Here is a 55,856-nt window from a genome sequence, read left to right as displayed (position 1 = left end):
TCATCCTGGTCAGCCAGCTCGAACGGCGGTCGGTCGGCCGTGCGCTGGTCGGCATCAAGGCGAGCGAGGAACTGGTGATGAGCGTCGGCGTGGACCTGCGGCGCCGCAAGCGCACGGTCTTCGCGATTTCGGCCGCGCTCGGTGCGCTCTCCGGCTCGCTGTACGTCTCGACGTTCAGCACCGTCTCGCCGACCTCGGCCGGCTTCACACTGATCATCACCACGCTGACGATGGCCGTCATCGGCGGTACCTCGTCGTGGATCGGCGCGGTGATCGGCACGATCATCATCACCTGGCTGCCCAGCTTGGCCGCGACCATCGGCGAGTACCAGCACCTCGTCTACGGCGTGGTCCTGGTCCTCGTGGTCATGTACGCCCCCGAGGGGGTGCTCGGCGCGCTGCGCTGGCTCTGGCACAAGCTCGCCCCGAAGGTCGGTGCTGGACGTCCGCGCGGCGGGGCACCGGCGCTCGCCGGCGGGCCACCGGGCGGCCCGCCACCGGACCGTGGCACGGCGGAGAAGGCCGAGCCGGTCCCCGCCGACCGGGTGAAGGGTTGACGCCGATGACGCAAGCGACGACACACGCATCGGGCGGCGCGGCGCCCTCGGCGCCGGTGCCGAGCCTGGAGGTACGGGACGCGGCGGTGAACCTCGGCGGTGTGAAGGCGCTCGACGGGGTGTCGCTGACCGTGGAGAGCGGCCGGCTCTACGGCCTCGCCGGCCCGAACGGCTCCGGCAAGAGCACGCTGCTCGCCGCCATCTCCCGGCTGCTCGACCTGACCAGCGGGAGCATCCTGGTCGGCGGCGAGGACGTCATGCGCCGCACGCCGTTCCAGGTCGCCCGGATGGGCCTGGCCCGCACGTTCCAGACGGTACGGCTGATGCCGCAGTTCTCGGTGCTGGAGAACGCGATGCTCGGCGCCGACCAGTCGGTCTACGGGGGGTCGTTCCTCCGGCAGTGGCTGATGCCGTGGTGGACGCGGAGCCGGGAGGCGGAGGTACGGGCCCGCGCCGAGGCGGCACTGGAGCGGCTGCACCTGACGGACCTGCGCGACGAGCGGCCGCTGAGCCTGTCGTACGGCGTACAGCGCAAGGTGGAGATCGCCCGGGCGCTCGCCGCCGAGCCGCGCCTGCTCCTGCTCGACGAGCCGACCGCCGGCATGAACCGCGCCGAGCGGGACGAGATCGGCGAGCTGTTGCTGCGGCTGCGGCACGAGGGCGTGACCCAGGTCCTGGTCGAGCACGACCTGAAGATGATGGTCGACATCTGCGACCACCTGTACGTGCTGGACAGCGGCCACCTGATCGGGTCCGGGCGGCCCGCCGAGGTGATCCGCGAGCCGAAGGTCGTCGAGGCGTACCTGGGAAGGGGGCGTCGTGCCGCTGCTTGAGATCTCCAATGTGTCGGTCCGGTACGGTGCGGTCACCGCCGTGCGGGACTTCTCCGGCTCGGTCGGCGACGGCGACGTCGTGGTCGTGCTCGGCTCGAACGGCGCCGGCAAGTCCTCGCTGCTCCGCTCGATCGTGGGCCTGGTGCCCAAGGCCGGCGGGCGGGTCGTCTTCGACGGGGTGGACATCACCCGCTGGCGTACCAACCGGATCGTCAAGGCCGGCATCGCGCTGGTGCCCGAGGGGCGGCGCATCTTCAGCCCGCTCTCGGTGCGGGACAACCTGCTGATCGGCGCGTACGCGCGGACCAGCCGGACCGAGAAGGCGAAGCTTCTTGAGGAGATCTACGAGCGCTTCCCGGTGCTCGCCGACCGCCGCGACCGGCAGGCGGGCCTGCTCAGCGGCGGCGAGCAGCAGATGCTCGCCTTCGGCCGGGCGCTCATGGGCTCACCGAAGCTGATGATGATGGACGAGCCCTCGATGGGGCTCGCGCCGGTCGCGGTCGACACGGTGATGACCACCGTGCAGTCGATCGCCGAGTCCGGCATCGCGGTGCTGATGGTCGAGCAGAACGCGGCCATGGCACAGGAGCTGGCGACGAGCGCCATCGTGATGGAACGCGGGGAGATCACCGAAGTGGACACGACGGGCCGGGTCAAGACCGGCGTCGGCACTCTCAGCGGCTTCGTCGACCTGCCGGACGAGCCAGCCGACCGCTGACCTGCACGCCAAGCCGCGAAGGCGGCTCATGCGGCGACAAATCTATGCGCATCTTATGAACGGATTGCCGTTGCGTGACAACTGTGATCAAACTTATGATGCAGATCATAGTCCTAGATACGCCTAGGCACACAGGTGAAGGACGATGCTCGTGGACAGTCACACAAGGCGCTCGCGGCGGCCCCAGATGCTGCTCGCCACCGGTGCCGCCATAGCGCTCACCGCCGCCGGTTGCGGCGGGGGAGGTACCGAGGGCGGCGGCGATGCCGGCCTGCCCGCCACCATCAAGGTCGTCGCGATCTCGGAGACCTCCGGGTTCGCCGGCCCGGCCGGCAAGGCCAGCGAGAACGGGCAGAAGGTCGCGCTCGAGGAGATCAACAGCAGCGGCTTCCTCGGCGACTCCAAGCTCGAAATCGAGTTCAAGGACACCGGCAGCCAGCCCGCCCAGGGCGTCGCGATGCTCAACCAGGCGATCCAGTCGAAGGCCAGCGTCGTGCTCGGCTCGATCCTGTCGACCGTGGTGGCCGCGGAGGCACCGCTCGCCGAGCGCTCCAAGGTGCCCATGATCTACCTCTCCAGCAGCGGCGAGTTCGCCGAGGGCAGCAAGTACGTCTGGGCCGCAACGCCCCCCGCCGACCAGTACTTCCACTGGGAGACGAAGTACCTGCGCGACAAGGGCGCCAAGAACGTCGCCATCATCTACAACCAGGACGTCTCCAGCACGCAGAAGTGGGCCGACTCCACCCTGCCGCCGCTGCTCCAGGAGGCCGGGCTCAACGTCGTCGCCAAGGAGGCCTCGCCAACCGCGGCCACCGACGCGACCGGCGTGGTGTCCAAAGTGGTCGCCCGCAACCCGGACGCGGTGGTGGTACTCGCCTCCGGCACCGCCAACAACGCGATCGTGCTGGCCCTGCGCCGGGCCAACTTCGGCGGGATCATCGTCGGCTCGATCGGCATGGCCGGCGCGATCAACCCGCTCGGGGCACAGGGCAACGGCGTGTTCTGGCCGACGAACTTCAGCAACCTCGTGGACAACCCGCAGGTCAAGAACTTCAACGAGCGGTACCAGAAGATGTTCGACGCGCTGCCGAACAACTACGCCGCCGCCGCGTACGACGAGGTGTGGTTCCTGGCCCGGGCGCTCAAGCAGGCCAACAGCACCGATCGCGAGGCGATCAACACGGCGCTCCAGGAGGTCGGCGCGGCCGGCTTCGACGGCGCGCTCGGGAAGATCACCTACAAGAACAACGTCTCGCAGGCGCCCGGACTGCTGATCGAGTGGCGCGACGAGAAGGAGGTCCCGGTCGAGGGGTACGGCGCCTGATGCCCGCCGCGAACCGGGTCGTCGAGGGGATGGACGAAGCCGAGCTGCTCGGCTTCGTCTCCCGCGCCGCCGTCGCCGCCGTCCAGCGCGCCGCCGCGACGTCACCGCTGTACCGGTGGCTCTACGCCCGCACCGACCTTCGACCCGAGCGGCTGCGGACGCTCGACGACGTGCGGCGCCACGTGCCGATGGCGAGCAAGCAGGATCTGCTGGACTTCCAGCGGACGCTGCCCGGCGGAGGTGCCGAGCCGACCAGCCAGTCGGTGCGGCAGCTCCATCTGACCAGCGGCACCAGCGGTGCGGGGCGGGAGATCTACCCCCGTGACGCGTGGGACCTCGCCGGGCTGGGCATCCCCGGGGCGTACGAGTACCTCTGGGCCGGCCTGGTGCCGGGGGACCGGTTGATGCTGACCATCCCGTACAGCCAGACGATGGCCGGCCCGTACTTCCAGGAGACCTGTGCGGCGGCCGGCCTGGTGCCGGTCAACGGCTTCGCCGCGAACACCGCCGACCGGCTGCGCGACCTGTACCGCTTCGCCTGCGCCGGCATCTCCGCCACACCGTCCTATGTGCACCGGCTCACGCTGGAGGCGCGGGAGGCGGGGCTGCGGCCGGCGAAGGACCTGCCCTCGCTGAAGGCCATCTTCCTCTCCGGCGAGCCGTACGGCGCCTCCTGGGCGCACGACACCGCCGAGTTCTGGGGCGCGACGGTGTGCGAGGGCTGGGGCGCGACCCAGACGCTCGGCGTCGCCATGTGCACCTGCGAGCGGGGCGCGGTGGCGGTGGACGGCGACGGTACTCCGCGGCACGCCATGCTGCACGGTCTCGACCACCGGTGCTGGATCGAGGTCGTGGACGCCGCCGGCGAACCGGTGGCGCCGGGCGAGACCGGCGAGATCGTGGTGACCACACTGCGTCCCGGCGGCCAGCCGGCGATCCGCTTCCGGATGGCCGACAAGGTGCGGCTGCTCGCGCCCGGGTCCTGCGGCTGCGGCCGGCGTACGTCCTGCTACGCCGCGGGCACGATCGGACGGGTCGACGACATGTTGAAGATCCGCGGCATGAACGTGTGGCCGGACGCGATGGACGCGGTGCTGCTGCGCGCGCCGGTGGTCGACTACCGCGGCCGTGTCTACAGCGACGAGCGCGGCCGGGAGTCGGTCGAGGTGACCATCGCGTTCGCCGCCGGTACGTCGCCGGAGTCGGTGGCCGAGCTGCCGTCGCGGCTCCGCCAGGAGGTCAAGCAGGCGGTCGGGATCAGCGTCGACATCTCCGTGGTCGACCCGCGGCAGATGCCCGAGCAGCAGTTCAAGTCACGGCGCTGGAGTGACGACCGGGTCGTACGCGCGGGGGTGGGCAATGGCTGAGAACGGTGTGGGCGACCTGCGCGCGGCGACCGCGCAGGCGTGGCGGGCGGTCGAGCGGATGCGCGCCCGCCTGGACGACCTCGGCGGCGGTGGCGTGCTCGGTGTGCTCGGCGAGCGCATCGCCGCGCTGCTCGGCGAGTTCGCCTGGGAGATCGGCATGGTCGACCCGGCGGAGGCGCCACCGGGGACCCGCCTCGACCACGTCGGCATCGTCGTGCGCGACCTGCGGGCGGCCGCCACGCTCTACGGCGACCTGCTCGGCGGGACGCTCGTCACCGGTGGCGTCCACCACGGGGTGGGCGTGCGGAGCATGCACTTCACGTATCCGGGCGGGCCCGGCGGCACCTCCGGCGGGACGAAGGTCGAACTGCTCGAGCCGATGCGGCCCGGCCCGATCGCGCGTTTCCTGGAGGCGCGGGGCAGTGGCGGCATGCACCACCTCACCTTCTTCACGCCCGACCTCACCAATGCCATCGACGACCTCGCGCGGGGCGGGCTGACGGTGGTCGACATCGACCGCAGCGCCCCGGAGTGGCACGAGGCGTATCTCAGCCCGCGTGACACGCAGGGCTGCCTTGTCCAGATCGCACAGAGCCCCGACATCGAACGGGTTGCTGGCATCACCGTCGACTCCGTACTGCGCGACGAGTGGGAGTGGCGGGACCACGTACCGCGGCGGGTCACGACCGAGGCAAGGCGGTGAGGACGTGTACGACGTACTGAGCGGCATCCGAGTAGTCGAGCTTTCCACCTGGACGATGGTTCCCTCCTGTGGCGCGGTGTGCGCCGAGTGGGGCGCGGAGGTCATCAAGGTCGAGCATCCGAAGGGCGACCCGCAGCGGAACATCAGGTTCACCCCGTCCTGGGACGAGCCGGCCGCCATGACCATGACGCACCTGCCCAACCGGGGCAAGCGCAGCGTCGCGCTCGACCTGCACGCCGAAAGCGGCCGGGAGGTGCTGCTGCGGCTGGTCGCCTCGGCCGACGTCTTCCTCACCAACTTCCTCGCGCCCGCGCGGCGCAAGCTCCGCGTCGACGTCGACGATCTGCGCGCGGTCAACCCCCGGCTCGTGTACGCCAAAGCCACCGGCCAGGGCCCGAAGGGACCCGAGGCCGACCTGGGCGGGTACGACATCTCCGCCGGCTGGGGGCGGCCGAGCATGGCCGCGCAGATGATGGCGTTCGGCGCCGACGAGCCGCCCGCGATGCCGCCCGGCATGGTCGACCTGCAGGCCGGCTTCAACCTCGCCGCGGGGATCGCCGGCGCGCTGCTCAAGCGGGAGCGCACCGGCCAACCGTCCGTTGTGGACGTTTCGCTGCTCTCCGCGGCGCTCTGGATGCTCGGGCCGAACCTGTCGGCGGCGTACTACGACTCGGAGATCCTGCACGCCACCGGCCGGTACGACCCCGCACACGGCGCGCTGACCAACAGCTACCGCACCAGCGACGGCCGCTGGCTGTACCTCGTGTTCATCGAGCCGGACCGGTACTGGCACGACTTCTGCCGCCGCATCGAGCGGCCCGACCTGGCCGCCGACCCGCGCTTCGCCACCGCCGAGGTACGCGCGCGGCACGTCAAGGAGTGCGTGGAGGCGCTGGACGAGGTCTTCGCCAGCCGCACGCTGGCGCAGTGGCGGGTCGCGTTCGACGGCATGGAGGGGCCGTGGGCGGCGGTGCAGACCGCGGCCGAGACCGTACGCGACCCGCAGGTGATCGCCAACGGCTACATCGGTGCGGCCGACGGCTTCGCGCTCGTCTCGAACCCGGTGCAGTTCGACGGGGAGCCGGTCGGTGACCTGAAGATGGCCCCGGCGGTGGGCGAGCACGGCGACGAGGTGCTGGCCGCGCTCGGCTACGACGCGGGCGAGATCCAGGACCTGCGGGAGAAGGGGGTACTCGGATGACGCCCGGCGAGGTCGTCGCGAAGACCGTCGGCGCGGAGGAGATCTCGTACTCCGCCGTCCGCCGGTACGTCGAGGCGCACGAGATGGAGTGGCCGCTCTACAGCGACGCCGACGCGGCCCGGGCGCACGGCCACGACACGGTGATCGCGCCGTGGTCGATGCTGCTCACCGCCGCGATGCCGGCGTACTGGGCGCCGGGCGAGGAGCCGCTGAAGCCGGGGACGCTGCCGCCGTTCATGTGGACCAAGCTCGACCTGCCCGGCTCGGAGATGGTGACCACCAGCGTCGACCTGGAGTTCCTGGAGCCGCTGCGGATCGGCGACCGGATCGAGACCACGTACCGGATCGTGCGCGAGACGCCCAAGACCACACGGGTCGGCGAGGGCGTGTACGTCGACTTCGAGCTTGAGTTCCGCCGCCAGGACGGCACGGTGGTCGCGGTGGAGCGCACGTCGATCTACAGCTACACGCCGTCGGCGCCGTCGCCATCCGCTTCCTCACCGCCGCCGGTGCCGGCCACGTCGTCGGCGCCGCCCGGGCCGGTCGGTAGCGCCTCGTCTCCCCACGCCGGTGACCTCGTCGGCCCGCTGTCGATGCACCTGTCGTTGCAGCGGCTGGTCATGGTCTCCGGCGCCAACCGCGACTTCGCGCCCACGCACATCGACAACGAGGCGGCCCGGGAGGGCGGCGCCCCGGCCGCGTACGCCGACATCATGTTCATCTTCACGATGATCGACCGGCTGCTGCTGGAGTGGGCCGGCCCTTCGGCGGTGCTGCGCCGGATCGGCCCGGTGAAGCTGCACGACTTCGTGCTCTCCGGCGAGGACCTGGCGGTCACCGGTACGGTCCGTGACGTCGCGGAGGCCACCGCCTCGGACGGCCGTGCGGGCACCGAGGTCGAGGTCGAGATCGCCTTCACCCAGGGAGCGCGCCGCCCGGTCACCGGCCGCGGCCGCGTCTGGACCCCGGCCTAGCCGGCTCCAGGGCCCAGTCCTGAAGCCCGGCCCTCACTCTTACCTTCACCGGCGGATCGAACCGCGGAGGGCGAGGCTGCGGGAGCAACGGCCTGGACCACGACGGACGTCGCGGTAGCCCGGATCTGTCTTTTGAACGGACGGTCTAGAGATCTTTCGCGGTCGCGAGGTCCGCGTTTCCGTCGCGGTTCGATTCTGGTGTGACTGAGGGGAGCTGCCGCGATGCCCGTCGTGCTCAGGGCCGCTGCTCCCGCAGCCTCACCCCGCGCGGTCCACGACCAAAGTGTCCGCGATCGTAAGCCCTGACCGCGAAAGATTTCGGTGTCGAGTGGTCGCGTGGGTTGGGCCGCGTTCGGACCTGGTGTGGTGTGTTGGAGAAGCTGTCGAGTTGGGCGCACCGGTGCGCCCAGCACCGGGACGGGCGCTGGATGCGTGGCTGCGTGGCGTGTGTGCCGGGTCCGCTGGGCCTGCCGCGCCCGACGTGGCCGGGGCGTGGGCTATGTCGGGGACATGGCCCTTTCAGACCGGCCGCGAGGGGCTATGTCCCTGACATAGCCGCGTCGCGAAGCGGCGCCAACCCGACCGCGAAGCTCTCTAGACGACCGCGCGGTCCCAGCGGATCACCTGGTCGAGCACCTCGGGAAACTTCCGCTCGGCGTATCGCACGTACTCGTTGATGTGGTCGCGCATCCGGTCTTCGGACGCCTGCGGGTCGCGCGACAGCAGCGCCTGGTGGATGCCCTCGTGGGCCTTGAGGATCGCGGCGCGGCGCGGGCTCGGGTAGTCGATGCCGATCACCGTGCCGTCGAGGATGCCGAGCAGCGAGTCGACGATGTAGCCGAACAGCGTGTTCCCGGACGACCAGGCGATGATGTCGTGGAAGCGCTGGTTGGCCTCGAGGAAGCGGTCCTGGTTGTCGAGGTGGTCGCGCATCTGGTGGATGGTGCCGCCGAGCTCGGCCAGGGACTCGTCGGAGATCCGGTCGGCGGCCAGCCGGCTGATCATCGGCTCCAGCGCCGTGCGCACCTCGACGATGTTGCGGAAGGGTGCCTGCTTGAGCTGCATCAGCAGCACGAGCGTGCTGGCGAGGTGGGACGCGTTGGGATCGACCAGGATCGGGCCGCCGCGCGGACCCGGCTTGATGACGATGACGCCCTGGAACTCCAGGAAGCGCAGGGCCTCACGCAGCGTGCCCCGCCCGGTCTCGTAGCGCTCCAGCATCGAGCGCTCGGGCTCGAGGTGGTCGCCCGGCTTGAGGTGCTCATTCTGCACGTCGCGGATGATCCGCTGGGCGAGGAGCATCGCCGCCTTCTGTGGCCGCTGACCGCCGTTTGCGGTCGAGGACATCATGGACGCCATCGCTCCTCCGAGAACCCCATTACTCTGGCAAACATTACCATCGTTATGCGCATCCCGCCGACCCGTGCTCAGACGGGCGTCGGGTCCAACGCCCAGCCGGCGTCGAGGTCCGTCGAAAGCTCAACGGTTATCTTCATCGATCGGAACAGCGCGTGCGACCCCGCTGCGTCGACGCGCAGGTCGTAGGTGCCCCAGCCGATGACCGAACGCTCCCGAGCGCGGCCGACGAACAGGAAACGAGCCGCCGCCGCGATGGTGTCGTCGCTCTCCGCGGTCAGCTTGGGAGTCGCCACGAAGTGCTGCTTGAGTGACGGCTCGATCTCCCAGGCGGCCCGGAACGCCTCGGCGATCTCCGTACCGCCGGTGAAGGTGCCGCGCGGGTTTCGCAGCACCGCGTCCCGGTGGAAGAGCGCGACCACGGGCTCGACCTCCCGCCGGTCCACCGTGGCCGCGTACTCGTGCAGGAGGCCCCGCGCCCGCTCCATCTGTTCCAGCCGGTGTACTCGCGCCGCCAGCGTGTCCAGGTCGGTCATGCCGTCCATGGTAACCGAAAATTATGCATACCATTACTATGGTTCGTTGTGTGGTGTCCGGACATGCGGCGGGGGCGGCACCGCGATGGTGTCCGCCCCCGCCGGCTCTACCTCAGGTGGCCGTACAGCTCAGTGTCGGCGTGGTGTTCGTGCCGTTCCAGGATCCGTTGAACCCGAAACTCGTGCTCTGGCCGGCGTTCAACCGGCCGTTGTAGCCCGCGTTCGCGGCGGTCACCGCTGTGCCGCTCACGGTTATCGTCGCGTTCCACGAACTGGTGATGCTCTGCCCGTTGGGCCAGGTCCACCGCACCGTCCAACCGCTGATCGCGCTGCTGCCGGCGGTCACCGTCACGTTGGCGCCGAATCCGCCGCTCCACTCGTTCGTCTTGGTGTACGTCGCGGTGCAGGCGCCGTTGCCCGGAGGCGGCGTCGTCACCGGCGGCGTGACGGGCGGGGTGGTCGCCGGCGGGGTGGTGACGGGAGGCGTGGTGACGGGAGGCGTGGTGGCCGGCGGGTTGCCGCCGCCGCCGAAGACGACGTCGCTGCACAGGTAGTACGGCTGGTCCATGTGGCTCGCCTGCCAGACCGTGTAGACGACGTGCCGCCCGGTGCGGTTGCCCGCGTTCACCTGGGCCTGGTAGAGGCCGGTGGTCGGGTAGCTGCCGGTGCGCAGGACCAGGTCCAGGCTGCCCCAGGTGAGCGGCTGCCGGGTCGGGTCGAAGCCCTGCTTGGTGATGTAGATCAGCATGTAGTCGGCACCGTGCCGCGCCCCGTCCGTGAGGGTCAGGGTGAAGTTGTTCGGGATCGACTTGGCGACCCACGCGCCGACCGTGTCGAGCGAGGCGTAGAGCCCGCCCTGCGTGCGGCCACCGCTGCAGAGCTGGCCGTCCGGCACCGCGGCCTGGTGGTTGCCGCCCACGTTCTCGCGGTACAGCCCGTTCCAGTTCCACATCGTGTTGGGGTTGGCCTGCCAGGCCTGGGCGCACATCGGGTCGGTCTGCGCCATGTTGGGGTTCAGGTGGTCGTCGCCCCAGCGGTCCCAGCATCCGTAGTTGCGGGACGGGGGGTCGGTGACCGAGCCGTGCGCCGAGGCGGGGGTGACCTGGGCGATGACGACCATCGTGAAGGCGGCCGCCACGGCGGCGACCGTACCGACGACGAGGCGTTTTGCTCGCTTCGAAGCTTCCATGACTCTCCAGCGGGTTCGTACTCGGGCGTGGACGCTCGACACATGCGTGGGCGCGTCGAGGGCACGCGGTGGCTGACGTACGTGACGTCGAGTACGCGGGCAGCGGAAGAAAACTGCCGCGTCGGCTTTACGGCTCCCGGGGTGATGCTACCTGTCAGATTTACGTTCGTGAATGCCAGGATGGTGGCGCGGGCTCGGCCCACCTCCGGACGTAGCCCGACCCGCCGTCTCACGCCAGCCTCCCCGGCGAGGTTTCACCTGGCGGCGTGCGGTGAATACGGCAGGCGGCACCGTACCGCCGGGTCCTGCCGGAGGTGGACCGATGAGCGCACTGAATCGTCTCCCCGGGGTGAGGCGCCGGCCCGCCGTGGCCGAGGCCGCGTCGCGCGGACACGGCCGCCGCTGAGATGGACTGGGCCGGATGGGCCTTGTTCGGGCTGGTGGCCACCACCGCCCTCACCGCCGTGATGATCACTGCTCAACTGGCCGGGCTCACCCGGCTCGACCTTCCCCTGGTGCTCGGCACGATTGCGACCGACGATCCGGACAAGGCGCGGATCGCCGGGTTCTTCATCCACCTCACCGCGGGTCAGGGCTTCGCCCTCGGGTACGCGGCCACCTTCGCCCTGCTGGACCTCGCCAGCTGGTGGTTCGGGATGTTGCTGGGCGCCCTTCACGTGTCCATCGCGCTGCTGGTGCTCATCCCGCTGGTCCCGGGCGTCCATCCGCGCATGGCGTCGCACCGCGCGGGCCCGGCCAGCACGGCCGTACTGGAACCGCCCGGCGTGCTCGCCCTCAACTACGGCATACAGACTCCCGCCGTCACGGTCGTCGCCCATCTCGTCTACGGAGCCATGCTGGGGCTGCTCCTCCAGGCCCGCTGAGGAGGTGTCCGTGATGCCTGCTCGGCCGATCGGCGACTACGGGCTGCTCGGCGATACCCGTACCGCCGCGCTGGTGTCGAGTACCGGAGCGATCGACTGGTTCTGCGTCCCCCGCTTCGACGACAAGCCGGTCTTCGGTCGGCTGGTCGGCGGCCCGGCGGCCGGGACGTTCCGGCTCGGTCCGGCCGGTCCGGCGCCGGTCGTCGAACGTGGCTACCGGCCGCACACCGCGACCTTGGCGACGACCTGGCAGGTGGGCGAGGGACGGCTCACGCTCACCGAGGCGATGGTGGCCGAGGTGGCCGGGCGCCTGCTGCCCGCGACGCTGCTCGTGCGGCGCCTGTCGGCCGAGGGGGCGCCGGTGGAGGCCGCCGTCGACTTCGATCCCCGCTTCGGGGAAGGGCACCGCCCGCCCCGGATCCGCCGCCGCGCGCGACTGGTGTGCGAATGGGGGCCGCTCGCCATCTCCCTCACCTGCGCCCCGCAGGTGGCCGTCGTGCCGGGGCGAGCCACCTCGGTCACGGTCACCCCCGGCCAGCCGGTCACCTTCGTGCTGGGCGTAGCCCACCGGGAACCCCTCGTCCACGTCGACCCGGCCGCGGCCTGGGACCTGCTGACCGGGGACGAGGAGCGCTGGCGTGCCTGGAGCGCCGAGATCGACGATTCGCTTCCCTTCCGCGAAGCCGTGGTGCGCAGCCTGCTCACGCTGCGGCTGCTGACCTACTCACCCTCGAACGCCCCGGTCGCCGCGCCGACCACCTCCCTGCCCGAGGAGCCCGGCGGCGTACGGAACTGGGACTACCGCTACGTCTGGCCCCGCGACGCCAGCATCGGCATCGCCGCGTTCCTCGGCGCCGGCAAGCACCAGGAGGCCCACGGCTTCCTCGGCTGGCTGCTGCACGCCAGCCGCCTCCAGCGCCCCAGCCTGCCGGCGTTGCTCACCCTCGATGGGCGCCACGTACCGCGCGAACGCGAACTGGCCGGCTGGCCCGGCTACGCCGGCAGCGTGCCGGTGCGGTTCGGCAACGACGCGACCGACCAGCACCAGCTCGACGGCTACGGCTGGGTCGTCGACGCGGCCTGGGTACTCGTGCAGGCCGGCCAACACCTGTACGGCGAGACGTGGCGGGCGATGCGCGGCTTCACCGACCTCGTCGCCCGCCGGTGGGCCGAGCCCGACGCCGGGATCTGGGAGATCCGCGGCGATCCGGCCCACCACGTGCACTCCAAGCTCATGGGCTGGCTCGCGCTCGACCGGGCGCTGTGCATCGCCGAGACACACCGGGTACCGGCCGCGCAACGCCGCCGGTGGCAGACCGCGCGGGACGCGCTCGCGGCCGAGGTGCGGGCCCGCGGCTTCGACCCGGCCAAGGGCAGCTACACGCGTAGCTACGGCTCCGCCAACCTGGATGCGGCGCTGCTGCTCATGCCGGTCATCGGCCTCGACGATCCCGACTCGCCCCGGGTCCGCGGCACGATCGCGGCCACGCGCGCCGAGCTGTCCGCCGGAGGACCTTTGCTGTACCGCTATCCGCCGGGCCGCGACGGCCTGCCCGGTACCGAGGGCGCGTTTCTGCCGTGCTCGTTCTGGCTGGTCCAGGCGCTCGCCGCCACCGGTCAGCGCGCCGAGGCGGTGGCCCTGTTCGAGGCGTTGCTCGCGCACGCCAGCCCGCTCGGCCTCTACGCGGAGGAGATGGACCCGGCCACGCGCGACCATCTCGGCAACTACCCGCAGACGCTCACCCACGCCGCGCTCATCCAGGCCGCCCTGGCGATCCGCGAGGCACCGGAGACCACCGCCTGATCAGGGATGCGAGGCCAGGCGGTCGGTGGAGCCGGCGTCGAGTGCCCCGCTGACGTCGCGGATCGCCTGGCGGATGAGGTCGCCGTACGCGTCGTCGGGCAGGTCGGTGACGAGTTCGCGGGCGGTCGTGAGGTGCTGGCGGGCCTGCCGCTCGTCGGCGAGGCGGCGGTGGCAATCGGCGAGGTTGAGGTGCAGTGACGGCAGGAAGGCCCGCACCTGTAGCGACCCGTCGTACCGCCGCGCACGCTCGTCGGTGAGCGAGGCCACGGCGGCCAGGGCGCGCTCGTCCCAGGCCAGCTCCTCTTCCGTCGATTCCTGGAGGTCCGCGAGGTAGTGGGCGAGCGTGCACCGGTGCAGCGGATCGCCGTCGACGCCGAGGTCCGCCCACACGGCGGTGAGTTCCTGGCGGGCTCGGGCTTTCTCCCCTTCGTGGCCGAGGCGGACCGCCGCGAGGATCCGGGTCATCGTGGGGTCGGTGTCCTGCTGGGTCATGCTGCTCCCCCTGGAGTCGGGTCGATGGTCACGGGCATGGCGAGCGTGGTCAGGTCGCCGTCGTCGGCGGATCGCACGACAGCCGGCTGGTCGGGGCGGCTGAGTTGCAGCATCACGTCCGGGCCGACGCTGGCCGCCAGCACAGGGCGCAGCGTCGCGTGCTGGAAGCTGATCGCGAGCGGCGCGCCCGCCGTCTCGGCCGGGATGGTGACGGGCCGGCGCGCGCCGGACGGCCGCACCGTCACGCCGTCGCCGATCACCAGGTGGACCCGGGCCTCGGGGTCGTCGCCGAGGGCCGACAGCAGGGTCCGCCGGGGGATCACCGCCCGCGTCGAAGGTTCCGGCAGCTGGTCGAGGACGATCCGATAGCGGGGATACTCGCCGGCGATGGCGGCCAGCGTCTCCTCCCCGGCCGGGCCGGCGAGCCGGACGCCCGCACCGGTGACCGTGACGCCCACCGTCTCCTGCCGGCCGATCCATGGGCGCGCCCGCTCCAGCAGGTCCGCCGGGACGACCGCCGTGGCCGGGTCGCGGGGGCGACCGCCGATGGCCATCGACCGCACCGCCAGCCGGTACCGGTCGGTGGCCACCAGCCGCAGCTCCCGCCCGTCGACCTCGAACAGCACGCCGCCGAGGACGGGCTCCGGTCCACCGGCGCGGGCCGCCGGCGACACCTGGCCGATCCCGTCGGCCAGCATCTGGCCCGGCAGCGAGACGGCGGCGCCGAGCCGCGACCTGACCAGCGCCATGGCGGCGGACGCCTTTCCCCGCGCCTCCTCGACGGCCCGCTCCATCGCCCTCAGGTGGTCCGCGATCAGCCGCTGGGCCTGCTCCTCCGAGGCGGTCAACACGCGTCGCACGTCGCCCAGCGGCAGGCCCGCCTCGCGCAGTTGCCGGATGAGCGTCACCTCCTCCACCTGCGCGGCCGAGTAGTAGCGGTAGCCCGTCGCCGGGTCGACGGCGGCCGGCCGCACCAGCCCGCAGTCGTCGTAGAACCGAAGGGCGCTCGCGGTCACCCCGGTGACCTGCGCGAACGTACCGATCGGCAGGAGATCGTCCCGACCTGTCACGTCGCCATCCTGAAGGTTCGACCAACCTGAAGGTCAACAGGGACGCCGGCGCGCTGCGACACTTGACCCATGGACCAGCATCTGTACGAGCCGGTGCACGCGGAGTTCCGCGAGCTGTGCCGGGAGTTTCTGGCGCGCGAGGCGGTGCCGCACCACGCCGCGTGGGAGGAGGCCGGCACCGTCGACCGCGAGGTGTGGCGCAAGGCCGGCGCGGCGGGGCTGCTGGGGATGGACGTCGACGAGGCGTACGGCGGGGGCGGGCAGCGCGACTTCCGCTTCAACGCGGTGCTGGTGGAGGAGATCGTGACGTCGGGCTGTTCCGGCCTCGGCTTCGCGCTGCACAACGACGTCGTCGCGCCGTACCTGACCGACCTCACCACCGAAGACCAGCGCAAGCGGTGGCTGCCCGGCTTCTGCTCCGGCGACATCGTCACCGCGATCGCGATGAGCGAGCCGGGCGCCGGCTCCGACCTGGCCGGCGTGCGCACGTCGGCGGTGCGCGACGGCGACTCGTGGGTCCTCAATGGACAGAAGACCTTCATCACCAACGGCGACATGGCCGACCTCGTGGTGGTGGTCGCGAAGACCGCGCCGGACGAGGGCGCCCACGGCGTGAGCCTGTTCGCGGTCGAGCGGGGTACGCCCGGCTTCTCCCGGGGCCGCCGCCTGGAGAAGGTGGGCCTGAAGGCCAACGACACGGCCGAGCTCTTCTTCGACGAGTGCCGCGTGCCCGCCGACAACCTCATCGGTACGGAGAACCACGGCTTCTACCACCTCATGGGCAACCTGCCCCGCGAGCGGCTCGGCATCGCGGTGGCGGCGGTCGCGGCCTGCGAGCGGCTGCTGGCGATCACGCTGGAGTACGCGCGCGACCGCGAGGCGTTCGGCCGGCCGATCGGGAAGTTCCAGCACAACCGCTTCCTCCTCGCCGAGCTCGACACCGAGGTGACGATCGCGCGGACGTTCCTGGACCACTGCGTGCGGGAGTACAACGCCGGGCGGCTCACGGTGGTCGACGCGGCCAAGGCGAAGTGGTGGACGACCGAGTTGCAGAACCGGGTCGCCGACCGGTGCGTCCAGTTGCACGGTGGCTACGGCTACATGCTGGAGTACCCGGTCGCCAAGGCGTGGCTCGACAGCCGCGTGCAGACGATCTACGGCGGCACCACGGAGATCATGAAGGAGATCATCGGGCGTAGCCTGGGGCTGTGACGAGCCTTGTCGATGCCCCCGCCATCCAGCGCCGGACCCTGCGCCTGCTCTTCGTCACGCAGGTCATCGGCGGGATGGGCGTGGCCATCGGGCTCTCGGTCGGCGCGCTGCTGGCCGCGCGGCTCGGCGGCACCGCCATCGCCGGTCTGGCCACGAGCGCGGGCGTGGTGGGCGGCGCGCTGCTCGTCGTGCCACTCACCCGCATCACCAACGCGCGCGGGCGGCGATGGGGGCTCGCGACCGCGTACCTCGCGGGCGTGCTCGGTGGCGTGCTCGTCGTGGTGGCCGCGGCGCTCGACTACGTACCGCTGCTCTTCGTCGGCATGGCGCTCTTCGGCGGCGGGTCGGCGGCCAACCTCCAGGCCCGGTACGCGGCCGTCGACCTCGCCGAGCCGCCCCGCCGCGGGCGCGACCTGTCGCTGGTGGTGTGGGCGACCACGATCGGCTCGGTGGCCGCGCCCAACTTCGCCGCGCTCGCCGACGACGCGGTGCGCTGGTCCGGGATACCCGCGCTGACCGGCCCCTTCGTGTTCAGTGTGCTGGCGTTCGGGTGCGCGGCGTCCGTACTCCTGCTGCTTATGCGGCCCGACCCGCTCCTCACCGCGCGGCGCGCCGCGGCGGTCGAGCGGGCACCACATCGCGAGGGCTTCCGGCCCGCGCTGCGCGCGGTCGCGGAAAGACCGGCGGCCCGGCTGGGCGTCGCCGCGGTCGCCGTCGGCCACCTCGTCATGGTGGGGGTCATGGTCATGACGCCGGTACGCCTTGGCGAGTCGCATTCGGACGCCGACGTGCTGCGGGTGGTGGGCATCGTGCTGAGCCTGCACATCGCCGGCATGTACGCGCTGTCGCCGGTCGTCGGCTGGCTCACCGACCGGCTGGGGCGGCGTCCGGTGATCCTCGGCGGGGTCGGGCTGCTGCTGGCGGCCTGCGCGGTGGCCGGCACGGCGGGGCACGACACGGCGCGCCTCGCGGTGGGGCTCACGCTGCTCGGGCTCGGCTGGTCGGCCACGATGGTGGCCGGCTCGACGCTGCTGTCCGAGTCGGTGCCGGCCGAGGTACGGCCGTCGGCGCAGGGACTGTCCGACCTGGTCACGGGCTTGGCGGGGGCGTCCGCGGGGGCGCTGAGCGGTTTTGTGGTCGAGCTGAGCGGGTACGCCACGCTGACCGCCTTGGCCGCCATCGCGACCGTGCCACTGGTCGCGCTAGCGTTGCGGCCGGTGGTGTTTTCGTTGCGCGTCTAGGGCGTGTCTGGTGGGTCTTGTGGGTGCGAGGCGAGGTCCAGGCGGCGGTCCGGTGCCACCGGTCGTCGTCTGGGCCCGCCGCAGCCCTGCGAAGATCCACCAGACACGCCCTGGCGCGGCTCGTTCTTGGGGGTTTGACGGGTGCGGCTCACGGACTTCTGGGCGCGGTTGGAGCAGGCGTTCGGCCCGGCGTACGCGGCCAGCCTCGCCTCCGACCAGGTGCTCACCCAGCTCGACGGGCGGACCATCCAGGAGGCGCTGGACGCGGGGACCCCGACGGTGGTGGTGTGGCGTGCCGTGGTCGCCGCGTACCCCGATCGAGTGCCGGCCCGACTCCGCTGAGTCACCTTTTTCGCGTGTTGCTGCTTGTCGGGCGTGTCGTCGCTTGCGTCGTACAAGTGTTCGGCTATTGTCCACAGCGGGGTGCTTGTCCACAGGCTGCGGCCCGTCGGCTGTTTTCTGTCAGACCCAGCGCCTAGCGTGTCCGCGTGACGAGAAGCTCTTCGGCGAAGACGCCCGCAAAGACGGCGAATGTAGGGGTGGCGGCAATGGGGGCAGGAACACCTGACCGGGAAAAGGCGCTCGACCTCGCTCTAGCGCAGATCGACAAGCAGTTCGGCAAGGGCTCGGTGATGCGGCTGGGGGAGCGGCCGGTCATCCAGACCGCGATCATCCCGACCGGCTCGATCGCCCTCGACGTGGCGCTCGGTGTGGGCGGTCTGCCGCGCGGCCGAGTGGTCGAGATCTACGGCCCGGAGTCGTCCGGTAAGACCACGGTCGCGCTGCACGCGGTGGCCAACGCCCAGCGGGCCGGCGGCATCGCGGCGTTCATCGACGCGGAGCACGCGCTCGACCCGGAGTACGCGAAGGCGCTCGGCGTCGACACCGACCAGCTGCTCGTCTCCCAGCCCGACACGGGTGAGCAGGCGCTGGAGATCGCCGACATGCTGGTCCGCTCCGGTGCGCTCGACATCATCGTCATCGACTCGGTGGCCGCGCTCGTGCCGCGCGCCGAGATCGAGGGCGAGATGGGCGACAGCCACGTCGGTCTCCAGGCCCGCCTCATGAGCCAGGCGCTCCGCAAGATCACTGGTATCCTCAACAACTCCGGCACGACCGCCATCTTCATCAACCAGCTCCGCGAGAAGATCGGCGTCATGTTCGGCTCGCCGGAGACCACGACCGGTGGCCGCGCGCTCAAGTTCTACGCCTCGGTCCGTCTCGACGTGCGGCGCATCGAGAGCCTCAAGGACGGCACCGACGTGGTGGGTAACCGCACCCGCGTCAAGGTCGTGAAGAACAAGGTGGCCGCGCCGTTCAAGCAGGCCGAGTTCGACATCATGTATGGCAAGGGCATCTCCCGCGAGGGTTCGCTGATCGACGTCGGCGTGGAGCAGAGCATCATCCGCAAGTCCGGCGCGTGGTACACGTACGACGGCGACCAGCTCGGCCAGGGCAAAGAGAAGGCCCGCGAGTTCCTCAAGGAAAACCCGGACGTGGCCGCCGAGATCGAGAAGAAGATCCTCGAAAAGCTCGGTGTCGGCCAGGGCGCCAGTGACGAGGCCGGCGGGGTCGAGCTGCCCCCGGTCGACTTCTGATCCGGCTCGCCATGGCCGGACGACGGCGTGGCGCGCGCACGGGGCGGGGTTGGGATGCCGCACCGCCCCGTGCGAAGTCTGCATCGGACGGTGGTGCCGCCCCGGCGCGGTCGCGCGGCCGGTGGGCGGCACCACCGCTCAGCGGTGGCGACGAGGGCGACTTCGAGTGGCCGGAGGGCGCGGTGCCGGCTCCCGGCGCGGTCGACTCCGGCGCGGAGGAGACCGCCCCTGACCAGCCGCTCGCGACGGGCTGGTCGGTCGCCGGCAGCCCCGACGGGCGGCCCGTCGGCGGCTCGCGTTGGCCCTCCGCGGCCCGTGGCCGCCGCCGTGACGAGCCCGGTGGCGAGCCGGGCGCCGGGCGCGGCCGTGCGCGCTGGGGCGGCGGTCGCTCGGCGGCACAGGGCCCGGTCGACGAGGCCGAGCGGGCCCGCGAGATCTGCCTCGACCAGCTCGCCGTCCGCCCGCGCACCCGGGCCGAGCTCGCCACGGCGCTGGCCCGCCGCGGCATCTCGCCCGAGGTCGCGGTGCAGGTGCTGGAGCGCTACGACGAGGTCGGCATCATCGACGACGCGGCGTTCGCCCGCGCCTGGGTCTCCAGCCGCCACCAGGGTCGGGGGCTGGCCCGCCGGGCACTCGCCAATGAGCTGCGCCAGCGCGGCGTCGACGCGGAGACGGCCGGCGCCGCCCTCGACGACCTCGACCCCGACACCGAGGCGGCCACCGCGCGCGCCCTGGTCGACCGCAAGCTCCGCACGGCGCGCGGCGAGCCGGAGGCCGTCTTCCGGCGGCTGGTGGGCATGCTGGCCCGCAAGGGCTACGGCGCGGGCCTGGCCTTCCGTGTGGTCAAGGACGCGATGGCCGCCCAGAGCGAGGAGGCGGCCGAGTTCGCCGACGCGGTAGACGCCGACGCGCTGGCCGACCTGGAGGGCGGCGAGCGCACCGAGTAGCGACCGGCGTCGACGCGACCGTGGCGGCGCTGCGGCGGGCGTGCCCGGAGCTGCCCGTCGGGGTGAGCACCGGCGCCTGGATCGCACCCGATCCGGATGAGCGGATCGCCGCGATCGAGTCGTGGGGCGTGCTGCCCGACTTCGCCTCGGTCAACGCGCACGAGGAGGGCGCCGAGCGGGTCGCGGCCGCCCTGCACGCGCGCGGTATCGGCGTCGAGGCGGGGCTGTGGACGCCGCCGGCGGTGGCGGCCTACCAGGAGTGGCGCGTCCCCTGCATACGCGTGCTGCTGGAGTGCATGGAGCCCGAGGAGGAGCGGGCCCTCGGCAACGCGCACGCGATGCTGGCGGCGGTGAGGGCGGGCGTACCCGTCCTCCTGCACGCGGAGGGGCCGGCGGTTTGGGCGATCCTGGGTGAGGCGCTGCGGCTTGGCCTGCACACGCGTGTGGGGCTCGAGGACACCCGGACGATGCCGGATGGCACGATGGCAACCGGCAATCGCGCTCTGGTGGAAGCCGCGATGACCTTTGGGCTGACCCACAGATCATCCGTGTGATCCCAGGGGTCGGCCGAAAAATGTGCGGCGTTCGTGACTCGTCCCGGAATGCCCGTAGCGCCATGACCTGCGCGTGAGCTTTCCGATGCCCTGCGTCCCGAGTTCGGTCGGATCATGGGTCCTTGACCGAACCGCCACTCGCGACCTAGCCTCGCGTTACAGACGAGGAAGCCCGACCATCGCAGGCTAATCACACAACATAGATCGCGTAACAGTACGGCATCACTTTAGATCCGTCGTCGACCAGGCCGCGTCGGCGACGGCGTGACATATCAGGCCAGTGGCGGTGCCCAAGGGGGCGCCGCTGGTGGTCGTACCCGCGGCCAGCTGCCTCGGTCGGGCGACACAGCCGTAAGGCGCGTCAGTGGGCGGGCACAACCCGTCCCCGTGGCGCCCGAGGCGGCGGAGGGAGGCGGCATGGGCGGGATGACCGTGGCACTGCTGATCGCGGTGCTGGCGCTGGCCGTACTCGTGCTTGTTGCTCTTGTCCTTGGCGCGCGGGCGCTGCGTAGCCTGACGACGGCCCAGCCGGCAGCGGAGCGGGCTGACGACCCGGCGTTCGTGGCCGAGCGCGACCGTCAGGAGCAGTCGCTGGCCGCATTGCGGAGCGCGGCGGGTGAGGCGACGTCCGCCGCGGAGCAGGCCAAGACGACCGCGACCGCGGCCCGCACCGATGCCGCCGAGGCGAAGGCCGAGGCCCGTGCGGCGCGTGCGGAGGCGCGCCGTGTGCTCGACGCGGCCCGCGCCGAGGCCGACACGATCCTGGAACGGGCACACCGGCAGGCCGAGACCGACGCGGAGCAGGCGCGCGCGGCGGCGCGGCGCAGTGGTGAACGCGAGATCTCGATGCTTTCCGCGGCCGTCAAGGAGCAGGCCGCGGAGCTGGAGCGGCGCACCGCGCGGATCGACGAGCGGGAGCGGCTGCACACCGAGGAGGTCGAGCGGCTGACCGAGCGCGACCGGCGGATCGCGGCGGCCGAGGCGGAGCTGGCCGAGCGGGAGTCGGCGCTGGCGGAGCGCGAGTCGACGCTGGTCGAGGCGGAGGAGCTGCGGCGGCGCGAGCTGGAGCGGGTGGCCGGGCTGACCGCCGAGGTGGCCAAGTCGGAGCTGGTCGAGGCGATCGAGGGCCAGGCGAAGCGCGAGGCGGCGCTGCTCGTGCGCGACATCGAAAACGACGCCCGCAACACCGCGGAGCAGCGCGCCCGCCACATCGTGGTCGACGCGATCCAGCGCGTGGCGAGCGAACAGACCGCGGAGAGCGTGGTCAGCGTGCTCCACCTCCCCGGTGACGAGATGAAGGGGCGCATCATCGGCCGCGAGGGGCGCAACATCCGCGCCTTCGAGTCGGTCACCGGCGTCAACCTCATCATCGACGACACGCCCGAGGCCGTACTCCTCTCCTGCTTCGACCCGGTGCGCCGCGAGATCGGCCGCCTCACGCTGGAGAAGCTGGTGCTCGACGGGCGGATCCATCCGCACCGCATCGAGGAGGTCTTCGAGACCGCCAAGCACGAGGTCGAGCGGCTGTGCGAGCGGGCCGCGGAGGACGCGCTCGTCGAGGTGGGCATCACCGACCTGCACCCCGAGCTGATGACGTTGCTGGGGCGGTTGCGCTACCGCACGTCGTACGGGCAGAACGTGCTCAAGCACCTCGTCGAGACCGCGCACATCGCCGGCATCATGGCCTCCGAGCTGCGGCTGGACGCCCAGATGATCAAGCGGTGCGCATTCCTGCACGACATCGGCAAGGCGCTCACCCACGAGGTGGAGGGGAGCCACGCGCTGATCGGCGCCGACCTGGCCCGCAAGTTCGGCGAGCCGGAAGAGGTGGTCCACGCGATCGAGGCGCACCACAACGAGGTGCCGCCGCAGACCATCGAAGCGGTTCTCACGCAGGCTTCGGACGCCTGCTCGGGCGGGCGCCCCGGCGCACGGCGGGAGAGCCTGGAGGCGTACGTCAAGCGGCTGGAGCGGATCGAGGAGATCGCCGCCGGCAAGACCGGCGTGGAGAAGGTCTTCGCCATGCAGGCCGGCCGCGAGATCCGGGTCATGGTCAAGCCCGACGACGTCGACGACATCGGCGCGGCGGTGCTCGCCCGCGACGTGGCGAAGCAGATCGAGGAGGAGCTCACCTACCCCGGCCAGATCCGGGTCACGGTGGTGCGCGAGTCCAGGGTCACCGAGATCGCCCGCTGAGCGTCGCCCCGCGGGGTGCGGCGTCCCGCGCGGGATGGGCAACAGATTTGGGCTACCGCGATGTGCGTCGTGGTCCGGGCCGCTGCTCCCGCAGCCTCGCCCTCCGCGTCCACACGACCTCGCCGGGGCCGTCGTGGTCGCGGTCCGTTCCAGGGGGCGCCGTCTCGCGCCCGGGTCGCTCCAGAAGTCGAGGTGTGTTCCCCGCCGGCGCCACGGCCTCGCTGGCCCGGCCGGCGCCGCTGGTGTGACCGCCTCGCCTGCCGGCCGGGATGGCGCGCGGCTGGGCGGCACGTCGCCGGCTTGCGGTCGGGGCGGTGTGTACGGGACCGCCGGGCCTTGGCGGGCCGTTCCGGGCTGGTGCCGGTCAGGCGTTGACAGTCAGGCCTTGACGGTCGGCTCGATCTCGGCGGCCAGCGCGGCCGGTGGCTGTTCGGCCGGGAGAGCGGCGGTCTTGCGGCCGCGGGCGAGGCGGCGCTGCACGTACTCGGCGAGCTTGGAGAGCGCGTAGTTGACCAGGATGTAGATGGCGCCGACGACGAAGTAGATCTGGATCGGGTTGGGCTGCGGGAGGGCCTGGATGATCTGGCCGCTGACCCGCAGCACCTCTTCGTAGCTGATGATGAAGCCGAGCGAGGTGTCCTTGAGCACGACGACGAGCTGGCTGATCAGCGCCGGCAGCATGATGCGGAACGCCTGCGGCAGCAGGATCATCCGCGTGGTCTGAAACGAGCTGAGCCCCATCGCCTCGGCCGCCTCGCGCTGGCCGCCGGGCAGGCCCTCCATGCCAGAGCGGAGGATCTCGCCGATGACCACCATGTTGTAGAGGGTCAGGCCGATGACCAGGTACCAGAGGATGTCACCGAGGTCGACGCCGAGTTCGGGGAGCGCGCTCGCCACGAAGAAGATCGTGATGACGACCGGCAGCCCGCGGAAGATCTCCACGAAGAAGCGGGACACGAGGTTGAGGATCCAGCTCAGCCCGCGGAGGGCGTACGCGGCGGGGGCGGCCAGGCCGGTGAACTTGCGCTGGCCCAGCGCCTTGAGCTGGATGCGGAGCACGGCGAGCAGGACGCCGAAGACGAGCGAGGAGAGGATCGCCAGGGCGGCGGCGGTGAACGTGGCGACGAAGCCTTCGCGCAGCCGGGCCCACACCTGGGAGAAGACCTCGTTGTTCGGGTCGATCAGCGGGCCCCACAGCTCCATCGAGAACTGGCCCTGCTCGTCGAGCGGCCGGTAGACGAGGTAGTAGGCGCCCGCTACCAGGGCGATCACGGCGACCACGCTGAAGATGAGCGTGAAGCGGCGGGCCCGGGGGCCGGGCGCGTCGTAGAGGACGGTCTGCTGGTCCTTCACTGTGTCTCCTGGCTCGCTCGCTCGTGCGGCGCTGAAGGCGACGTCTTCCCTGCCGTCGCCGAAACCTCGGCTGTGGCGGCGCCGCTGGTCCCGACCGTGTCGGCGGTGCCGCTCGGTCCAGACGCCGCGCCAACTCGCTCGCTCACCGGGCCACCGCCCGGCGACGCTCGGCGCGGTCGAGGAGGAGCCCGAGGGGCACGGTCATGATGAGGAACCCGATCGAGACACCGATGAAGACCGGGATGATCGGCTCGCCCAGTGCGCTGGTGAGGTTGACCCCGGAGTTGGAGAGTTCACCGACGAGGCCGAAGAAGCCGGCGAGCGCGGAGTTTTTGATCATGGCGATGATCACGCTGCCGAGCGGCACGATGGCCGCCTTCCGGGCTTGCGGGAGCACGACGTAGCGCAGGTTTTGCGTGAACGTGAGCCCGATCGCCCGGGCCGCCTCGGCCTGGCCCGCAGGTACGGCGTTGATGCCGCTGCGGATCGCCTCGCAGACGAACGCTCCGGTGTAGACACTCAGCGCGACGATGGCGAACCGGAAGTAGGGGATGTCGACCCCGAGCCGGGAGAAGAGCGTCGTCAGCCCGGGGATCCGGAGGAAGTCGGCGTTGGAGCCGAGTGCGGGGAGCCCGAACGCCGCGAAGAAGAACACGATCGTCAGCGGGCAGTTGCGGAACACGGTCACGTAGGCCGTGCCGACCCAGCGCAGCGGCGGTACGGGCGAGATCCGCATGACCGCGGCGATGGTGCCCAGGATCAGGGCACCGATCGCGGAGAGGAGACAGAGCTGGAAGGTGAGCCAAAGACCGCCAGCGAAGACGTCGATGTGATCGACCAGAACACTCACGGAAACCTCCTACCGCTCACCTTCCAGCTCTCTGTCGTTTAGTACCGGTTGACGGCCGGCCCGGTGGGCACGTTCTCGTCGAACTTGCCCGCCGTTTCCTTCCACGCCGCCTCGTAGCGCCCGTCGCTGTACGCCTTCTCGAGGGTGTCGTTGATGAAGGTGCGGAAGGCGGTGTCGCCCTTCTTCAGGCCGATGCCGTACGGCTCCTCGGTGAAGTTTTCGCCGACGAGCTTGAACTTGCCCTCGTTACGGGCGATGAAGCCGAGCAGGATGACGTTGTCGGTGGTGACCGCCTGGACCTGGCCGGTGTTCAGGGCGTCGATGCACTTCGTGTACACGTCGAAGACCACGAGCTGCTCGGCCTTGTTGGCCAGGTGCTTCTCGATCTCGGCCGCCGGCGTGGAGCCCTGCACCGAGCAGACCTTCTTGTCGCCGGCCTTGAACGAGTCGGGGCCGGTGATCGAGTTGTCCTCGGTCTTCACCAGGATGTTCTGCCCGGCGACGTAGTACGGGCCGGCGAAGTCGATCCGCTCCTTGCGCTTGTCGTTGATCGTGTACGTGGCGACGACGATGTCCGCCTCGCCCTTCTCGATCTTCTCCTCGCGCGTCGCGGAGGGCGTCTCGATGTACTCGATCTTGTCCTCGGGAATGCCGAGCTCCTCGGCGATGATCTTGCCGATCTCGACGTCGAAGCCGGCGGGCTTGCCGTCGAGGCCCTTCAGGCCGAAGCCGGGCTGGTCGAACTTGGTGCCGACGATGATCTTCTGTGCCTTGTTGAGCCGCTCCATGGTGGTGCCGGCCTCGAAGGTCTTGCTCCCGCTGCCCGTGGAACCGGTGTCTTCGCCGTCTTCGCCTCCGCAGGCCGCGACGCCCAAAGTCAGGACCGCCGCCGCGGCGATCGCTGTCATGCGTGTCATACGCATCTGTAAACCCCTCCTCTTTCGACGGAGCCCCCGAATCCCGGCGGTGTGCTCCACAATGGACGCTTAATGCGTCAGGATCTTCGACAGGAAGTCTTTGGCCCGGTCACTCTTCGGACTGCCGAAGAACTCGTCGGGCGGTGCCTGCTCGACCAACTGGCCGTCGGCCATGAAGACCACCCGGTTGGCGGCGTGTCGCGCGAACCCCATCTCGTGCGTCACGACCACCATGGTCATGCCCTCCCGGGCCAGTGACGTCATCACGTCGAGCACCTCGCCGACCATCTCGGGGTCGAGCGCGCTGGTCGGCTCGTCGAACAGCATCGCCTTCGGCTGCATCGCCAGGGCCCGGGCGATGGCCGCCCGCTGCTGCTGCCCACCGGACAACTGGGCCGGGTATTTCGCCGCCTGGCTCGCGATGCCCACGCGCTCGAGGAGCGACATGGCGCGCTCGCGGACCGCGGCTGGCTTCTCCTTGCGCACCTTGACCGGGCCCAGGGTCACGTTTTCCAGGATGGTCTTGTGCGCGAAGAGGTTGAACGACTGGAACACCATGCCGACCTCGCTGCGCAGCCGCGCCAGGGCGCGGCCCTCCGCGGGAAGTGGCTGGCCGTCGAACGTGATGCTGCCGGAGTTGATCGGCTCCAGCCGGTTGATCGCGCGGCAGAGGGTGGACTTGCCCGAGCCGGAGGGCCCGATGACCACCACGACCTCGCCACGGTCGACCGAGAGGTTGACATCTTGGAGCACGTGCAACGGGCCGAACCACTTGTTGACCGATTCGAGCACGATGAGCGGTTTGCTCGCCGCCACTGTCGTCACCGCCCTGTAACGTCTTGACTACTCTCGGTGTGCCGAACTGCTCGGCTCCGGCAACTTTATGCGTGCTGGAGTGCGGGAACGCCACATAGTTGGTCACGGAGAAATAACACCGGCCACGCGTTCCGTGTTGGGCAGCGACCATCGTCTTATGAAGACCACCGCCGCCATCTGGTCCTGGTCGGTGGACGCCCGCGTCGCACCGGCCCGGTTGTGCGCCACCCTCGAAGTGGTGCTCGCCCGCCCGGTCGTGCCGCTGGGCGCCGCCGACCCCGCCCGACTGCCGGCGGACGCGGTCATCTGCGACGTCTGGCACACCTCGGGCGACTTTCCGACGATCGTGGAGTGCTACGGCCCGCCGGCGGGCGTGGCCGAGATGGCGGTGGTGGCCGCGGTCGCCCGCCGCCTCGGCCACCGCTGCCTGGTCGCCGACGACACGCTCAACCCCGAGCGCCACCTGCTCGCGGCGCCGGACGGTACGCTCCGCCCCGCGCACGTGGACGTCGCCGACACCGAGGACGGCGCGGCGCACTCCAACGCCCGCCCGTGCACCATCGCCACGCAGCGCTGCCGCGAGTCGGAGGAGTGCCGCCAGTCGCGGTGGGAGCCCGACCTGATCGTGGCCGTGCCCGACCTGGCGTTGGCCTGAGGCTCAGCGCCGCCCGGAGGCGATCCGCGCCTGGCGGGCCTTCTCCCGCCGCACCTCGGGCGTGTCCGCGTTAGGGCTGGGGCGGACCACAAGCTCTTCGAGCAGCGTCCGCGTGGCGTCGGCCACCGCGGCCACCGCGGCGTCGAAGGCATCCGCGTTGTGGGCGGCGGGGGTACGGAAACCGGAGATCTTGCGGACGTACTGGAGTGCGGCCGCCTGGATGTCAGCCTCGGTGACCTCCTCGACGAACGGCTCCCGCAGAGTCACGATGCTCCGGCACATAAGTTCCTCCTATTTGATGACTTCGATGCGACACCGTGGGCCCGGCGCATGGGCCAGTCTGGCATCGCTCGTCAGCAAGGTCGCCGACAGTAGTTCGGCGAGTGCGACGTAGGACGCGTCGTATGGCGTGACGTTGTCTGCTAGCTGCCAAATCCGTCGGACCAAGCCCATATGCGGCATGCGCTCAATGGGTAGATCCGTGAGATCGACGATGGCCAGTGCGGCGCGTTCGGCGCTGAGGTGTGTCGATCGCACCAGCTTGCGAAGGACTGAGAGGACCTCGAGATCGACCAGTTCGGGCGCCGCCAATTCGGCCCCCAGTAGCCTCTCGCGGATGGCTTGTCCAGCATCGCCGTCGTCAACCAAGGCGACCACAAGAACCGACGCGTCGGGGACGATCAACGTTCGCGGTCCTCCCGGAGCAGCGCTGCTGCTTGATGAGGGGTCAGGCGCCCGCCGGATCGCTGGCCCATCCGCTGGATGACCTCCTCCAGCGTCGGCCGTCGGGCCTCCCGGGTGAGGCGTGCCAGCAGATATTCCTGTAGTGACTGCCCGGCCGCCGCTGCTCGACTCCGCAGGATCCGGTGTACGTCCTCTGGAACGTCCTTGACCTGGATGTTCGGCATGGCTCCACTCTAGCGCCAGAACATGCGATCCGGCTCCAGTCAAAGTCATAGCGGCTCCTGGGGCGGAAGGAAAGTGAGTGGTTCGTCAGTTATCGACAATCAGGCTGTCGATGAGCGAGTGCAGTCGCTGAGCCGTCTGCAATGTTAAACAAGCACTCCCACCGCTCGTCGTGCGCGCCATGGGGCGAGGTCTAACCTGGTGGCCGTGGAAAGGGTTCCTCCGGTGGATGCGAAGAGTTACAAGGTGGTCACATATGGCTGCCAGATGAACGTCCACGACTCCGAGCGCATCTCCGGCCTCATGGAGCAGGCCGGCTATGTGCGTGCCGCCGAGTCGGACGAGCCGGACGTGGTGGTCTTCAACACCTGCGCCGTGCGGGAAAACGCCGACAACCGGCTCTACGGCAACCTCGGCCACCTGCGCCCGGTCAAGGACAAGCACCCCGGCATGCAGATCGCGGTCGGCGGCTGCCTGGCGCAGAAGGACCGCGGCGAGATCGTGAGCCGGGCGCCGTGGGTCGACGTCGTCTTCGGCACGCACAACATCGGCTCGCTGCCAGTACTGCTGGAGCGCGCCCGCCACAACGCCGCCGCCGAGGTGGAGATCCTCGAGTCGCTGGAGGTCTTCCCCTCCACGCTGCCGACCCGCCGCGAGTCGACGTACGCGGGATGGGTCTCGATCTCGGTCGGCTGCAACAACACCTGCACCTTCTGCATCGTGCCCTCGCTGCGCGGCAAGGAGAAGGACCGCCGGCCCGGCGAGATCCTCGCCGAGGTGGAGGCGCTGGTCGCCGAGGGCGTGCTGGAGGTGACCCTCCTCGGGCAAAATGTCAACTCGTACGGTGTGGAGTTCGGCGACCGGCTCGCCTTCGGCAAGCTGCTGCGCGCCACCGGCGGGATCGAAGGGCTGGAGCGGGTCCGCTTCACCAGCCCGCACCCCAAAGACTTCACCGACGACGTGATCGCGGCGATGGCCGAGACGCCCAACGTCTGCCACCAGCTGCACATGCCGCTCCAGTCCGGCTCCGACGCGGTGCTCAAGGCGATGCGCCGGTCCTACCGGGCGGAGAAGTACCTCGGCATCATCGAGAAGGTCCGCGCCGCCATGCCCGACGCGGCGATCACCACCGACATCATCGTGGGCTTTCCCGGCGAGACCGAGGAAGACTTCGAGCGGACGCTCGAGGTGGTGCGCGCCGCCCGCTTCGCCGGCGCCTTCACGTTCCAGTACTCCAAGCGTCCCGGCACGCCCGCCGCGACCATGCCCGACCAGCTTCCGAAGCAGGTGGTGCAGGAGCGGTACAACCGGCTGATGGCCGTGGTCGAAGAGGTCACCTGGGCGGAAAACAAGGCGCTCGTCGGTGAGACGGTCGAGGTGCTCGTGGCGGTGGGCGAGGGGCGCAAGGACGAGCGCACCGGCCGCCTCTCCGGGCGGGCCCGCGACGGCCGGCTGGTCCACTTCGCGACGGCGCCGGCCGCAGCCGACGGCCAGCACACCGCCGCAGACGAGGTGCGCGACCAGATCCGCCCCGGCGACATCGTGCACACCGTCGTGACGTACGCGGCGCCCCACCACCTCAACGCCGACGGCGCTCCGCTGCACCACCGGCGCACGCGGGCCGGTGACGCGTGGGAGAAGGGGCGGGCACCTCGCACGCCAGGCGTGCTGCTCGGGATGCCCGCCGTCCGTCCTAGTTAGACGTTGATCCGGCCGGCACCGGCACCGCCGGTGACAATGGACTTCACGTTGCACGCGCTGTCGAGCTGGTACGAGTACGGGATGCTGGCCACGCTGCCGCCGGCCTGCCCGCTGCCCGAATTGACGAAGCAGTTGTTGCGGGCCACGAGCGTGCCGGGGCCGGAGTCGCCCTCGCCCTCGCCCAGGTGGTATGGGTCGTCGGTGTTCTCGAAGTAGTTCCCCTCGACCAGCACGCCCGCGCCCTCGGTCGATGCCACGCCGTAGCCGCCGACGTTGCTGTAGAGGTTGTTGTACACGTGCACCGGGTTGCCGAAGCGCACACGCGGGTGGCGCTGGTTGGAGCCGTCGAACCAGTTGTGGTGGTACGTCACGCGCAGGTGACCGCGGTCCTGGCTGGCGTTGTCGTCACTGTGACCGAGCAGCATCGACTTGTCGTGGCCGAAGACGCGGTTCCACGAGACGGTGACGAAGTCGGAGCCGCGCTTGACGTCGACCGCGCCGTCGTACCCATCGGTGAAGCTGTTGTGGTCGATCCAGATGTTGGTGGCCGACTCCTGCACGTTGATCGCGTCGTCGTCCCAGCCGCGGAAGGTGAGGCTGCGTCGACGCCGTCACCAATCACGAACCATGAACAGCCACTACGCCAGACAAGCCCTCATTGAGCCCTGATCACAATCGCCGGCTGGAGTACTAGAGTGGGAATGCCAAAGGTCCTGGTATCTGTCGATATGGAAGGCATCTCGGGTGTCGTCCATCCGACGGAGACGAACCCCGACAGGTACGACTACGAGCGCGGCCGCGCGCTCATGACGGCCGAGGTCAATGCCGTCATCGCCGGAGTGCTGGATGCCGAGCCGTCCGCGGACGTGCTCGTGGCGGACGCCCACGGTCCCTTCAGGAACCTCCTGCCCGAGGAGCTCGACCGGCGCGTACGGCTGATCCGCGGCAAGCCCCGACCGCTGGGCATGCTGGGCGGCCTCGACGGCGACGTGGACGCCGTGCTCTTCGTCGGCTATCACGCCCGGGCGGGCGCCGGTCCCGCCGTACTCGCCCACACGATGAGCGACGCGGTGCTGGGCGTGCGGCTCAACGGCCGGGAAGTCGGCGAGATCGGTCTCAACGCCGCGCTGGCCGGCCACCACGGCGCTCCGGTCGTGTTCCTGAGCGGCGACGACGTCGCCTGCGCCGAGCTGCTGGACCTGGTACCCACCACGTCGACGGTCGCCGTCAAACGGGCGCTCGGCCAGGCCGCCGCCGAGACGCTGCACCCGGTGGTCGCCCGGGAACGCCTCCGGCAGGGGGCAGCCGCCGCGATCGCGAGACGCGCGGAGGTGGCGCCACTCCCGGTTGGCCGTGCGGTGTCGCTGGAGGTCGACCTGTACAGCCCCGCCACGGTCGACACCGCCACCCTCATCCCCGGAGTCGAGCGCGCCGCCGGCGCACGGACCGTCACCTTCACCGGCCGTGACGTCGCCGAGGCCTACGGCGTGGTCCATCTCCTCGTTCAGCTTGCCCAGGTCAAGCCCGGCTGACACGCGGTACCGGAATAGGTTCGATCGAGGCGCGGCGGTCGAGGCTGTGGCGCAGGAGCTTGTTTACCCAGTGCTTCTGGACAAAGGCGGAAACCAGGATGAACACTCGTTTCGGCCGGCGCCGGAAGCGGCCGATCGAGATCGGCACGCCAACGCCCGCCACGGTGAGGCCGGCGACCCAGAGTGACGCCGGGTGGACGATCGCCGGGGTGAGCGCGCCGTAGAGCTTCAGTGCGCCGGTGACGATCAGGCCGCTGGCCAGACTGATCGACAGGTCAGTCACGAGTTTTCTACGTCTGTCGACATGACTGTCCACAATGGCCAACAAGCACGTTGCCCTACAGCGCAGGTGATCGAAGCAACGCTATACCGAGTGGTGTAAAGGCCCTCAGGATTCTTGAAAGGCACTGTGGACGGACGCCGCACCGGCCGGGGTCCGGGTCCGCCCGTGGCTCGGACGGACCCGGAAACGCGTCAGGCCGTCGCGGTGCAGGCGCTGCCGTTGAGGCGGACGCTCGCCGGCGGGGTGGCCGTGCCGTTGGCTGTGAAACCGATCGTCACCGAGCCGCCGGCCGGCAGCGACGGGCTCCAGCCCGGCGCCGCCGCGGTCACGGTCGTGCCGCTCTGCGTGACGGTGGCGTTCCAGCCGCTGCCGAGCGTCACGCCGGCCGGCCAGGTCCAGACGACGCTCCACGGGCTGACCGTGCCGCCCGTCATGTTGCGTACGGTCACACTGCCCTGGAAGCCGCCCGGCCAGGCGTTCGTCTGCTGGTACGTGACCTGGCAGCCGAGCGGCCCGTTGGTCGTGGGCGGCGGCCCGGTGGTGGGCGGGTTGCTCGTGGGCGGCCCGCTCGTGGGCGGGTTGCTGGTCGGCGGGCCGCTGGTCGGCGGGTTGCTCGTGGGCGGGCCGCTGGTCGACCCGCCGCCCACCGGCGCGATCAGGTACGGCTGGAGGATCGCCTGCTTCTCCGTGTTGATGTTGGTCCAGTCGTCGAGCGCGATGCCGCCGGTGTCACCGGAGTTGGGGTTCCACGACCAGTACGTGAACGACATCCCGTTGACGCCGGTCCCGGTGTACCGCATCAGCTCCTGGAGCCAGATCTTGTCCTTCGGATTGGCGAGCGTGCTGCCGAACTCGCCCATCATGATCGGGGCGATGTTCTGCTTGTAGAGGTAGCCCCAGAAGCCGTCCCAGATCGCCGGCAGGTTGGCCGGGTAGTCGGGCTCGTCGAACCAGTCCTGGTGGAACACCGAGATGGCGTACTCGTGCGGCGAGTAGACCAGCCGGTTGGCGACATTGAGGCGGACCGGGAACTCGCCCGCCTTGGAGAGGTTGCCGCCCCACCAGCCGCAGCTCTCGTCGTTGCTGGGGTCGCCGTCCCACACGTTGGAGAGGCCACCGCTGGGGCAGCTCACGCCCTCGACGAAGATGAGCCAGTTGGGCTGCACGCTCAGGATGGCGTTGCCGGCGCGCTCGGCCGCCAGCCGCCAGTCCCGGCTCTCCACGCCGCAGCCCCAGCAGGCGCCGGTGGCGTTGGGGTTGGTGCCCTCGGCGTGCGGCTCGTTGTGCAGGTCGGCGCCGATGACGGTGGTGTTGCCCGCGTACCGCTGGGCCAGCGTCCGCCAGTCGTTGATCCAGGTCGCCTCGGAGACGGTCGGCGTGTACCAGAGCGCCGACTGCCCCGCCGACGTCGGACGGTGCCGGTCGAGGATGACCCGCATGCCCTTGCCGCCGGCGTACGCGATGACCTTGTCGAGGATCTGTAGCGGCGTGTTGCCGGCCAGGTCGGGGTTGACGAAGTCGTTGATGCCGGTCGCGACCGCGCCGGGCTTGAGGGCGTCGTTCGAGTACGGGATGCGCAGCGTGTTGTAGCCCAGGCTGGCCATTTTGTCGATCTGGTTGCGCCAGGGGTTGTTGGACCACAGGCCGTGGAACGTCTTGTTGTCGGTCTCCATGCCGAACCAGTTGATGCCGGTCAGCCGTACCGTCGCGCCGGTGCTGTCGACGATCTTGTTGCCGCTGGTGCGCAGGTATCCGGTGCCGGTGCCCGCCGCCAGCGCGGCCGGCGCCATGGCGATGGCGACCAGAAAGCCGGCGGCGGCGGTGGTGGCGACGGCAAGGGCGCTCGCGAGCGCTCTGCGGGACATGCCAGGTTTCTCCGATCAAAGGATGTGCAGCGTCAAGGAATGACCGTTGCCCTGGCTCCGCCGCTCATTCTGATCCCTGTGAATGTCCTCGTCAAACCGCCTTTCGGTTGGCCCGAGCCGCCGTGAGTCGGGCCGCCGGACGGCGCCGGAAAGCGGTGCGGGCTCCCCGACCCGCCGTCGGGGAGCCCGCACCTCATTGGGAAGGAGGAACAGCTAGTGGGTCGCGGCCGCGACCGGCTCGCGTTCCGCCTCCTTGCGCTTGCCGCCGCCCGGCGCGTCGCCGTGCCCGGGCCACCAGGCGGCGTGGCCCAGCAGCGCGGTCACGCTCGGCACCAGGAACATCGACATGACGAACGCGGAGATCGCGATGCCGATCGAGACCGCGAAGCCCATCTCGCTCAGGAACGCGATGCCGGCCAGCAACATCGACGCGAACGTGCCCGCCAGGATGAGACCCGCGGCGCCCACCGACGGGCCGCCGTGCTCGACGGCCAGGTCGGCCGCCTTGCGCGGGTCGTTGCCGAGGCGGGCCTCTTCACGCAGTCGGGCGATCATGAGGATGTTGTAGTCGGTGCCGATCGCCACCACGAAGAGGTACAGGATCGTGGGGAGCATGAACGACAGGCCGGGCCGGTCGCCGATGCCCTGGAAGACCAGCACCGTCGCGCCGAGCGTACTGAAGAAGCCGAGCACCACGGCGATCATCAGGTAGATCGGCGCGACGACAGCCCGTAGCAGGAGGGCCAGGATGATCGCGATGAGCAGGCCCGCCACCGGGAAGATGACCCGCAGGTCGCGGTCGTTGGCGTCGCGGATGTCCGCGAAGATCGAACTCGCGCCACCGACCAACGCGGTGGTGCCGGACGGGGTCTCGGCGTGTGCCACCTCGCGCAGCTCACCGCCGGCGAGGTCGAGCGCCTCGTTGGAGTACGGGCTCTCGGCGAGCAACAGGTTGATCTGCGCCGCCGACCCGTCCTGGGACACCGCGGCCTGGGCGCCGCCCGGAGCGGGCATGATGCCGCCGACGCCGGGCACCTCCTTGAGCCGGTTGGCGTACTGCTCCAGCGCCGCCGGGTCGAGTGCCTGGCCGTTGTCGGCGCGCACGTACACGGTGGTGGGGTTGAGCGCGCCGGCCGGGAAGCCCGCCTGGAGGTCGCGGAAGCCCTGCGACGACTCGGTGTCGTCGGGCAGCTGGGCGGTCTGGTCGTAGTCGGTGGCCATGCCGAGCGAGCCGAGCGCCAGGCCGACCATGAGGAGGCCGGAGGCGGCCGCCACGACCGCCGGGCGGCGGCCGACGAACTGGCCGGCCCGCTGGAACATGGCGCCCTTCGGCGTGCGCTGCCACGACTTGGAGGGCCAGAAGACGACGGGTCCGATGAGCGACACCACCGCGGGTACGAGCGTCACGGCCGCCACCGCCATCACCGCGACGGCGATCGAGAGGCCGGGCCCGAGGCTGGTGAACGCGCCGAAGACGGCCAGCAGCAGCGCCATGAACGCGATGATGATCGCCGCGGCCGCCGAGGCGATCACCTCGCCGACCCGGGCCACGGCCTTGACCAGCGCCTCCTTGCGGTCGTCGCCGGCGCGCAGCCGCTCGCGGTAGCGGAAGAGCAGGAAGAGGATGTAGTCCGTGCCGACGCCGAAGAGCACGATCGTCAGGATGATCTGGAGTGACTGGTCGACCTGGAGGTCGGTGGCCTTGGCGACGAGCGCGATCAGGCCGGGGGAGATGGCGCTCACGATGCTGACCGTGACGATTGGGAGGAGCGCGGCGATCGGGCTGCGGTAGATCACCAGCAGCAACACGATGATCAGCAGCACCGTGGCGACGCTGACGATGGTGAGCGCGTTTTCGAAGGCGTCCTGGTTGTCGAGCTGCATCGCGACGTCACCGGTCACCGCGAGCGCGAGCGGGCCGCCGGCCACCATGGGCTTGACCGTGTCGCGGATGTGCTGCACCGAGTCGAGGACCTTCTGGTCGTCGGCCATCCCCTGGAGGCCGATGCTGATCAGCTGGACCTGCTTGTTGGGGGAGAGCGCCTGGGGGCCGGTCGCCACGCCGGTGACCTTCTCGAAGCCGGCCGACTGCACCGCCTGGGCCAGCTCGCCGACCTTCGCCTGGTCGGCATCGGAGAGCGGCTGACCGTCGGTGCGGCGTACGACCACCGTGGCGGTGGAGTCGTTGGACTGGGCGAACCGCTCCTCCGCCAGCTCCTGAGCCTTGACCGACTCGTAGCTGTTGGGCAGGAAGTTTGCCTGATCGCCAGTGGTCACGTCGGACAGCGTCGGCGCGAAGACCACGATGGCCGCCGCCGCGACGATCCATCCCAGGATGACCTTCCACGGGTTGTGGACGACGAAGCGCCCCAACCTTTCGAACATGACTCCCCCTCAGTCGGCAGTTCGGTCCTTACCGTCCGGCAAGTAGATGTCTACCTGCCGCACGGTAGATAGAATCTGAGCGTAGGGCAAGGGCTTTTCAGGCTTATGACCAAGCTCGCTCGATGATGGTGCGGGAGGCGCGCTGAGAGGGTGCTGAGAGTGCGTTACGCGCCTGTCGCTGGGTACGATCATCGCGCTGAGGAGGTGCACGACCGTGGTCGCTGATGACACCAAGGCCCGGATTCGTGCCGTGGCGATGGAGCTGTTCACCGCGCAGGGTTACGAGCAGACCAGCCTGCGTGAGATCGCCGACCGGGTCGGCATGACCAAGGCCTCGCTCTACTACCACTACCCGTCGAAGCAGGCGCTGCTGCTGGCCCTGATCGAGCCGCTGGTGGAGGAGTGGCGGCGCGAGGTGGAGGCGGCGGAGCAGGATGCCTACAGCCCGTCGACCGTGCGCGTGCGGCTCGGCCGCATCCTCGACACGATGATCCGCCACCGCGACGCGTGCGCGATCGTCATGCGCGACACTCCGGCGCTCACCTCGGTCAAGCCCATCCTGCAGGAGATGATCCACGTGGGCACGCGGCTGCACGCGTGGCTGGCCGGCCCGCATCCGACCGAGGTCGACCGGATCAAGGCGGTCGCCGCGTCCGAGGTGCTGGGCGGCGCGGTGTCGTCGGTCGTGACGATCGCCGAGGTGTCGCCGGTCGTGCTCCGGCAGACGCTCCTCGATGTCGCGATGGGCGTGCTCGGCATGACCCCGGAGCCGGCGGAGGGCACCGACGCACCGCAGGTCGCCGCCCAGCGCGTGCCGGTCAACTCATCCCGCGTCCACGGCTGACCACCGGCGGGCTAGATGATCTGTTCCAAGGGATAGACCTGGGCTGCCGCGATGTCCGCCGCGCTCCGGACCGTCGCTCCCGCAGCCTCGCCCTCCGCGGTGCACAACCAAACCTGCCCTCGCCCAGCAGCACCGAGAGGGCTCTTTCCGGGAAACAGCCCTCTCAGGCCGCCGGCAAAGGGCTGTTTCCCGGAAAGAGCCTTCCGGTGGTCAGGACACGCTGCGACATTTCCGGCGAGAGCTGCGCCAGTTCCCCGTACCTCTTGGCATAGATCATCTAGGACGCGCTGCCGCCGGCGCGGGCCTGGCGCGGTGGCAGTCGCCCGTGCGACGGCGCGGCCCATGGCGCTGGGCGCATCCGTGCGCCCAGCTCGACAGCTCCTCGAACCAGCGACCTGAGGTCGGCCGACAGCTCCCCGTGGCGCCGAGCCGCGCCCGTGGCGCTCCGCCGCGTGGGCCGCGCCTGCGCGTCGAGCCGTGCCTGCGGCGCCGAGCGCCGTGAGTCCCGGCGCGGTCAGCTCGCCTGCTCGGCCAGCTTCAGGAACTGCCGCTTGGACTCCAGTGCCTTCTCCGCCTCGCGGATGCGCTTGGCGTCGCCGGCCGTGCGGGCGCGGTTGAGCCGCTGCTCAGCCTCGGCGACCTGCTCGCGCATCTGGGCCAGCAGCGGGTTGGCGGACGGCTCGGTGCGCCGCCACGCCGAGTCCATCGCCTGGCGGACCCGATCGTCGATCGCGCGGAGCCGGCGGTCGAGACCGGCGGCCGCCTCGCGGGGCACGCGGCCGGCGTCGTGCCACTGGCCCTGGATCTCGCGGAGCTTGGCCTGCGCGGCCCGCGGGTCGCCGTCGATGTCGAGCGCCTCGGCCTCGGCCAGCAGCGCCTGCTTGCGGTCGAGGTTGCCACGCTGCTCGGCGTCACGAGCGGAGAAGACCTCGCTACGCCGCGTGAAGAACGCGTCCTGCGCCGCCCGGAACCTCTCCCACAGCCGCTGCTCCGCCTCCTTGGAGGCGCGCGGCGCGCCCTTCCACTGCGTCATCAGATCCTTGAGCCGGGCGGCGGTCGGCGCCCAGTCGGTCGAGTCGGTGAGCGACTCGGCCTCGGCGACCAGCGCCTCCTTGGCGCCCTGCGCCTGCTTGCGCTGGGCGTCCAGCGTGGCGAAGTGGGCGCCCCGTCGCCGGGTGAAGGAGTCACGCGCCGCAGCGAACCGCTTCCACAGCTCGCCGTCGGTCTTCTTGTCGACGCCGCGGATCGTCTTCCACTCGTCGAGGATCTCCTTGAGTCGGTCGCCGGCCGTCTTCCAGCCGGTGGACTCGGCGGCGAGCTTTTCCGCCTCCTCGACGAGCGAGGTCTTGCGGGCCAGTGCCTCGGCGCGGGCGGCGTCACGGGCCGCGCGGGCCTCACCGGCCTTCTGCTCGGCCAGGCTGGCCAGCTTGTCGAGGCGCGCGCACAGCCCGTCGATGTCGCCGACCACGTGTGCCTCGGCCAGCTCGGAGCGGAGCCGTCGCACGCTCGCCAACGAGTGCGAGGCGTCGGCGGCGCCCGAGTTGAGGCGGGCCTCGACCAGATTGACCTCGGTGACCTTGTCGGCGAACCGGCGGGCGAAGTGGGCCAAACCCTCCTCGGGCGGCCCGGCCTGCCACGACCCGACCACGCGCTCGCCCTCTGCCGTCTTGACGTACACCGTGCCGTCGGCGTCCACCCGACCGAAGGCGGTCCAGTCGCTCATGTGCCCATCCTCGTTCTCCCCGGCGCCGTCGGGCGGGGGTTACCCGGCGGCTACCGCCACAGCGCAGTATGTTTGCAGCGGAGTGTCTCCCGGCATTGTCACAGGTCCCACCCGGTCCGCGTCGAGCGCTAAACGTTGACCGTGACCATATGGTGTCCTTGGTCGGCTTGTGCACGACACAAAGGCACCGCCGGAAGGCACGCCGAGCCCACGGTTACGGTGTCCTCGTGCCATTGGTCGCCGCCGCCGTCTGCCCGCATCCGCCCATGATCGTGCCAGAGATCGCCAGCGGCGCCGCTCCCGAGCTCGACGAGCTGCGCGCGGCGTGTGACGTGGCAGTGGGCCGGCTCGCCGCATCCGGCGCCCGGTCACTGCTGGTACTCGGTGGCGATTCATCGACGATGGACTATAACTTTCCGGTTCGGCCCGCGTTTGCCCGATGGGGCCTGCCCGAGCCGCCGGGCGAGCCACCTTCGTTGCCGCTCAGCCTGTCGGTCGGCGCCTGGCTGATCAATCGGGCGTTCGTGCCGGTTCCGGAGGTCATCCGGCGTTTCGCCACCGTCTCCGACACCGCGCCGGTCGAGGAGTGCGTCACGTACGCCCGCCGCCTGGGGTCCGACGTGCCCTGGGCGCTGCTCGTGATGGGCGACGGCTCGGCCCGCCGGGGGACCGGCGCCCCCGGATACGACGACCAGCGCGCCCGTCCGTACGACGAGATGGTCGAACGGGCACTGGCCACCGCGGACCTGGACGCCCTGCTCGGCCTGGACCCGGTGCTCTCCGCGGACCTGATGGTCGCCGGGCGGGCGCCCTGGCAGGTGCTCGCGGCGGCCGCGGCGGGCGGCGAGTGGCGCGCCACGATGGAGTACTCGGGCGCGCCCTACGGGGTCGCCTACTTCGTGGCGTCGTGGGAGCGCGTGTGGACCTGATCGCCGTGGTCGGGCCGACCGCCGCCGGCAAGTCGGCGCTGGGCATCAGGCTCGCCCACACGCTCGACGGCGAGGTGGTCAACGCCGACTCGATGCAGCTCTACCGGGGGATGGACATCGGCACCGCCAAGCTCACGCCGGCCGAGCGCGAGGGCGTACCGCACCACGTGCTGGACATCTGGGACGTGACCGAGCCGGCGAGCGTGGCCGCCTACCAGCGGATCGCCCGCGCGGCCGTCGACGACGTGCGGGCCAGGGGGCGCGTGCCGATCCTGGTCGGTGGCTCCGGGCTGTACGTGCGGGCGGTGCTGGAGGAGTTCGAGTTTCCCGGTACGGACGCCGGGCTGCGGGCCGAGCTGGAGGCGGAGCTGGCCGAACGGGGGCCGGGTCCGCTGTACGAGCGGCTGAGCGCCGCCGACCCCGCCGCGGCCGCCAAGATCCTCCCCACCAACGGCCGGCGGATCGTGCGCGCGCTGGAGGTGATCGCGCTGACCGGGGCGCCCTTCGCCGCCTCCCTGCCGGTCGAGCCCAAGCCGCACTACGTCGCGGTGCAGATCGGCGTCGACCGCGACGACCTGGCGACGCGGGTAGCCGACCGGGTCGACCTGATGTTCGCGGCCGGGCTGGTGGCCGAGACGGCCGCGCTGGCCGAGCGAGGACTCAGGCAGGGGCGGACCGCGAGCCGCGCGCTCGGCTACCAGCAGGTGCTCGCCCACCTGGCCGGCGAGTGCACCGAGGCGGAGGCGCGCGAGGAGACCGTGCGGGCGACCCGCCGCTTCGTGCGCCGGCAGCGCACCTGGTTTCGTCGCGACCCCCGGATCGCCTGGCTGGACGCCACGCGGCCGGATCTCTTGGAGGCGTCACTCGAGGTTGTTGGATGATGGTTGGTGTGCGATTCCTGAAGGGCCATGGCACCGGCAACGACTTCGTCGTCCTGCCGGAGGGCACGCCCGAGATCACGCCCGAGTTCGTGGCCGCGCTGTGCGACCGGCGGCGCGGCATCGGCGGCGATGGTGTGCTCCGCGTCGCCCGCTCGTCGCTCTCCGGAGTCGACTGGTTCATGGACTACCGGAACGCGGACGGCTCGCTCGCCGAGATGTGCGGCAACGGGGTCCGCGTGTTCGCCCGTTACCTCGCCACCGCCGGCCTCGCGGCCGGCACGGTGCCGATCGAGACCCGGGCCGGCGTCGTGCGCGCGGTGATCGGCGACGAGACCATCAGCGTCGACATGGGCCTCCCCAAGGTGTACGGGGACAGCAGCGCCCGGGTCGGCGGCCTGGAGCTGCCCGGCGTGGCGGTCGACTGCGGCAACCCCCATCTGGTGTGCGCGCTGCCGGCGTCGGTGCCGCTGGAGTCGCTCGACTTGCACGTGGCGCCTGGCCACGACGAGGAGTTCTACCCCGCCGGTGTCAACGTGGAGTTCTTTGTGCCGGTGGGCTCGGGCGCGGCGGCGGATGGCCCGCACGTCCGCATGCGGGTGCACGAGCGCGGCTCGGGGGAGACGCTCTCCTGCGGCACGGGCGCGGTGGCCGTCGCGGCGGTGGCGCTCGCCGGTGCCGGGCGCGACGCGGGCGTGGTGACGGTCGACGTGCCCGGCGGCCGGCTCACGGTGACCTTCGACGGCGCCGAGTGCCACCTGGTCGGCCCCGCGGTGATCGTCGCGTCGGGAGAGCTGACCGCCGAGCTTTCCCGCTGACCCCCTTGATCGATGTTGATCCACCTGTCAGACTGCTCGACTGGGAACGCTCCCACTGACTGTGATCGATTTTTGTGGAGGTCGACCAATGCGCTGGACCAGCGGTTTGCTGCTCGGTGTCGCTGTGCTGGCGTTTGCCACCGGATGCAACGGCCCGCAGGGTGACAACGCCGGTCCGCCGCCCGCGCAGGGTGAAACCACGGCACCAGCCCCGGTGGAGGGGTCGGTGGTGCCCGAGGGCCCCAACGTGCAGGAGGCCCTCGACGTGGCCAACATGCAGTTCACGCTGCTGGCCGACGGTGACTGGGCCGGCGCCTGGGGGCAGTGGACCGATACGGCCAAGAAAGAGGTCGTGCAGAAGGACTTCGAGAAGGTCAACTCGGCCTGCCCGTTCCAGAAGGGCCTGAAGATCGAGCTGCAGGACGTCCGCCCGGTCAACATGGAGCTGGTCGAGCTGACCTGGCGCCAGGGCGACAAGGTCGGCCACAGCGCGCTGCGCCTCACGGGCGGCAAGTGGCAGTACGAGCCGGCCGGCGACACCCTCGTGGAGTACGCGGGCGGCGCCGACGCGGCTATCGCGAAACGCAAGTCGTCCGACCAGTGCCCGGCCAGCTGACCCGGATCAGGTGATCGCGGGGCGGGCGGCGTCGCGTACCGCCGCCGCCACCGCGGGGGAGACCCTCGGGTCGAAGACGCTCGGCACGATCACGCTCGGGTTGATCTTCTCCTCGCCCACCACGTCGGCGATCGCGCGGGCCGCGGCCAGCGCCATCTCGTCGGTGAACGCCTCGGCGTGCGCGTCGAGCATCCCCCGGAAGACGCCGGGGAACGCGAGCACGTTGTTGATCTGGTTGGGCTGGTCGGAGCGGCCGGTCGCCACCACCGCGGCGTGCTTGCGGGCCTCCCGAGGGTCGACCTCGGGGTCTGGATTGGCCAGCGCGAACACGATCGAGTTGGGCGCCATGGTCGCGATGTCGTCGGCGGTGAGCAGGTTGGGCGCGCTCACGCCGATGAACACGTCCGCGCCGCGCAGCGCGCCGGGCAGGTCGCCGGAGTACCCGGTGGTGTTGGTGTGCTCGGCCAGCCACTGCCACGCCGGGCTGAGGTCGGTCATGCCGCGGTGCAGCGCGCCCTTGCGGTCGTACGCGATGACGTCGCCGACCCCCTGGCGCAGCAGCAGCTTCATGATGGCCGTACCCGCGGCTCCGGCTCCGGAGACGACGACCCGCACGTCGGCGAGATCCTTGCCCACGACGCGGAGGGCGTTGGTCAGCGCGGCGAGTACACAGATCGCGGTGCCGTGCTGGTCGTCGTGGAAGACCGGGATGTCCAGCTCCTGCCGCAGCCGCTCCTCGATCTCGAAGCACCGCGGCGCGGCGATGTCCTCCAGGTTGATGCCGCCGTACGCCGGCGCGATGGCCCGCACGATCCGCACGATCTCCTCGGTGTCCTGCGTGTCCAGCACGACCGGCCACGCGTCGACGCCACCGAAGCGCTTGAAGAGCGCCGCCTTCCCCTCCATCACCGGGAGCGAGGCGGCCGGGCCGATGTTGCCGAGCCCGAGCACCGCCGAGCCGTCGGTGACGACCGCCACGGTGTTGCGCTTGATGGTGAGGCGGCGGGCGTCGTCGGGGTTTTCCGCGATGGCGAGGCAGACGCGGGCCACACCGGGGGTGTACGCCCGGGAGAGCTCGTCGCGGTTGCGGAGCGCCACCTTCGAGTTGACCTCGATCTTGCCGCCGAGGTGCAGCAGGAAGGTGCGGTCGGAGACCTTGTGCACCTCGACGCCGGGCAGCACCTCCAGCGCCTTGACCACCTGGTCGGCGTGGGAGGAGTCGGCGGTGTCGCAGGTGATGTCGACGGTGACTCGCAGGTGGTCGGAGTCGACCACGTCGAGCGCGGTGACGACCGCGCCGGCCTCGCCGACGCATGTGGTGAGCCGCCCGATCGCCGAGGCGTCGGCGGTGACGCTCACGCGGATGGTGATGGAGAAGCCGGCGCTGGGCAGGCGCGTGGTGGGCACGTTCGATCCCTTTCGACCTTCAACTGGGTTCAGGGCATTTCTACCCCCGTGCCGGCTGGGTATTTAACCCAGGTGCGTTCCAACGATCCGCGTGACACCATGGAAGGCCGGACCAAACGGACACTGACCAGGGAGACCAGCTTGCAGGACGTCGTTCTCACGAGCGAAGACGCCACGACGGGTGAGCTGGAGCTGGAAGACCGCAACGCGTTGCGCCGGGTCGCCGGCCTGTCGACCGAGCTAGCCGACGTCACCGAGGTCGAATACCGCCAGCTCCGGCTGGAGCGGGTCGTGCTGGTCGGCGTGTGGACCGAGGGCACCGTGACCGACGCGGAAAACTCGCTCACCGAGCTCGCCGCACTCGCCGAGACCGCCGGCTCGCAGGTGCTCGAAGGGGTGATCCAGCGGCGCAGCCGACCCGATCCGGCCACCTACATCGGGCGAGGCAAGGTCGACGAGCTGGGCTCGGTGGTCGACGCGAGCGGTGCCGACACGGTCATCTGCGACGGCGAGCTCTCCCCGTCGCAGCTGCGCAACCTGGAGCAGCGCACCAAGGTCAAAGTGATCGACCGCACCGCGCTGATCCTCGACATCTTCGCCCAGCACGCCAAGAGCAAGGAGGGCAAGGCGCAGGTCGAGCTGGCCCAGCTCGAATACCTCCTGCCCCGCCTGCGCGGCTGGGGTGAGGCCCTCTCCCGCCAGACCGGCGGCAGCGCGCGGGGCGGTGGCGCCGGCGGTGGCGTGGGCCTGCGCGGTCCCGGTGAGACCAAGCTGGAGACCGACCGCCGTCGCATCCGCACCCGCATCGCACGGCTGCGCCGCGAGATCAAGGGCATGCGCACCATCCGCCAGACCATGCGCGCCAGCCGCGCCCGCAACAGCGTCCCCGCCATCGCCATCGCGGGATACACCAACGCGGGCAAGTCGAGCCTGCTCAACCGGCTGACCGGCGCGGGCGTGCTGGTCGAGGACGCGCTCTTCGCCACGCTCGACCCGACCACGCGGCGGGCCGAGACGCCCGACGGGCGGGTCTACACGCTCTCCGACACCGTCGGGTTCGTACGCCACCTGCCGCACCAGATCGTCGAGGCGTTCCGCTCCACGCTGGAGGAAGTGGCCGACGCCGACCTGCTCGTGCACGTGGTCGACGGCGCCCACCCCGACCCGGAGGAGCAGGTGCGGGCGGTGCGCGAGGTGCTCGCCGAGGTGGGCGCCGACACGCTGCCCGAGCTGCTGGCGGTCAACAAGGTCGACGCGGCTGACGAGGAGACGCTGCTGCGGCTCAAGCGCACCTGGCCGGACGCGGTGTTCGTCTCCGCGCGCACCGGCCGGGGCATCGACGAGCTGCGTGCCGCCGTCGAGGCGCGGCTGCCGGTGCCGGCGGTGGAGCTGGTCGCCGTCGTGCCGTACGACCGAGGTGAGCTGGTGGCCCGGATCCATCGACGGGGAGAGGTGCTCTCGGCCAGCCACACCGAGCGCGGCACCGAGCTGCATGTGCGGGTCGACCAGGCACTTGCCGCAGAGCTGGCGCCGTTTGTGCACTCTGAGTGACGAAACATAGCGTTACCCACGCGATGCACGCGGCGTGCGACACTGATCTGATGCGTCGTTTGGTGTCCTCGGTGGTGGTTGCGCTGGGCCTGGTCGGCGCCGGGCTGGCCCTTCCGGCGCCAGCTCTGGCCGCGGGCAAGAAGGTCTGCACCATATCGGATTCCAGGCTCGACGAGATCTCCGGGCTCGTGGCGACGAGCAGTGGATACATCGCGATCAATGACAGCAGCAATTCGTCCAACCGCAAGCGCGTCTTCTACCTCGACAACCAGTGCGAGGTCACCAAAAACGTGCAGTACAGCGGCGACGGCCCGCGCGACACCGAAGACATGGCCGTCTCGCCCGACGGCAAGACACTGTGGATCGCCGACATCGGCGACAACCCCGACAGCCGCGAGCGCCGGCGCAGTGTGGCGCTGTGGACCATGCCGATCGACGGCGGGTCCCGCCCCACGATCCATCGCCTGTCGTACCCCGACGGCAAGCAGCGCGATGCCGAGGCGCTGCTGATCGGGTCCGACAACGCGCCGATCATCATCACCAAGACGACGAGCAAGGCCGAGCTCTACAGCCCGGCCGCCGAGATGCGGGCAAACAACGAGACGCCGGTCCCGCTCAAGAAGGTCGGCGAGGTCACGCTCCCCAAGACGGAGACCGACAACCCGTTCGGCGCGGTGGGGCGGTTGACCGTTACCGGCGCGGCCCGGGCGCCCGACGGCAGCCGGGTGGTGCTGCGCACCTACGCCGACGCGTTCGAGTACGACGTGCCCGACGGCGATGTGGTCAAGGCGCTGACGACCGGCGAGCCGCGGTCCACGCCGCTCGACAGCGACCTGTTCGGCGAGGCGATCACCTACAGCCCCGACGGCAAGACCTTCGTCACCGCCTCCGACCTGGGCAACCTTGGCGACGACGCGAGCAACGACCTGATGCGCTACACGCCGTCCGCGGAAAAGCCGAAGGAACCGGTGACGGCCGACGTGCCCGGCGGCACGGCGAGCGGCGCCGGTGGTGGCTCGTGGACCGACGACCTGACGATCCGCGACATCACATACATGATCGGTGCGATCGGCGTGGTCGGGGCCATCCTGGTGGGCGCCGGCATCTTCGGCATCATGCGGGCCCGCCGCCGCACGTCCGGCGCGCCGGCCAGCCTCAAGCTCCCGCCCGACGAGCCATCCGGCCCGATCAGGGCCCGCCAGTCCGCGCCCGGTGTGGCCGCGGTCGCCTCCGCCTCGGTCGACAACGGTCCCGGCGGATACGACGAGGCGGGCTGGGATCGGCGCCCGGGCGGCTACGACGAGGGCTACCGCTCGGGGCGGCCCGACGACGACTACCAGCCCGCCGGCACCACGTATGGCTCAACCCGCCCGCCGTCGGGCGGCGGCAGTGTCTACGGCGGCGGGAGCGGCGGCGGTGGCAGCGTCTACGGTGGCGGCGGAGGCGGTGGCAACGTCTACGGCGGTGGGCAGAGCCGGCCGCCGCAGGAGAGCCCGCCGGTCGTCGGTGGCACCTACTCGTCGGGCGGTGTCTACGGCCGCCCCCAGGGCGGCGGCCCCTATCCGCCCGACGACGGCTACTGAGCCCGACGACGGCTACTGATCCGCGCCTACCGGCCTACTTCACTCGGCGCAGCACCGCGACGACCCGGCCGAGGATGGTGGCGTCGTCACCGGGGATCGGGTCGAAGGCGGGGTTTTGCGGCATCAGCCACACGTGCCCGTCGCGCCGGCGGTAGGTCTTGACGGTCGCCTCGCCCTCGATCATCGCGGCCACGATCTCGCCCGCGTTGGCGGTGGGCTGCTGGCGCACGACGACCCAGTCGCCGTCGCAGATCGCCGCCTCGACCATCGAGTCGCCCTTGACCTGGAGCATGAAGACCTCGCCCTCGCCGACCAGCTCGCGGGGGAGCGGGAAGACGTCTTCCACCGCCTGCTCGGCGAGGATCGGGCCACCGGCGGCGATGCGGCCCAGCATCGGCACGTACGCCGGGGCGGGGCGGGCCGCGCGGGCGCTCTCGTCGTCGACCATGTCGCTCGGCGGGCGCACGTCGACGGCGCGCGGGCGGTTGGGGTCGCGGCGCAGGAAGCCCTTACGCTCCAGCTCCTTCAGCTGGTAGGCCACGCTCGACGGGGAGACCAGCCCCACCGCCTCGCCGATCTCGCGCACGCTCGGGGGGTAGCCGTAGCGCTCCACCCAGTCGCGGATGAACTCGAGGATCCGCCGCTGCCGCGCGGTCAGGTCGGCCGTCACGAGGTCGGGGAAGGAGCTGACCACCGGCGTGACGGCGCGCAGCTGAGGCGCGTCGGCACTCCGGGACCGGGCCGGGCCGCGCCGCCGCGAGCCGGTCGCCGCCGTGGCCTTGGCGCTCTTCTGCTGGGTCGGCGATTGCCGGCCGCCTTGCTCGTCGGTGGGCACGGTCTGTCCTCCCTGGTCGCGGTGGTGCACGTGGCCCCGACCGGCCGCCTTTTTCGTGGGGATAGTGCCGCGGTGCCCCGGATCGGTGGACTCACCGTATCGGCAAGATTGGCCAGTTTCAAACATCTGTACGACCTGCGTGTCGGCGTGTCATGCGTCGAGCCTCGACATCGCACACATGTTCTGGTAGACCATCGTACGTCCGTTCGATCGAACTCCCGTTCGACCAGGAGGTCGGGCCAACCGATGGAGGCCGGTATGCACGCGATGGGGGCACAGGCCGCGGTGAGCGCGGGGAGTGCCGGGGGCGCCTCGGGCGTGACGAGTGTGCTCGCGGTGGCGTCCGCGGCCGGCGTGGTGGTGCCGGCCCGTGGGGGATGGGTGAGGGCCGACACGCGGCCCGCGGTCAAGCCGAGGCTCCGGCTCACCCGGCGAGGGCGGGTCGTGGTGTTCATCTTCTTCCTCCTGCTCGCCGCGACGGTGGTCACACTCGCCGCGACCGCCTCCCGGGCCGCCGACCCGCCGGGCGCCGCGCCGACCACCGTCGTCCAGAGGGGCGACACGCTCTGGTCGCTCGTCGACCGCCACGATCTCAGGGGCAACCGGATCGCGGTGATCGAGGAGATCCGCCGCCTCAACGCCCTGGACGGCTACACCGTCTACGCCGGCCAGGAGCTCAAGCTCCCGCGCTGACCCGGCCGTAGACCTCGGGGATCTCCTCGGTGATCCGCCGCACGGTGCCGGCGACGTCCAGCCGCGAGGTGTCGATGCCGAGATAGCGGTAGTCGGCGCCGGTCGCCTCCCGGATCGTCCGGTCTTCCGGGATCTGGTCGACCATGTCCCGCCACTCCTGCGTGGTCCGCTTTGCCCGGGTCTCCCGCCGGTGGTCCCGTACGTCCTTGTCGACCAGCAGGTCCACGAGGAACACCGCCGAGGGCTGCGGCAGCAGCCGCCGAAAGTCCAGGTAGTCAGCGTGGTCGCGGAGGAAGCTCCCGGCGACGACGTTGGTGTAGCCGGCCCGCCAGAAGCTGTCCACGAGGAGCGCGACGTTGCGGCGCAGCAAGGCGAAGAACTCGTCGTCCATGAGGCAGGGGTTGGTCTGGCCGATGTCCTCGGCGTCGATCCGGGCACCTCGCGGCGTGTGCGGCAACAACGCCCGGACGACCGTCGACTTCCCCGCCCCCTCCTCCCCGTTGACGACCACCAACCGCCACTCCGGCCCCGCCTCAGACATCCATCGATTATCACCACCAACGCCCGTCCGCCCCGGCCCGAACCCCTCAACAGCGTGCAGAAACAAAAGCAAGAACCCATGAGATCCACGACACTGCGACACCAACCGGCAGGAACGACGTTGAGCTTGCGTCAGCGCGTCCGCTGGCCTAACGTCGAACCCCTAGATGTAGTAGTTACAAGGGTGTAAGTCGTCCACAGGTTGGGTTTCGCTCCACACAGCTTTCCCACACGTCATACACAGCCGTGTCCACAGGCCGTGGTGCTCGGCTGGGTATCAGTGTGCGCGGAAACTGTCACAGGGGCGTCATAGCCTGAGGGTGCTGAAGGGAGGTGTGTCGATGCGCTGTCCGTATTGTCGGCACGCCGACTCCCGGGTCGTCGACTCGCGAGAGGCCGACGACGGTCAGCTGATCCGCCGCCGCCGGGCGTGCCCCGAGTGTGGCAAGCGGTTCACGACCGTCGAGGAGGCCGTGCTGGCCGTGGTGAAGCGCAGCGGGGTGACCGAGCCGTTCAGCCGGACGAAGATCGTCGGCGGCGTGCGCAAGGCGTGCCAGGGGCGTCCGGTCGACGAAGACTCGATCGCGATCCTCGCGCAGAAGGTCGAGGAGACCGTCCGGGCCCGCGGTGCCGCCGAGATTCCCAGCCACGACGTGGGCCTCGCCATCCTGGGGCCGCTGCGCGAGCTGGACGAGGTGGCTTACCTGCGGTTCGCGAGCGTCTACCGGTCGTTCGAGTCACTCGGCGACTTCGAGCGGGAGATCGCGTCACTGCGCGCAGCCGCGGCGGCGCGGGAGGGCGGCGGGCGAGCGGAGGAGGCGGCTCATCCTCCGGTGCCCGAGCCGGCCGGTGGTCGTACCCCGTAGGTTTTCGGTTTTTGATCTTTAAGTGTGGTCCAAGGGGGCGTTTGACTATGTCGGGGGAAGGCGTGAGCGCAGGTAAAGGGCGTGCGACACGTAGCGCGAGCGGGGGGCTCAAGGTCGAGCGGGTGTGGACGACCGAGGGCGTCCACCCGTACGACGAGGTGGCCTGGGAGCGCCGCGACGTCGTGATGACCAACTGGCGCGACGGCTCGATCAACTTCGAGCAGCGGGGCGTCGAATACCCCGATTTCTGGAGCATCAACGCGGCCAACATCGTGACGACCAAGTACTTCCGCGGCGCGGTCGGGACGCCGCAGCGGGAGTGGTCGCTCAAGCAGCTCATCGACCGGGTGGTGAAGACCTACCGGGCCGCGGGGGAGCAGCACGGCTACTTCGCCTCGCCGGCCGACGCGGAGATCTTCGAGCACGAGCTGACCTGGATGCTGCTGCACCAGGTGTTCAGCTTCAACTCGCCGGTCTGGTTCAACGTCGGCACGCCCTCGCCGCAGCAGGTCAGCGCCTGCTTCATCCTCGCCGTCGACGACTCGATGGACTCGATCCTCGACTGGTACAAGGAGGAGGGCCTGATCTTCAAGGGCGGCTCCGGCTCCGGCGTCAACCTCTCCCGCATCCGCTCCTCCAAGGAGCTGCTCTCCAGCGGCGGCACCGCCTCCGGCCCGGTCAGCTTCATGCGCGGCGCCGACGCGAGCGCCGGCACGATCAAGTCGGGCGGCGCGACCCGGCGCGCGGCCAAGATGGTCATCCTCGACGTCGACCACCCCGACATCGAGGAGTTCGTGCAGACCAAGGCGCGTGAGGAAGACAAGGTCCGAGCGCTCCGCGACGCCGGCTTCGACATGGACCTCGGCGGTCGCGACATCGTCAGCGTGCAGTACCAGAACGCCAACAACTCGGTCCGCGTCTCCGACGAGTTCATGCGCGCGGTCGACGAGGGCACCAGCTTCGACCTGCGGGCCCGCCTCGACGGCTCGGTCGTGGAGACCATCGACGCCAAGAAGCTCTTCGGCTCGATCGCTCAGGCCGCGTGGGAGTGCGCCGACCCCGGCCTGCAGTACGACGACACGATCAACGACTGGCACACCTGCCCCGAGACCGGGCGGATCACCGCGTCCAACCCGTGTTCGGAATACCTGCACCTCGACAACTCCTCGTGCAACCTCGCCTCGCTCAACCTCATGAAGTTCCTCCGCGCCGACGGGGGCTTCGAGGTGGAGAAGTTCGTGCGGTCGGTCGAGTTCGTCATCACCGCGATGGACATCTCGATCTGCTTCGCCGACTTCCCCACCGAGAAGATCGGGGTCACCACCCGCGCCTACCGCCAGCTCGGCATCGGATACGCCAACCTGGGCGCGCTGCTGATGGCCTCCGGCCTGCCGTACGACTCCGACGGTGGCCGCTCGGTCGCCGCCGCGATCACGTCGCTGATGACCGGCACCGCCTACCGTCGCTCGGCCGAGTTGGCCGGCGTGGTGGGCGCCTACGAGGGGTACGCGCGCAACGCCGAGCCGCACAAGCGGGTCATGCGCAAGCACGCCGCCGCCAATGACGCGATCAAGCCGTCCCACCCGGTGGCCACCGCGATCGTGCGCGAGGCGACCAAGCAGTGGACGCAGGGCAACAAGATCGGCGACAAGAGCGGCTGGCGCAACTCGCAGGCCTCGGTCCTCGCCCCCACCGGCACCATCGGCCTGATGATGGACTGCGACACCACCGGTGTGGAGCCCGACCTGGCGCTGGTCAAGTTCAAGAAGCTGGTCGGCGGCGGCTCGATGCAGATCGTCAACCAGACGGTGCCGCGGGCGCTCCGCGCGCTCGGCTACCCCGAGGAGCAGGTCGAGGCGATCGTCGAGCACATCTCCGAGCACGGCCACGTGGTCGACGCGCCCGGCCTCAAGTCGGAGCACTACGCGGTCTTCGACTGCGCGATGGGCGAGCGTTCGATCGCGCCGATGGGCCACGTGCGGATGATGGCGGCGGTGCAGCCGTTCATCTCCGGCGCCATCTCCAAGACGGTCAACATGCCAGAGTCGGCCACCATCGAGGATGTCGAGCAGATCTACTACGAGGGCTGGAAGCTCGGCCTCAAGGCGCTCGCCATCTACCGCGACAACTGCAAGGTGGGGCAGCCGCTGTCGGTCGCCAAGAAGCCCGCCGCGGTCGTCGAGGTCGCCGCTCCCGCGCCGGTCGTGGAGTACCGTCCGGTCCGCAAGCGGCTGCCGAAGAAGCGCCCCTCCGAGACGGTGTCGTTCTCGGTCGGCGGGGCCGAGGGCTACCTCACCGCCTCGTCCTACCCCGACGACGGCCTCGGTGAGGTCTTCCTCAAGATGTCCAAGCAGGGCTCGACGCTCGCCGGCGTGATGGACGCCTTCTCGGTCGCCATCTCGATCGGCTTGCAGTACGGAGTGCCGCTGGAGACGTACGTCAGCAAGTTCACCAACATGCGCTTCGAGCCGGCGGGCATGACCGACGACCCGGACATCCGCATGGCGGCGTCGGTGATGGACTACATCTTCCGGCGGCTGGCGCTCGACTTCCTGCCGTACGAGCGCCGCGCCGAGCTGGGCATCTTCACCGCCCAGGAGCGGGCCGCCCAGGTCGCGGCGGAGTCCGAGGGCACGCTCGACCTGGCCGGCATGGCCCAGTCGGCTCCCGTGTCCGCACCGGTGCCCCCGTCGTCCGCGGCCACCGACGAGGCGGACGCCAAGCCGGTGCACCAGGTGGGCTCGTCGACCGAGTTGCTGGAAGCGGTGATCGGCAAGGCGGCCGACGCGCCGCTCTGCTTCACCTGCGGCACCAAGATGCGCCCGGCGGGTAGCTGCTACGTCTGCGAGGGCTGCGGCTCCACCAGCGGTTGCAGCTGACGGTTCTCTCGTGTCGTGGCCGCCCCCGGGAGGGGGCGGCCACACGCGTATCAGGCGGCGGCGCGAGTGAGGTACATGTGCCAGTTGGTCTCCCACTCGTCGCTGCCCGCGAGGCGCTTGACGAGGTGGCGGTTGGCGACGTGCCAGGTGCCGATCAGGAAGTCGAAGTCATTCATGGGGGCATCATCGGGCGGGCGACTGACGCCCAGTGGCAGGAATTCCGGCGACGTTTCCGCCCGTACCAGCTAGGTTCTGTCCCGTGCATCTCGGCGTGCTTCCCCCTCCCGTCCGCTAGCGCGGCGACCACCGACCTTCGCCGGCTTTCGCCAGGCCGCTGCCCGCGGCCAAGGCGGCCGGTCGCACGTTGGTGGTCACCGCACTGGCGGGCGGCCCTCCACTGAGCGACGCCGCCGCCGGACCCGGTGAGGTCCGACGGCCGATGGTTGCCGCCCGCGTTCGCGTGGTCCCGTCAACTATCCACAGTGGAGTTTTCGCATGCCCGCACGTGGTTTCCTGTCCATCGCCGTCGCCGCGACCGCCTGGGGTACGGGCGGCGCCGTCGCGGCCCTCCTCTACCGCACCAGCGGCCTCGGCCCGATCGCCGTGTCGTGGTGGCGCTTCGCCATCGGCGCCGCCATCCTCTCGGCCATCGTCACGATGCGGCGCCGCCGCACCCCGCTCATCGCCCATTCCTCGCCCGTGGCCGTGGCCGTGGCCGTGGCCGTGGTACGGCGGCACCGCACCCCGCTAGCCCGCCGCCGCTGGGGCACGCTCGCCGCCATCGGCGTGGGGCTGGCCGTCTATCAGACCGCGTTCTACGGCGCGGTCGCCCACACCGGGCTGGCCGTCGGCACGGTCGTCACGCTGGGCGCGGGTCCGGTGCTGATCGCGTTCGGCGCCCGGGTCACGATGGGCGAGCGCCTCGGCCGCCCCGGCATGGCCGCCGTCGCGCTCGCGCTCGCCGGCCTGGTCCTGCTGACCGGTGGATCAACCGAAGCGGGTACCCGCCCCGCCCTCGGCATCGGCCTGGCCCTCCTCTCCGCCGCCGGCTACGCGGTGGTCACCCTCCTGACCCGATCCCGGGGTACGGCGGGACGCCCCTACGACACCGCGCTCGCCGGCTTCGTGGTCGGAGGAGTGTGCCTGCTCCCGCTCGCGCTCGCCGAAGGGCTGCTGCCCGGCAGCGTGGCCTACGGTGCCGGCACGGTCGCCTGGCTGCTATACCTCGGCGCGGTGCCGAGCGCGCTCGCGTACGGCCTCTTCTTCGCCGGCCTCGCCCGCGTACGCGCGGCGACCGCCTCGGTCGTGGCGCTGCTGGAGCCGGTCGTGGCGGCCGGGATCGCGGTGACGCTGCTTGGCGAGCGGCTCTCCGGCGCGGCCGTGGCGGGGACGGCGGTGCTGCTGGGCGCGGTGGCCGCGCTGGTCGCGACGGAGCGCGCCGCGCCTGCCACCGTGCCGGGGAGCGCGGCGCCGGAGAGCACCGTGCCGGGGAGCGCGGCGCCGGAGAGCACCGTGCCGGAGAGCGCGGCGCCTGCCGCCCTTCCAGGGAGCGTGGTGCCGACCACCGTGCCGGAGGACGAGGCGGCGGCGAGGTAGGCCGGCGATAGGGTCGGGGCGTGGACCGGCGTGGAGCCCCTGAAGACGCGGAGCCTCTCGCGCCCCGACCCCTCGACGAGCCTCATCCGTCCCGGCTGCCGCTCGACCACCCCCGCCGTGAGGAGATCATCGCCGCGCACGACGCCGCCCTCGCGGCCGGTGACGCCGGCTACCTCGACCCCGACACCGGCCTCTTCGTGCTGACCGCCGGCTTTCACGCCAAGCGCGGCAACTGCTGCGGCCGAGGCTGCCGCCACTGCCCCTACCTGGACGGCGTCGAGATCCAGACGAGCGGCTGAGCCGGCGTCGGCAGGCTGACCGATCAGGGCCGCGGGCGCTGGGGGCAGGGTACTGTCCGGCCATGGCGAAGTTTGTGGTGGTCGGGGCCGGCATCGTGGGCCTCGCGGTCGCGCACCGGATCACCCAGGAGTTTCCGGACGCGCAGGTCACCGTGCTGGAGAAGGAGGCGCGGGCGGCCGCGCACCAGACCGGCCACAACTCCGGCGTGATCCACGCGGGCGTCTACTACAAGCCGGGCAGCCTCAAGGCGACCCTCTGCCGGGCCGGCTCGCAGTCGATGGTCGAGTTCTGCGTCGAGCACGGCATCCCCCACCAGGTGTGCGGCAAGCTGATCGTGGCCACCGAGGAGGAGGAATTGCCCCGCCTCCGCGCGCTGCACGAGCGCGCCGTGGCCAACGGCCTGCCGGTGCGGTTGCTCGACCGGGCCGAGGCCAGGGAGTACGAGCCGCACGTCAACTGCGTACAGGCGCTGCACGTCGCCTCGACCGGCATCGCCGACTTCACCGCGGTGTCCCACACGCTCGCCGCCCTCGCCGAGAAGGCGGGCGCCGAGGTGCGCTTCGGGGCCAAGGTGACCGGCATCGCGGCACGCGGCGACCGTCAGATCGTCGAGACGACACTCGGCGACGTCCGCGCCGACGTGCTGGTCAACTGCGCCGGGCTGCACGCCGACCGGGTGGCGCGGCTGGCGGGAGTCGACCCGCCGGCACGGATCATCCCGTTCCGCGGTGAGTACTTCGAGCTGCGCGCCGACCGGCGTGACCTGGTGCGTGGGCTGATCTACCCGGTGCCCGACCCGCAGTTCCCGTTCCTCGGGGTGCACCTGACCCGCATGGTCGACGGCACCGTCCATGCTGGACCCAACGCGGTGCTCGCCCTGGCCCGCGAGGGCTACAACTGGGCCCGGGTCAACCCGCGCGACATCGCCGACTTCGCTGTCTACTCCGGACTGTGGCGGCTCGCCCGGCGCCACTTCGGATACGGCCTGACCGAGGTGCGGCGGTCGCTCTCCACGCGGCGGTTCGCGCAGAGCCTCGCGCGCCTGGTGCCGGAGGTGACCGAGGGCGACCTGGTGCGCACCGAAGCGGGCGTACGCGCGCAGGCCATCGCCCCGGACGGTTCGCTGGTCGACGACTTCCTGATCGTGACGCGGGAGCGGCAGGTACACGTGCTCAACGCCCCCTCGCCGGCGGCCACCAGCTCGTTGGAGATCGCGAAGCACATCGTGTCGCACATGCCGGGGTTCCCTGCCGCCCGCTGAGGGCCTATCGTGGCCGACGGACTTTCGGGTCTGTCCGCGGATCCGCGTTCGTGGTGGGCCAGGCGCCGCCTGGACCTCGCCCGCGCCCGCCGGACCGATCCCGGAGCGGGCGCCCGCGTGGCGCCGGCTGGGCGCGCTGGCCTGATCGGGCACCGGCGCGCCGGGTCTGAGCAGCGATCACGCAATGCCGCGGACAGGAGGACCACCACTTGCGTACGCGCGCGCGGCGCCTCGGCGCCAGCCTGTTGCTGCTGCTCCTCGCCGGCTGCGGGGCCGAGGCTTCGGCCGACACACCGCCCACGCCCGCGCCGGTGGCCCCCGAGATCCCCGCGGCCGCGGCGGGAGGCGTCTGCCAGCTGCTCGACTACGTGCTGATCGAGCGGATCGTGGGCGTCAAGTTCGACGTGGCGGCGGCCCGCAAGGTCGACAAGACCTACACCTGCGCCGTGCAGTCGATGAGCGCCCCGCGCCCCGACCTCGTGCTGTCGGTGACCGTCACGCAGGCCGATGCGGCGATC

General features: G+C 70.8%; 54 protein-coding genes and 1 pseudogene (2 of these 55 running past the window's edge). 34 read left to right on the top strand and 21 right to left on the bottom strand.

The genetic code is table 11. The features are described from left to right. The 8 genes from ACFFIA_RS26485 to ACFFIA_RS26450 form a co-directional block, all read left to right on the top strand. On the top strand, positions 1-557 hold the 3' portion of the coding sequence (locus ACFFIA_RS26485) for a branched-chain amino acid ABC transporter permease (protein ID WP_377255164.1). Its footprint begins 409 nt before the window's first position; 557 of the gene's 966 nt are visible here — the last part of the coding sequence; its start codon lies off the left edge, out of view; it ends in the stop codon at positions 555-557. A gap of 5 nt (positions 558-562) precedes the next feature. Continuing rightward, on the top strand, positions 563-1,390 hold the full coding sequence (locus ACFFIA_RS26480; protein ID WP_377255160.1) for an ABC transporter ATP-binding protein: 828 nt from the start codon (positions 563-565) through the stop codon (positions 1,388-1,390). Continuing rightward, complete coding sequence (locus ACFFIA_RS26475; RefSeq protein ID WP_377255158.1) at positions 1,377-2,108, top strand: ABC transporter ATP-binding protein; 732 nt, start codon at positions 1,377-1,379, stop codon at positions 2,106-2,108. Before ACFFIA_RS26480 ends, ACFFIA_RS26475 begins: the two co-directional genes overlap by 14 nt. 145 nt (positions 2,109-2,253) lie before the next feature. Beyond that, on the top strand, positions 2,254-3,432 hold the full coding sequence (locus ACFFIA_RS26470; RefSeq protein WP_377255155.1) for an ABC transporter substrate-binding protein: 1,179 nt from the start codon (positions 2,254-2,256) through the stop codon (positions 3,430-3,432). Then, positions 3,432-4,799, top strand: a complete 1,368-nt coding sequence (locus ACFFIA_RS26465; protein ID WP_377255153.1) for a phenylacetate--CoA ligase family protein — start codon at positions 3,432-3,434, stop codon at positions 4,797-4,799. The genes ACFFIA_RS26470 and ACFFIA_RS26465 overlap by 1 nt, the downstream gene beginning before the upstream one ends. Further along, positions 4,792-5,502: a VOC family protein gene (locus ACFFIA_RS26460; RefSeq protein WP_377255150.1), complete on the top strand. Its 711-nt coding sequence runs from the start codon at positions 4,792-4,794 to the stop codon at positions 5,500-5,502. The genes ACFFIA_RS26465 and ACFFIA_RS26460 overlap by 8 nt, the downstream gene beginning before the upstream one ends. A gap of 4 nt (positions 5,503-5,506) precedes the next feature. Further along, positions 5,507-6,703, top strand: coding sequence for a CaiB/BaiF CoA transferase family protein (locus tag ACFFIA_RS26455; RefSeq protein ID WP_377255148.1), 1,197 nt, complete (start codon positions 5,507-5,509; stop codon positions 6,701-6,703). After that, positions 6,700-7,677, top strand: coding sequence for an FAS1-like dehydratase domain-containing protein (locus ACFFIA_RS26450; RefSeq protein ID WP_377255146.1), 978 nt, complete (start codon positions 6,700-6,702; stop codon positions 7,675-7,677). The genes ACFFIA_RS26455 and ACFFIA_RS26450 overlap by 4 nt, the downstream gene beginning before the upstream one ends. A 594-nt stretch (positions 7,678-8,271) precedes the next feature. Here ACFFIA_RS26450 and ACFFIA_RS26445 read toward each other — a convergent pair. The 3 genes from ACFFIA_RS26445 to ACFFIA_RS26435 all read right to left on the bottom strand — a co-directional run bounded on the left by ACFFIA_RS26445 (position 8,272) and on the right by ACFFIA_RS26435 (position 10,758). Continuing rightward, positions 8,272-9,027, bottom strand: a complete 756-nt coding sequence (locus ACFFIA_RS26445) for a FadR/GntR family transcriptional regulator (protein WP_377255144.1) — start codon at positions 9,025-9,027, stop codon at positions 8,272-8,274. 77 nt (positions 9,028-9,104) lie between these two features. Continuing rightward, on the bottom strand, positions 9,105-9,569 hold the full coding sequence (locus ACFFIA_RS26440) for a nuclear transport factor 2 family protein (RefSeq protein ID WP_377255141.1): 465 nt from the start codon (positions 9,567-9,569) through the stop codon (positions 9,105-9,107). A gap of 112 nt (positions 9,570-9,681) precedes the next feature. Beyond that, entirely contained in the window at positions 9,682-10,758 is a 1,077-nt protein-coding gene (locus ACFFIA_RS26435; RefSeq protein WP_377255138.1) for a lytic polysaccharide monooxygenase auxiliary activity family 9 protein, read from the bottom strand. 428 nt (positions 10,759-11,186) lie between these two features. Here ACFFIA_RS26435 and ACFFIA_RS26430 point away from each other — a divergent pair, with 428 nt between their 5' ends. Both ACFFIA_RS26430 and ACFFIA_RS26425 read left to right on the top strand, forming a co-directional pair. Further along, complete coding sequence (locus ACFFIA_RS26430; RefSeq protein WP_377255136.1) at positions 11,187-11,642, top strand: hypothetical protein; 456 nt, start codon at positions 11,187-11,189, stop codon at positions 11,640-11,642. A 13-nt stretch (positions 11,643-11,655) separates the two neighbouring features. Then, entirely contained in the window at positions 11,656-13,446 is a 1,791-nt protein-coding gene (locus ACFFIA_RS26425) for a glycoside hydrolase family 15 protein (RefSeq protein WP_377255133.1), read from the top strand. On the opposite strand, the gene ACFFIA_RS26420 is transcribed toward ACFFIA_RS26425, so the two are convergent. Together ACFFIA_RS26420 and ACFFIA_RS26415 are read right to left on the bottom strand one after the other, a co-directional pair. Then, positions 13,447-13,938 carry a hypothetical protein gene (locus ACFFIA_RS26420; RefSeq protein ID WP_377255130.1) on the bottom strand — a complete coding sequence of 164 codons (492 nt, stop codon included), beginning with the start codon at positions 13,936-13,938 and terminating at the stop codon, positions 13,447-13,449. It abuts the gene before it with no gap. Next, on the bottom strand, positions 13,935-15,008 hold the full coding sequence (locus tag ACFFIA_RS26415) for a DNA polymerase III subunit beta family protein (protein ID WP_377255127.1): 1,074 nt from the start codon (positions 15,006-15,008) through the stop codon (positions 13,935-13,937). The genes ACFFIA_RS26420 and ACFFIA_RS26415 overlap by 4 nt, the downstream gene beginning before the upstream one ends. A 69-nt stretch (positions 15,009-15,077) precedes the next feature. Here ACFFIA_RS26415 and ACFFIA_RS26410 point away from each other — a divergent pair, with 69 nt between their 5' ends. The 7 genes from ACFFIA_RS26410 (at position 15,078) to rny (ending at position 22,756) form a co-directional block, all read left to right on the top strand. Beyond that, positions 15,078-16,220, top strand: coding sequence for an acyl-CoA dehydrogenase family protein (locus ACFFIA_RS26410; protein WP_377255124.1), 1,143 nt, complete (start codon positions 15,078-15,080; stop codon positions 16,218-16,220). Next, a complete protein-coding gene (locus ACFFIA_RS26405; RefSeq protein ID WP_377255121.1) occupies positions 16,217-17,461 on the top strand; it encodes an MFS transporter in 1,245 nt (414 codons plus the stop codon). The genes ACFFIA_RS26410 and ACFFIA_RS26405 overlap by 4 nt, the downstream gene beginning before the upstream one ends. 141 nt (positions 17,462-17,602) lie before the next feature. Next, the gene (locus ACFFIA_RS26400) at positions 17,603-17,803 is read left to right on the top strand and encodes a DUF3046 domain-containing protein (protein ID WP_377255118.1); all 201 of its coding nucleotides are present in this window, start codon (positions 17,603-17,605) and stop codon (positions 17,801-17,803) included. Between the two features lie 206 nt (positions 17,804-18,009). Beyond that, positions 18,010-19,059 (top strand): recombinase RecA, encoded by a 1,050-nt coding sequence (gene recA / locus ACFFIA_RS26395; protein WP_173058220.1) that lies wholly within the window; start codon positions 18,010-18,012, stop codon positions 19,057-19,059. A gap of 434 nt (positions 19,060-19,493) precedes the next feature. Next, entirely contained in the window at positions 19,494-20,006 is a 513-nt protein-coding gene (locus ACFFIA_RS26390) for a regulatory protein RecX (RefSeq protein WP_377255306.1), read from the top strand. Between the two features lie 20 nt (positions 20,007-20,026). Then, a complete protein-coding gene (locus tag ACFFIA_RS26385) occupies positions 20,027-20,560 on the top strand; it encodes a 3-keto-5-aminohexanoate cleavage protein (RefSeq protein WP_377255115.1) in 534 nt (177 codons plus the stop codon). Positions 20,561-20,977: 417 nt separating this feature from the next. Beyond that, entirely contained in the window at positions 20,978-22,756 is a 1,779-nt protein-coding gene (rny, locus tag ACFFIA_RS26380) for a ribonuclease Y (protein WP_377255112.1), read from the top strand. A gap of 378 nt (positions 22,757-23,134) precedes the next feature. On the opposite strand, the gene ACFFIA_RS26375 is transcribed toward rny, so the two are convergent. From ACFFIA_RS26375 to ACFFIA_RS26360, 4 genes are all read right to left on the bottom strand, one after another. Further along, positions 23,135-24,109, bottom strand: a complete 975-nt coding sequence (locus ACFFIA_RS26375; protein ID WP_377255110.1) for an amino acid ABC transporter permease — start codon at positions 24,107-24,109, stop codon at positions 23,135-23,137. A 142-nt stretch (positions 24,110-24,251) separates the two neighbouring features. Then, positions 24,252-24,959 (bottom strand): amino acid ABC transporter permease, encoded by a 708-nt coding sequence (locus ACFFIA_RS26370; protein ID WP_377255107.1) that lies wholly within the window; start codon positions 24,957-24,959, stop codon positions 24,252-24,254. 38 nt (positions 24,960-24,997) lie between these two features. Further along, positions 24,998-25,882: a glutamate ABC transporter substrate-binding protein gene (locus tag ACFFIA_RS26365; RefSeq protein ID WP_377255104.1), complete on the bottom strand. Its 885-nt coding sequence runs from the start codon at positions 25,880-25,882 to the stop codon at positions 24,998-25,000. A 63-nt stretch (positions 25,883-25,945) separates the two neighbouring features. After that, positions 25,946-26,692, bottom strand: a complete 747-nt coding sequence (locus tag ACFFIA_RS26360; protein ID WP_377255303.1) for an amino acid ABC transporter ATP-binding protein — start codon at positions 26,690-26,692, stop codon at positions 25,946-25,948. 157 nt (positions 26,693-26,849) lie between these two features. Between ACFFIA_RS26360 and ACFFIA_RS26355 the strand changes: the two genes are divergently transcribed. Next, on the top strand, positions 26,850-27,347 hold the full coding sequence (locus ACFFIA_RS26355) for a hypothetical protein (RefSeq protein ID WP_377255101.1): 498 nt from the start codon (positions 26,850-26,852) through the stop codon (positions 27,345-27,347). A 3-nt stretch (positions 27,348-27,350) separates the two neighbouring features. On the opposite strand, the gene ACFFIA_RS26350 is transcribed toward ACFFIA_RS26355, so the two are convergent. From ACFFIA_RS26350 to ACFFIA_RS26340, 3 genes are read right to left on the bottom strand one after another with little or no spacing between them, the layout of a single operon-like run. Next, positions 27,351-27,614 carry a DUF2277 family protein gene (locus ACFFIA_RS26350; RefSeq protein ID WP_377255098.1) on the bottom strand — a complete coding sequence of 88 codons (264 nt, stop codon included), beginning with the start codon at positions 27,612-27,614 and terminating at the stop codon, positions 27,351-27,353. 24 nt (positions 27,615-27,638) lie between these two features. Then, positions 27,639-28,031: a type II toxin-antitoxin system VapC family toxin gene (locus ACFFIA_RS26345; protein WP_377255095.1), complete on the bottom strand. Its 393-nt coding sequence runs from the start codon at positions 28,029-28,031 to the stop codon at positions 27,639-27,641. After that, entirely contained in the window at positions 28,028-28,255 is a 228-nt protein-coding gene (locus tag ACFFIA_RS26340) for a FitA-like ribbon-helix-helix domain-containing protein (protein WP_377255093.1), read from the bottom strand. Before ACFFIA_RS26340 ends, ACFFIA_RS26345 begins: the two co-directional genes overlap by 4 nt. 223 nt (positions 28,256-28,478) lie before the next feature. On the opposite strand from ACFFIA_RS26340, the gene miaB reads away from it, so the two are divergent. Further along, positions 28,479-29,954 (top strand): tRNA (N6-isopentenyl adenosine(37)-C2)-methylthiotransferase MiaB, encoded by a 1,476-nt coding sequence (miaB, locus tag ACFFIA_RS26335; protein WP_377255090.1) that lies wholly within the window; start codon positions 28,479-28,481, stop codon positions 29,952-29,954. Here miaB and ACFFIA_RS26330 read toward each other — a convergent pair. Next, positions 29,951-30,556 (bottom strand): annotated as a pseudogene (locus tag ACFFIA_RS26330) (pectate lyase family protein); the annotation flags it as partial. The gene miaB and the pseudogene ACFFIA_RS26330 overlap by 4 nt on opposite strands. Positions 30,557-30,655: 99 nt before the next feature. Between ACFFIA_RS26330 and ACFFIA_RS26325 the strand changes: the two are divergent. Continuing rightward, positions 30,656-31,486, top strand: coding sequence for a M55 family metallopeptidase (locus ACFFIA_RS26325; protein WP_377255087.1), 831 nt, complete (start codon positions 30,656-30,658; stop codon positions 31,484-31,486). Here ACFFIA_RS26325 and ACFFIA_RS26320 read toward each other — a convergent pair. The 3 genes from ACFFIA_RS26320 to ACFFIA_RS26310 all read right to left on the bottom strand — a co-directional run bounded on the left by ACFFIA_RS26320 (position 31,473) and on the right by ACFFIA_RS26310 (position 36,019). Next, on the bottom strand, positions 31,473-31,769 hold the full coding sequence (locus ACFFIA_RS26320) for a hypothetical protein (RefSeq protein WP_377255084.1): 297 nt from the start codon (positions 31,767-31,769) through the stop codon (positions 31,473-31,475). The two genes, ACFFIA_RS26325 and ACFFIA_RS26320, sit on opposite strands and share 14 nt — an antisense overlap. A gap of 191 nt (positions 31,770-31,960) precedes the next feature. Beyond that, positions 31,961-33,634, bottom strand: a complete 1,674-nt coding sequence (locus ACFFIA_RS26315) for a cellulase family glycosylhydrolase (protein WP_377255082.1) — start codon at positions 33,632-33,634, stop codon at positions 31,961-31,963. A 213-nt stretch (positions 33,635-33,847) separates the two neighbouring features. Continuing rightward, positions 33,848-36,019 carry an MMPL family transporter gene (locus ACFFIA_RS26310; protein WP_377255079.1) on the bottom strand — a complete coding sequence of 724 codons (2,172 nt, stop codon included), beginning with the start codon at positions 36,017-36,019 and terminating at the stop codon, positions 33,848-33,850. A gap of 214 nt (positions 36,020-36,233) precedes the next feature. Here ACFFIA_RS26310 and ACFFIA_RS26305 point away from each other — a divergent pair, with 214 nt between their 5' ends. Continuing rightward, on the top strand, positions 36,234-36,863 hold the full coding sequence (locus ACFFIA_RS26305; RefSeq protein WP_377255076.1) for a TetR/AcrR family transcriptional regulator: 630 nt from the start codon (positions 36,234-36,236) through the stop codon (positions 36,861-36,863). A gap of 514 nt (positions 36,864-37,377) precedes the next feature. Here ACFFIA_RS26305 and ACFFIA_RS26300 read toward each other — a convergent pair. After that, positions 37,378-38,586: a DUF349 domain-containing protein gene (locus ACFFIA_RS26300; RefSeq protein WP_377255073.1), complete on the bottom strand. Its 1,209-nt coding sequence runs from the start codon at positions 38,584-38,586 to the stop codon at positions 37,378-37,380. Positions 38,587-38,813: 227 nt separating this feature from the next. On the opposite strand from ACFFIA_RS26300, the gene ACFFIA_RS26295 reads away from it, so the two are divergent. The 4 genes from ACFFIA_RS26295 (at position 38,814) to ACFFIA_RS26280 (ending at position 41,827) form a co-directional block, all read left to right on the top strand. Further along, positions 38,814-39,515 carry a class III extradiol dioxygenase subunit B-like domain-containing protein gene (locus ACFFIA_RS26295; RefSeq protein ID WP_377255070.1) on the top strand — a complete coding sequence of 234 codons (702 nt, stop codon included), beginning with the start codon at positions 38,814-38,816 and terminating at the stop codon, positions 39,513-39,515. Next, a complete protein-coding gene (gene miaA / locus ACFFIA_RS26290) occupies positions 39,434-40,396 on the top strand; it encodes a tRNA (adenosine(37)-N6)-dimethylallyltransferase MiaA (RefSeq protein WP_377255067.1) in 963 nt (320 codons plus the stop codon). Before ACFFIA_RS26295 ends, miaA begins: the two co-directional genes overlap by 82 nt. A gap of 8 nt (positions 40,397-40,404) precedes the next feature. Further along, entirely contained in the window at positions 40,405-41,211 is an 807-nt protein-coding gene (dapF, locus tag ACFFIA_RS26285; protein ID WP_377255065.1) for a diaminopimelate epimerase, read from the top strand. A gap of 88 nt (positions 41,212-41,299) precedes the next feature. Then, positions 41,300-41,827, top strand: coding sequence for a hypothetical protein (locus tag ACFFIA_RS26280; RefSeq protein ID WP_377255062.1), 528 nt, complete (start codon positions 41,300-41,302; stop codon positions 41,825-41,827). A 6-nt stretch (positions 41,828-41,833) separates the two neighbouring features. On the opposite strand, the gene ACFFIA_RS26275 is transcribed toward ACFFIA_RS26280, so the two are convergent. Then, entirely contained in the window at positions 41,834-43,234 is a 1,401-nt protein-coding gene (locus tag ACFFIA_RS26275; protein WP_377255059.1) for an NAD-dependent malic enzyme, read from the bottom strand. A gap of 99 nt (positions 43,235-43,333) precedes the next feature. Between ACFFIA_RS26275 and hflX the strand changes: the two genes are divergently transcribed. Together hflX and ACFFIA_RS26265 are read left to right on the top strand one after the other, a co-directional pair. Beyond that, positions 43,334-44,785, top strand: coding sequence for a GTPase HflX (hflX, locus tag ACFFIA_RS26270; protein ID WP_377255056.1), 1,452 nt, complete (start codon positions 43,334-43,336; stop codon positions 44,783-44,785). A gap of 50 nt (positions 44,786-44,835) precedes the next feature. After that, complete coding sequence (locus ACFFIA_RS26265; RefSeq protein ID WP_377255054.1) at positions 44,836-46,368, top strand: hypothetical protein; 1,533 nt, start codon at positions 44,836-44,838, stop codon at positions 46,366-46,368. 34 nt (positions 46,369-46,402) lie between these two features. On the opposite strand, the gene lexA is transcribed toward ACFFIA_RS26265, so the two are convergent. Continuing rightward, positions 46,403-47,080: a transcriptional repressor LexA gene (lexA, locus tag ACFFIA_RS26260; protein ID WP_377255297.1), complete on the bottom strand. Its 678-nt coding sequence runs from the start codon at positions 47,078-47,080 to the stop codon at positions 46,403-46,405. A gap of 381 nt (positions 47,081-47,461) precedes the next feature. On the opposite strand from lexA, the gene ACFFIA_RS26255 reads away from it, so the two are divergent. Beyond that, a complete protein-coding gene (locus ACFFIA_RS26255) occupies positions 47,462-47,896 on the top strand; it encodes a LysM peptidoglycan-binding domain-containing protein (protein ID WP_377255051.1) in 435 nt (144 codons plus the stop codon). Here the strand turns inward: ACFFIA_RS26255 and ACFFIA_RS26250 are convergent. Next, positions 47,880-48,437 carry a hypothetical protein gene (locus tag ACFFIA_RS26250; protein ID WP_377255048.1) on the bottom strand — a complete coding sequence of 186 codons (558 nt, stop codon included), beginning with the start codon at positions 48,435-48,437 and terminating at the stop codon, positions 47,880-47,882. The genes ACFFIA_RS26255 and ACFFIA_RS26250 overlap by 17 nt on opposite strands. A 340-nt stretch (positions 48,438-48,777) precedes the next feature. Here ACFFIA_RS26250 and nrdR point away from each other — a divergent pair, with 340 nt between their 5' ends. Beyond that, complete coding sequence (gene nrdR / locus ACFFIA_RS26245) at positions 48,778-49,302, top strand: transcriptional regulator NrdR (protein WP_377255044.1); 525 nt, start codon at positions 48,778-48,780, stop codon at positions 49,300-49,302. A gap of 47 nt (positions 49,303-49,349) precedes the next feature. Beyond that, positions 49,350-52,181: a vitamin B12-dependent ribonucleotide reductase gene (locus tag ACFFIA_RS26240; protein WP_377255042.1), complete on the top strand. Its 2,832-nt coding sequence runs from the start codon at positions 49,350-49,352 to the stop codon at positions 52,179-52,181. Between the two features lie 50 nt (positions 52,182-52,231). Here the strand turns inward: ACFFIA_RS26240 and ACFFIA_RS26235 are convergent, their stop codons facing one another. Further along, on the bottom strand, positions 52,232-52,357 hold the full coding sequence (locus tag ACFFIA_RS26235) for a hypothetical protein (RefSeq protein ID WP_377255039.1): 126 nt from the start codon (positions 52,355-52,357) through the stop codon (positions 52,232-52,234). 319 nt (positions 52,358-52,676) lie between these two features. Here ACFFIA_RS26235 and ACFFIA_RS26230 point away from each other — a divergent pair, with 319 nt between their 5' ends. The 4 genes from ACFFIA_RS26230 to ACFFIA_RS26215 all read left to right on the top strand — a co-directional run. Continuing rightward, positions 52,677-53,777 carry a DMT family transporter gene (locus ACFFIA_RS26230; RefSeq protein WP_377255037.1) on the top strand — a complete coding sequence of 367 codons (1,101 nt, stop codon included), beginning with the start codon at positions 52,677-52,679 and terminating at the stop codon, positions 53,775-53,777. A 20-nt stretch (positions 53,778-53,797) separates the two neighbouring features. Beyond that, entirely contained in the window at positions 53,798-54,076 is a 279-nt protein-coding gene (locus ACFFIA_RS26225) for a C1orf53 family protein (RefSeq protein WP_377255034.1), read from the top strand. Positions 54,077-54,138: 62 nt separating this feature from the next. Beyond that, a complete protein-coding gene (gene lhgD / locus ACFFIA_RS26220) occupies positions 54,139-55,338 on the top strand; it encodes an L-2-hydroxyglutarate dehydrogenase (protein ID WP_377255031.1) in 1,200 nt (399 codons plus the stop codon). Positions 55,339-55,547: 209 nt separating this feature from the next. After that, a protein-coding gene (locus ACFFIA_RS26215; RefSeq protein WP_377255030.1) for a hypothetical protein crosses the window boundary here: on the top strand, positions 55,548-55,856 show its 5' portion. The gene runs 246 nt beyond the window's last position; 309 of the gene's 555 nt are visible here — the first part of the coding sequence; its start codon is at positions 55,548-55,550; its stop codon lies off the right edge, out of view.

Origin of the sequence: Phytohabitans kaempferiae, assembly GCF_042433955.1 — a bacterium.
GTDB classification, from domain to species: domain Bacteria; phylum Actinomycetota; class Actinomycetes; order Mycobacteriales; family Micromonosporaceae; genus Phytohabitans; species Phytohabitans kaempferiae.
This window is presented reverse-complemented; position numbering and strand designations above follow the sequence as displayed.

Coding starts and splice junctions, on each gene's coding strand:
- ACFFIA_RS26450 (WP_377255146.1), top strand. CDS start 6,700: ATGACGCCCGGCGAGGTCGTCGCGAAGACCGTCGGCGCGGAGGAGATC.
- hflX (WP_377255056.1), top strand. CDS start 43,334: ATGGAAGGCCGGACCAAACGGACACTGACCAGGGAGACCAGCTTGCAG.
- ACFFIA_RS26325 (WP_377255087.1), top strand. CDS start 30,656: ATGCCAAAGGTCCTGGTATCTGTCGATATGGAAGGCATCTCGGGTGTC.
- ACFFIA_RS26365 (WP_377255104.1), bottom strand. CDS start 25,882: ATGCGTATGACACGCATGACAGCGATCGCCGCGGCGGCGGTCCTGACT.
- ACFFIA_RS26465 (WP_377255153.1), top strand. CDS start 3,432: ATGCCCGCCGCGAACCGGGTCGTCGAGGGGATGGACGAAGCCGAGCTG.
- ACFFIA_RS26340 (WP_377255093.1), bottom strand. CDS start 28,255: ATGCCGAACATCCAGGTCAAGGACGTTCCAGAGGACGTACACCGGATC.
- ACFFIA_RS26410 (WP_377255124.1), top strand. CDS start 15,078: ATGGACCAGCATCTGTACGAGCCGGTGCACGCGGAGTTCCGCGAGCTG.
- ACFFIA_RS26250 (WP_377255048.1), bottom strand. CDS start 48,437: ATGTCTGAGGCGGGGCCGGAGTGGCGGTTGGTGGTCGTCAACGGGGAG.
- ACFFIA_RS26280 (WP_377255062.1), top strand. CDS start 41,300: ATGCGCTGGACCAGCGGTTTGCTGCTCGGTGTCGCTGTGCTGGCGTTT.
- ACFFIA_RS26460 (WP_377255150.1), top strand. CDS start 4,792: ATGGCTGAGAACGGTGTGGGCGACCTGCGCGCGGCGACCGCGCAGGCG.
- ACFFIA_RS26440 (WP_377255141.1), bottom strand. CDS start 9,569: ATGACCGACCTGGACACGCTGGCGGCGCGAGTACACCGGCTGGAACAG.
- nrdR (WP_377255044.1), top strand. CDS start 48,778: ATGCGCTGTCCGTATTGTCGGCACGCCGACTCCCGGGTCGTCGACTCG.
- recA (WP_173058220.1), top strand. CDS start 18,010: ATGGGGGCAGGAACACCTGACCGGGAAAAGGCGCTCGACCTCGCTCTA.
- lhgD (WP_377255031.1), top strand. CDS start 54,139: ATGGCGAAGTTTGTGGTGGTCGGGGCCGGCATCGTGGGCCTCGCGGTC.
- ACFFIA_RS26420 (WP_377255130.1), bottom strand. CDS start 13,938: ATGACCCAGCAGGACACCGACCCCACGATGACCCGGATCCTCGCGGCG.
- ACFFIA_RS26230 (WP_377255037.1), top strand. CDS start 52,677: ATGCCCGCACGTGGTTTCCTGTCCATCGCCGTCGCCGCGACCGCCTGG.
- ACFFIA_RS26310 (WP_377255079.1), bottom strand. CDS start 36,019: ATGTTCGAAAGGTTGGGGCGCTTCGTCGTCCACAACCCGTGGAAGGTC.
- ACFFIA_RS26355 (WP_377255101.1), top strand. CDS start 26,850: ATGAAGACCACCGCCGCCATCTGGTCCTGGTCGGTGGACGCCCGCGTC.
- ACFFIA_RS26235 (WP_377255039.1), bottom strand. CDS start 52,357: ATGAATGACTTCGACTTCCTGATCGGCACCTGGCACGTCGCCAACCGC.
- ACFFIA_RS26425 (WP_377255133.1), top strand. CDS start 11,656: ATGCCTGCTCGGCCGATCGGCGACTACGGGCTGCTCGGCGATACCCGT.
- ACFFIA_RS26435 (WP_377255138.1), bottom strand. CDS start 10,758: ATGGAAGCTTCGAAGCGAGCAAAACGCCTCGTCGTCGGTACGGTCGCC.
- ACFFIA_RS26255 (WP_377255051.1), top strand. CDS start 47,462: ATGCACGCGATGGGGGCACAGGCCGCGGTGAGCGCGGGGAGTGCCGGG.
- ACFFIA_RS26265 (WP_377255054.1), top strand. CDS start 44,836: ATGCGTCGTTTGGTGTCCTCGGTGGTGGTTGCGCTGGGCCTGGTCGGC.
- ACFFIA_RS26315 (WP_377255082.1), bottom strand. CDS start 33,634: ATGTCCCGCAGAGCGCTCGCGAGCGCCCTTGCCGTCGCCACCACCGCC.
- ACFFIA_RS26470 (WP_377255155.1), top strand. CDS start 2,254: ATGCTCGTGGACAGTCACACAAGGCGCTCGCGGCGGCCCCAGATGCTG.
- rny (WP_377255112.1), top strand. CDS start 20,978: ATGGGCGGGATGACCGTGGCACTGCTGATCGCGGTGCTGGCGCTGGCC.
- ACFFIA_RS26240 (WP_377255042.1), top strand. CDS start 49,350: ATGTCGGGGGAAGGCGTGAGCGCAGGTAAAGGGCGTGCGACACGTAGC.
- ACFFIA_RS26480 (WP_377255160.1), top strand. CDS start 563: ATGACGCAAGCGACGACACACGCATCGGGCGGCGCGGCGCCCTCGGCG.
- ACFFIA_RS26300 (WP_377255073.1), bottom strand. CDS start 38,586: ATGAGCGACTGGACCGCCTTCGGTCGGGTGGACGCCGACGGCACGGTG.
- ACFFIA_RS26445 (WP_377255144.1), bottom strand. CDS start 9,027: ATGATGTCCTCGACCGCAAACGGCGGTCAGCGGCCACAGAAGGCGGCG.